At 70.3% G+C, this 55,849-nt stretch carries 54 protein-coding genes and 1 tRNA gene (2 of these 55 cut by a window edge); 19 read left to right on the top strand and 36 right to left on the bottom strand.

Annotation, left to right across the window (positions count from 1 at the left end; genetic code table 11):
* On the top strand, positions 1-602 hold the 3' portion of the coding sequence (locus AB0F15_RS19855; protein WP_360271956.1) for a DedA family protein. The gene continues 73 nt to the left of window position 1, outside the view; only the last 602 of its 675 coding nucleotides appear in the window; its start codon lies off the left edge, out of view; the stop codon is at positions 600-602.
* 4 nt (positions 603-606) lie between these two features.
* Here AB0F15_RS19855 and AB0F15_RS19850 read toward each other — a convergent pair whose 3' ends face one another.
* The 7 genes from AB0F15_RS19850 to AB0F15_RS19820 all read right to left on the bottom strand — a co-directional run bounded on the left by AB0F15_RS19850 (position 607) and on the right by AB0F15_RS19820 (position 6,234).
* Positions 607-1,020: a VOC family protein gene (locus tag AB0F15_RS19850; protein WP_360271954.1), complete on the bottom strand. Its 414-nt coding sequence runs from the start codon at positions 1,018-1,020 to the stop codon at positions 607-609.
* 176 nt (positions 1,021-1,196) lie between these two features.
* Positions 1,197-1,937, bottom strand: a complete 741-nt coding sequence (locus tag AB0F15_RS19845) for an SDR family oxidoreductase (protein ID WP_360271952.1) — start codon at positions 1,935-1,937, stop codon at positions 1,197-1,199.
* Positions 1,934-2,569 (bottom strand): nucleoside/nucleotide kinase family protein, encoded by a 636-nt coding sequence (locus AB0F15_RS19840; protein WP_360271950.1) that lies wholly within the window; start codon positions 2,567-2,569, stop codon positions 1,934-1,936. The genes AB0F15_RS19845 and AB0F15_RS19840 overlap by 4 nt, the downstream gene beginning before the upstream one ends.
* The gene (locus tag AB0F15_RS19835; protein WP_360271947.1) at positions 2,566-3,411 is read right to left on the bottom strand and encodes a PfkB family carbohydrate kinase; all 846 of its coding nucleotides are present in this window, start codon (positions 3,409-3,411) and stop codon (positions 2,566-2,568) included. Before AB0F15_RS19835 ends, AB0F15_RS19840 begins: the two co-directional genes overlap by 4 nt.
* Positions 3,412-3,413: 2 nt before the next feature.
* On the bottom strand, positions 3,414-4,223 hold the full coding sequence (locus tag AB0F15_RS19830; protein WP_360271944.1) for an ATP-binding cassette domain-containing protein: 810 nt from the start codon (positions 4,221-4,223) through the stop codon (positions 3,414-3,416).
* Entirely contained in the window at positions 4,220-5,221 is a 1,002-nt protein-coding gene (locus AB0F15_RS19825) for an ABC transporter permease (RefSeq protein ID WP_360271941.1), read from the bottom strand. Before AB0F15_RS19825 ends, AB0F15_RS19830 begins: the two co-directional genes overlap by 4 nt.
* Entirely contained in the window at positions 5,218-6,234 is a 1,017-nt protein-coding gene (locus AB0F15_RS19820; RefSeq protein WP_360271938.1) for a substrate-binding domain-containing protein, read from the bottom strand. Before AB0F15_RS19820 ends, AB0F15_RS19825 begins: the two co-directional genes overlap by 4 nt.
* A 137-nt stretch (positions 6,235-6,371) precedes the next feature.
* Between AB0F15_RS19820 and AB0F15_RS19815 the strand changes: the two genes are divergently transcribed.
* Positions 6,372-7,409, top strand: a complete 1,038-nt coding sequence (locus AB0F15_RS19815) for a LacI family DNA-binding transcriptional regulator (RefSeq protein WP_360271935.1) — start codon at positions 6,372-6,374, stop codon at positions 7,407-7,409.
* A 69-nt stretch (positions 7,410-7,478) separates the two neighbouring features.
* Positions 7,479-8,345, top strand: coding sequence for a substrate-binding domain-containing protein (locus AB0F15_RS19810; protein WP_360271932.1), 867 nt, complete (start codon positions 7,479-7,481; stop codon positions 8,343-8,345).
* 40 nt (positions 8,346-8,385) lie between these two features.
* Here AB0F15_RS19810 and AB0F15_RS19805 read toward each other — a convergent pair whose 3' ends face one another.
* Complete coding sequence (locus AB0F15_RS19805) at positions 8,386-9,387, bottom strand: glycoside hydrolase family 76 protein (RefSeq protein ID WP_360271929.1); 1,002 nt, start codon at positions 9,385-9,387, stop codon at positions 8,386-8,388.
* A 51-nt stretch (positions 9,388-9,438) separates the two neighbouring features.
* Here AB0F15_RS19805 and AB0F15_RS19800 point away from each other — a divergent pair, with 51 nt between their 5' ends.
* Both AB0F15_RS19800 and AB0F15_RS19795 read left to right on the top strand, forming a co-directional pair.
* On the top strand, positions 9,439-11,583 hold the full coding sequence (locus AB0F15_RS19800) for a molybdopterin-dependent oxidoreductase (protein WP_360271926.1): 2,145 nt from the start codon (positions 9,439-9,441) through the stop codon (positions 11,581-11,583).
* A 133-nt stretch (positions 11,584-11,716) separates the two neighbouring features.
* The gene (locus AB0F15_RS19795) at positions 11,717-12,664 is read left to right on the top strand and encodes a cellulase family glycosylhydrolase (protein ID WP_360271924.1); all 948 of its coding nucleotides are present in this window, start codon (positions 11,717-11,719) and stop codon (positions 12,662-12,664) included.
* Between the two features lie 3 nt (positions 12,665-12,667).
* On the opposite strand, the gene AB0F15_RS19790 is transcribed toward AB0F15_RS19795, so the two are convergent.
* From AB0F15_RS19790 to AB0F15_RS19745, 10 genes are all read right to left on the bottom strand, one after another.
* Entirely contained in the window at positions 12,668-13,324 is a 657-nt protein-coding gene (locus tag AB0F15_RS19790; protein ID WP_360271921.1) for an RNA methyltransferase, read from the bottom strand.
* Positions 13,325-13,339: 15 nt separating this feature from the next.
* On the bottom strand, positions 13,340-13,738 hold the full coding sequence (locus tag AB0F15_RS19785) for a DUF2784 domain-containing protein (RefSeq protein ID WP_360271919.1): 399 nt from the start codon (positions 13,736-13,738) through the stop codon (positions 13,340-13,342).
* 336 nt (positions 13,739-14,074) lie between these two features.
* The gene (locus AB0F15_RS19780) at positions 14,075-14,353 is read right to left on the bottom strand and encodes a hypothetical protein (protein WP_360271916.1); all 279 of its coding nucleotides are present in this window, start codon (positions 14,351-14,353) and stop codon (positions 14,075-14,077) included.
* The gene (locus AB0F15_RS19775) at positions 14,350-14,712 is read right to left on the bottom strand and encodes an Asp23/Gls24 family envelope stress response protein (RefSeq protein ID WP_360271913.1); all 363 of its coding nucleotides are present in this window, start codon (positions 14,710-14,712) and stop codon (positions 14,350-14,352) included. Before AB0F15_RS19775 ends, AB0F15_RS19780 begins: the two co-directional genes overlap by 4 nt.
* Entirely contained in the window at positions 14,709-15,257 is a 549-nt protein-coding gene (locus AB0F15_RS19770) for an Asp23/Gls24 family envelope stress response protein (protein ID WP_360272021.1), read from the bottom strand. The genes AB0F15_RS19775 and AB0F15_RS19770 overlap by 4 nt, the downstream gene beginning before the upstream one ends.
* Positions 15,254-15,817 (bottom strand): sigma-70 family RNA polymerase sigma factor, encoded by a 564-nt coding sequence (locus AB0F15_RS19765; protein WP_360271911.1) that lies wholly within the window; start codon positions 15,815-15,817, stop codon positions 15,254-15,256. Before AB0F15_RS19765 ends, AB0F15_RS19770 begins: the two co-directional genes overlap by 4 nt.
* Positions 15,818-15,921: 104 nt before the next feature.
* Positions 15,922-16,485 (bottom strand): orotate phosphoribosyltransferase, encoded by a 564-nt coding sequence (gene pyrE, locus AB0F15_RS19760; protein WP_360271908.1) that lies wholly within the window; start codon positions 16,483-16,485, stop codon positions 15,922-15,924.
* Between the two features lie 27 nt (positions 16,486-16,512).
* Positions 16,513-18,960, bottom strand: coding sequence for an ABC transporter permease (locus tag AB0F15_RS19755; RefSeq protein ID WP_360271906.1), 2,448 nt, complete (start codon positions 18,958-18,960; stop codon positions 16,513-16,515).
* Positions 18,960-19,715, bottom strand: a complete 756-nt coding sequence (locus AB0F15_RS19750) for an ABC transporter ATP-binding protein (protein ID WP_360271903.1) — start codon at positions 19,713-19,715, stop codon at positions 18,960-18,962. Before AB0F15_RS19750 ends, AB0F15_RS19755 begins: the two co-directional genes overlap by 1 nt.
* A gap of 75 nt (positions 19,716-19,790) precedes the next feature.
* Complete coding sequence (locus AB0F15_RS19745; RefSeq protein ID WP_360271900.1) at positions 19,791-20,624, bottom strand: SDR family oxidoreductase; 834 nt, start codon at positions 20,622-20,624, stop codon at positions 19,791-19,793.
* Positions 20,625-20,694: 70 nt separating this feature from the next.
* Here AB0F15_RS19745 and AB0F15_RS19740 point away from each other — a divergent pair, with 70 nt between their 5' ends.
* Positions 20,695-21,666 (top strand): hypothetical protein, encoded by a 972-nt coding sequence (locus tag AB0F15_RS19740; RefSeq protein WP_360271898.1) that lies wholly within the window; start codon positions 20,695-20,697, stop codon positions 21,664-21,666.
* A 3-nt stretch (positions 21,667-21,669) separates the two neighbouring features.
* On the opposite strand, the gene AB0F15_RS19735 is transcribed toward AB0F15_RS19740, so the two are convergent.
* The 4 genes from AB0F15_RS19735 to AB0F15_RS19720 all read right to left on the bottom strand — a co-directional run bounded on the left by AB0F15_RS19735 (position 21,670) and on the right by AB0F15_RS19720 (position 27,086).
* Complete coding sequence (locus AB0F15_RS19735; RefSeq protein ID WP_360271895.1) at positions 21,670-22,452, bottom strand: hypothetical protein; 783 nt, start codon at positions 22,450-22,452, stop codon at positions 21,670-21,672.
* A gap of 169 nt (positions 22,453-22,621) precedes the next feature.
* Positions 22,622-25,216, bottom strand: coding sequence for an ATP-dependent chaperone ClpB (clpB, locus tag AB0F15_RS19730; protein WP_360271892.1), 2,595 nt, complete (start codon positions 25,214-25,216; stop codon positions 22,622-22,624).
* Between the two features lie 97 nt (positions 25,217-25,313).
* Positions 25,314-26,501, bottom strand: coding sequence for an MFS transporter (locus tag AB0F15_RS19725; protein WP_360271889.1), 1,188 nt, complete (start codon positions 26,499-26,501; stop codon positions 25,314-25,316).
* A 99-nt stretch (positions 26,502-26,600) separates the two neighbouring features.
* Entirely contained in the window at positions 26,601-27,086 is a 486-nt protein-coding gene (locus tag AB0F15_RS19720; RefSeq protein WP_360271886.1) for a MarR family winged helix-turn-helix transcriptional regulator, read from the bottom strand.
* A gap of 374 nt (positions 27,087-27,460) precedes the next feature.
* Between AB0F15_RS19720 and AB0F15_RS19715 the strand changes: the two genes are divergently transcribed.
* From AB0F15_RS19715 to AB0F15_RS19695, 5 genes are all read left to right on the top strand, one after another.
* Entirely contained in the window at positions 27,461-28,636 is a 1,176-nt protein-coding gene (locus AB0F15_RS19715; protein WP_360271884.1) for a globin domain-containing protein, read from the top strand.
* Positions 28,637-28,981: 345 nt separating this feature from the next.
* Positions 28,982-30,085 carry a globin domain-containing protein gene (locus tag AB0F15_RS19710; protein ID WP_360272019.1) on the top strand — a complete coding sequence of 368 codons (1,104 nt, stop codon included), beginning with the start codon at positions 28,982-28,984 and terminating at the stop codon, positions 30,083-30,085.
* A gap of 74 nt (positions 30,086-30,159) precedes the next feature.
* The gene (locus tag AB0F15_RS19705; protein ID WP_360271881.1) at positions 30,160-30,876 is read left to right on the top strand and encodes a dienelactone hydrolase family protein; all 717 of its coding nucleotides are present in this window, start codon (positions 30,160-30,162) and stop codon (positions 30,874-30,876) included.
* 146 nt (positions 30,877-31,022) lie between these two features.
* Positions 31,023-31,778, top strand: coding sequence for a lytic polysaccharide monooxygenase (locus AB0F15_RS19700; RefSeq protein WP_360271879.1), 756 nt, complete (start codon positions 31,023-31,025; stop codon positions 31,776-31,778).
* Complete coding sequence (locus AB0F15_RS19695; RefSeq protein WP_360271876.1) at positions 31,775-32,308, top strand: DUF305 domain-containing protein; 534 nt, start codon at positions 31,775-31,777, stop codon at positions 32,306-32,308. Before AB0F15_RS19700 ends, AB0F15_RS19695 begins: the two co-directional genes overlap by 4 nt.
* 103 nt (positions 32,309-32,411) lie before the next feature.
* Here AB0F15_RS19695 and AB0F15_RS19690 read toward each other — a convergent pair whose 3' ends face one another.
* From AB0F15_RS19690 to AB0F15_RS19660, 7 genes are all read right to left on the bottom strand, one after another.
* The gene (locus tag AB0F15_RS19690) at positions 32,412-32,837 is read right to left on the bottom strand and encodes a helix-turn-helix transcriptional regulator (protein WP_199191267.1); all 426 of its coding nucleotides are present in this window, start codon (positions 32,835-32,837) and stop codon (positions 32,412-32,414) included.
* A gap of 5 nt (positions 32,838-32,842) precedes the next feature.
* Positions 32,843-34,012, bottom strand: a complete 1,170-nt coding sequence (gene dnaJ / locus AB0F15_RS19685; RefSeq protein ID WP_360271873.1) for a molecular chaperone DnaJ — start codon at positions 34,010-34,012, stop codon at positions 32,843-32,845.
* Between the two features lie 36 nt (positions 34,013-34,048).
* A complete protein-coding gene (grpE, locus tag AB0F15_RS19680) occupies positions 34,049-34,756 on the bottom strand; it encodes a nucleotide exchange factor GrpE (protein ID WP_360271870.1) in 708 nt (235 codons plus the stop codon).
* Positions 34,753-36,627: a molecular chaperone DnaK gene (gene dnaK, locus AB0F15_RS19675; protein ID WP_360271867.1), complete on the bottom strand. Its 1,875-nt coding sequence runs from the start codon at positions 36,625-36,627 to the stop codon at positions 34,753-34,755. The genes grpE and dnaK overlap by 4 nt, the downstream gene beginning before the upstream one ends.
* 369 nt (positions 36,628-36,996) lie before the next feature.
* Positions 36,997-38,439, bottom strand: a complete 1,443-nt coding sequence (locus tag AB0F15_RS19670) for an alpha/beta hydrolase (RefSeq protein WP_360271864.1) — start codon at positions 38,437-38,439, stop codon at positions 36,997-36,999.
* A 67-nt stretch (positions 38,440-38,506) separates the two neighbouring features.
* Positions 38,507-38,740, bottom strand: a complete 234-nt coding sequence (locus AB0F15_RS19665) for a hypothetical protein (RefSeq protein WP_360271862.1) — start codon at positions 38,738-38,740, stop codon at positions 38,507-38,509.
* A gap of 28 nt (positions 38,741-38,768) precedes the next feature.
* The gene (locus AB0F15_RS19660) at positions 38,769-39,539 is read right to left on the bottom strand and encodes a DUF4097 family beta strand repeat-containing protein (protein WP_360271859.1); all 771 of its coding nucleotides are present in this window, start codon (positions 39,537-39,539) and stop codon (positions 38,769-38,771) included.
* Positions 39,540-39,711: 172 nt separating this feature from the next.
* On the opposite strand from AB0F15_RS19660, the gene AB0F15_RS19655 reads away from it, so the two are divergent.
* Complete coding sequence (locus AB0F15_RS19655; RefSeq protein WP_360271856.1) at positions 39,712-40,245, top strand: YbhB/YbcL family Raf kinase inhibitor-like protein; 534 nt, start codon at positions 39,712-39,714, stop codon at positions 40,243-40,245.
* 27 nt (positions 40,246-40,272) lie between these two features.
* Here the strand turns inward: AB0F15_RS19655 and AB0F15_RS19650 are convergent, their stop codons facing one another.
* Together AB0F15_RS19650 and AB0F15_RS19645 are read right to left on the bottom strand one after the other, a co-directional pair.
* On the bottom strand, positions 40,273-40,710 hold the full coding sequence (locus AB0F15_RS19650; protein WP_360271853.1) for a GNAT family N-acetyltransferase: 438 nt from the start codon (positions 40,708-40,710) through the stop codon (positions 40,273-40,275).
* Positions 40,711-40,731: 21 nt separating this feature from the next.
* Entirely contained in the window at positions 40,732-41,292 is a 561-nt protein-coding gene (locus AB0F15_RS19645) for a TetR family transcriptional regulator (RefSeq protein ID WP_360272015.1), read from the bottom strand.
* Between the two features lie 168 nt (positions 41,293-41,460).
* Here AB0F15_RS19645 and AB0F15_RS19640 point away from each other — a divergent pair, with 168 nt between their 5' ends.
* The 3 genes from AB0F15_RS19640 (at position 41,461) to AB0F15_RS19630 (ending at position 45,483) form a co-directional block, all read left to right on the top strand.
* A complete protein-coding gene (locus tag AB0F15_RS19640; RefSeq protein ID WP_360271850.1) occupies positions 41,461-43,683 on the top strand; it encodes a (Fe-S)-binding protein in 2,223 nt (740 codons plus the stop codon).
* A gap of 397 nt (positions 43,684-44,080) precedes the next feature.
* Positions 44,081-44,458, top strand: a complete 378-nt coding sequence (locus AB0F15_RS19635) for a DUF742 domain-containing protein (RefSeq protein WP_360271847.1) — start codon at positions 44,081-44,083, stop codon at positions 44,456-44,458.
* 17 nt (positions 44,459-44,475) lie between these two features.
* Positions 44,476-45,483: a cation diffusion facilitator family transporter gene (locus AB0F15_RS19630; protein WP_360271844.1), complete on the top strand. Its 1,008-nt coding sequence runs from the start codon at positions 44,476-44,478 to the stop codon at positions 45,481-45,483.
* A gap of 19 nt (positions 45,484-45,502) precedes the next feature.
* Here AB0F15_RS19630 and AB0F15_RS19625 read toward each other — a convergent pair whose 3' ends face one another.
* From AB0F15_RS19625 to AB0F15_RS19615, 3 genes are all read right to left on the bottom strand, one after another.
* Positions 45,503-46,213, bottom strand: a complete 711-nt coding sequence (locus tag AB0F15_RS19625) for a CAP domain-containing protein (protein ID WP_360271841.1) — start codon at positions 46,211-46,213, stop codon at positions 45,503-45,505.
* Positions 46,214-46,369: 156 nt separating this feature from the next.
* Complete coding sequence (locus AB0F15_RS19620) at positions 46,370-50,851, bottom strand: hypothetical protein (RefSeq protein ID WP_360271839.1); 4,482 nt, start codon at positions 50,849-50,851, stop codon at positions 46,370-46,372.
* A 69-nt stretch (positions 50,852-50,920) separates the two neighbouring features.
* Positions 50,921-51,391 (bottom strand): MarR family transcriptional regulator, encoded by a 471-nt coding sequence (locus AB0F15_RS19615; RefSeq protein WP_360271836.1) that lies wholly within the window; start codon positions 51,389-51,391, stop codon positions 50,921-50,923.
* A gap of 73 nt (positions 51,392-51,464) precedes the next feature.
* On the opposite strand from AB0F15_RS19615, the gene AB0F15_RS19610 reads away from it, so the two are divergent.
* Positions 51,465-52,658, top strand: a complete 1,194-nt coding sequence (locus tag AB0F15_RS19610) for an FAD-dependent monooxygenase (RefSeq protein ID WP_360271833.1) — start codon at positions 51,465-51,467, stop codon at positions 52,656-52,658.
* On the opposite strand, the gene dcd is transcribed toward AB0F15_RS19610, so the two are convergent.
* Positions 52,655-53,236 (bottom strand): dCTP deaminase, encoded by a 582-nt coding sequence (gene dcd / locus AB0F15_RS19605; protein ID WP_360271830.1) that lies wholly within the window; start codon positions 53,234-53,236, stop codon positions 52,655-52,657. The genes AB0F15_RS19610 and dcd overlap by 4 nt on opposite strands.
* Before the next feature lie 23 nt (positions 53,237-53,259).
* The gene (locus AB0F15_RS19600) at positions 53,260-54,453 is read right to left on the bottom strand and encodes an oxygenase MpaB family protein (RefSeq protein ID WP_360271827.1); all 1,194 of its coding nucleotides are present in this window, start codon (positions 54,451-54,453) and stop codon (positions 53,260-53,262) included.
* Positions 54,454-54,562: 109 nt separating this feature from the next.
* Here AB0F15_RS19600 and AB0F15_RS19595 point away from each other — a divergent pair.
* The 3 genes from AB0F15_RS19595 to AB0F15_RS19585 all read left to right on the top strand — a co-directional run.
* A tRNA-Gly gene (locus tag AB0F15_RS19595) sits at positions 54,563-54,633 on the top strand.
* Positions 54,634-54,734: 101 nt separating this feature from the next.
* Positions 54,735-55,253, top strand: coding sequence for a hypothetical protein (locus AB0F15_RS19590; RefSeq protein WP_360271824.1), 519 nt, complete (start codon positions 54,735-54,737; stop codon positions 55,251-55,253).
* Between the two features lie 75 nt (positions 55,254-55,328).
* On the top strand, positions 55,329-55,849 hold the start of the coding sequence (locus AB0F15_RS19585) for an SEFIR domain-containing protein (protein WP_360271821.1). Its footprint extends 991 nt past the window's final position; the window shows 521 of its 1,512 coding nt (coding positions 1-521); the start codon lies at positions 55,329-55,331; its stop codon lies beyond the right edge, outside the window.

The raw sequence follows: 55,849 nt of genomic DNA, 5'->3' as shown, positions 1-55,849 counted from the left end.
GGGTGATCGTGCTGAGCTTCGTGCTGGTCGAGTGCGCGCTGATCATCGGGCTGTTCCTGCCCGGTGACTCGCTGCTGTTCGGGGCGGGCGTGGTGCTGGCCCAGCACGGTTCGGACGCGAACGCGTGGTTCCTGTCGGGTGCCGCGCTGATCGTCGCCGTGCTCGGCAACCAGATCGGCTACTACATCGGGCGCACCAGCGGCACGAAGCTGATCGCGCGGCGCGACGGGAAGGTGCTGAACCGGCAGGCTCTCGAGCGCGCGCAGCGGTTCCTGGACCGGAGGGGCTTCTTCGCGATCGTGGCGGCCCGGTGGATCCCGTGGATCCGCACGCTCGCCCCGCTGATCGCCGGCGCTGCCCGGATGGATCCGCGCCGGTTCATGGCGGCGACCGCGCTCGGCGGGCTGCTCTGGGTGCCGACGCTGGTGCTGCTCGGCTACTACGGCGCCGGCCTGCTGGACGCCCTGCCGTGGCTGAAGACGGCCGCGCTGTGGATCAGCATCGCGTTCTTCGTGTTCGGCACGGGGTACGGCGTGCTGCGCTACCGCCAGGAGATGCGCCGCCCGGTGGACGAACCGAACGACAGCAACGCCCGCGCCTGAGCCTTCAGAGCTGCGGGTCGGTCCAGATTTCGAGCTGGATGCCGTCGGGGTCGCGGAACACGATCACGCGCGAGCCTTCGAACGTGCGCGACGGCGCGGCCGAGGTGTAGGAGACGCCGAACTCCTCGAGCCGGCTCTCCCATTCGGCCAGCTCAGCGGCGGAATGGACGCGGAATGCGACGTGGTCCAGCCCGGTCCGGCGTTCGTCGAACCCACGCCGCCCGGTGTCCGCGTGCTGCACCAGCACCACGGCGAACTCGTCGCCGGCGGACCGCAGCACGACCTTCCGCAGTCCGGTGTCCGGCTCTTCGCGCCGGGTGACCTCCTCGAGGTCGAGGACACGCACGTACCACGGCACGCTGCGGTCCACGTCGGTCACGGTGAGCGCGAGGTGGTGCACGGACATGAGTTTTGCCATGGCTTCCGAAGCCGTCCTTTCGCGTGGCGGCTTCCCAGAGTTGCACAGCGTTCGACGGCCAAAACACGAGTGACCAAGTTCCCCGTCCGATCGTGATCTCGTCGTCTCCGGCCGTCTCAGCAGGCGGACGCCGGTGACCGAAGGTCATTCCGAATTATCGGAGGGTGCCCGGACGGTCACCGGCCGCCACCGACGTCCAGCACCGCGCCCGCGGTGAACGACGACGCATTCGACAGCAGGAACAGCACCGCTTCCGCGATCTCCACCGGCTCGCCCGGCCGGCCCATCGGAATCAGCGGTGCGTACTTCGCCATCCGGTCCGGCAAGCCGGCCGCCTCGTGCAGGCCCGTGTCGACCATGCCGGGCCGGACGGCGTTGACCCGGATGCCCTCCCCGGCGACCTCCTGCGCCAGCCCCAAGGTCAGCGTGTCCACGGCGGCCTTCGACGCCGCGTAGTGCACCCACTCCCCGGCCGAGCCGGTGCGCGCGGCCGTCGACGAGATGTTGACGATCGCGCCGCCGTCGCCGCCGTAGCGGGTCGACATCCGGCGGACCGCCTCGCGGCAGCACAGGAACACCCCCGTCACGTTCACGTCGAACGTGCGCCGGACGACGTCGACCTCGTACTCGTCGAGCCGGCCGGGGGTGTTGCCGACGGTGGCCGCGTTGTTGACCAGGCCGGTTACCGGACCCAGTTCGGCCGCCGCGGCGAACAACGCGCGGACGTCGTCCTCACTCGCGACGTCCGCGCGGAAGGCCAGCGCCCGGCGGCCCTGCGCGCGGACGTCTTCGGCGACGGCCTCCGCGGGTTCGGGGTCGCCGGAGTAGTCGACCACGACGTCGTGGCCACGGGAGGCAGCCAGTGAACAGATCGCGGCGCCGATCCCGCGGCTACCGCCCGTGACGATGAGGGTCAAATCGCGAAGTTCGCCAGCGGCAGGTTCTCCAGCACCAGGTCCGCCCGGTCGCGCGTCTGCGAGATGAGGTCGGCGTTGCGCTGGTCCGAGCCGAGCGCGCGCTGCTTGGCCTCGACCAGCGAACGGCCGTAGCGGCGGTGGCGCGACACGAGCCGTTCGATGCGCTCGGGCTCGTCCGGGGCGAGGAACCAGGCCTCGGTGAGCAGCGGCCGGATCGCGCTCCACGGGTCGTCCGGGAGCAGCAGGTAGTTGCCCTCGGTGATGACGAGCTGGACCTCCGGCGGCACCGCGACGGCCCCCGCGATCGGTTCCTCGATCTCGCGGCGGAACTCCGGCGCGTACACCGTCTCGCGGCCTTCGGCGAGGCGGCGGATCAGGTGGTAGTAGCCCGCGGCGTCGAACGTGTCCGGGGCGCCCTTGCGCTCGGTGCGGCCCAGCCGGCGCAGCTCGACCTGCGCGAGGTGGAAGCCGTCCATGCCGACCACCGCCGCGCGGGAGCCGAGCGCGTTGGCCAGCGCCCAGGCGAGCGTGGTCTTGCCGGACGCGGGCGCGCCGATGATGCCGAGCACGTTGCGCTGCCCGCGTACGGTCAGGCCCTCGGCCCGGGCCAGCAGGTCGTCGAACGCCGTCATGTCCTGTTCCTTCCTGCGATCGCGGTCGTCCACGACCGCGGTCCCACATGCCGCACCCGTTCGGCGGCCACCTCGTTGGCGAAGCGAATCCGGTCCGTCACCGTCGCTTCGCGGGTCACGGCCACGGCGAGCGCGCCGTGCCAGACGTCGCCCGCTCCTAGTGTGTCCCGAGCTTCCACGACGGGGACAGGCACCTCACCCGAGCTGCCGTCCGCAGTGGACCACCGCACCGGGCCGGCCCCCGCGGTGGTGATGACGGTGCCGACGCCGCGCTGGTGGAGGCCGGGTTCCGGCGCGGTGAAGTGCGCGGAGCAGGCGGCCACGTCGACCAGGAGCAGCAGCTCGTCGAGCACGGGCTTCCAGCTCCCGGCGTCGAGCACCACCGGCACGTCCCGCGCCCTCGCTCCCCTCGCAACCGCCAGCGCCAACTCGGGGTGATGCCCGTCCACAAGCACCACATCAGCCTCACCGACCCCAAAAAGCGGCACTTTCACGTGAAAGTGCCGCTCGCCGGCGTTGCGGGAGACGACCGTTCGCTCGCCGTCGCGGTCGCGGACGGCGGCCGCGCTGACCGGCGGTGGGCCGGGCTGCGAAGGGGCGAGGTCGACGACGTGGACGCCGTGGGCTTCGAGGTCGGCGCGGGCGAGGGCCGCCAGCGGGTGTGCACCGAGGACGGTCAGCAGGGTCGCCTCGGCGCCGAGCGCGGCGGCCGTCACCGCGGCGTTCGTCGCGGGCCCACCGGCCGCGACGTCCACCCGCAGCGACTGCACCTTCTCGCCCGGCGCCGGAAGCTCGTCGACCCGCTGGACGACGTCCACGGTGCACAGTCCCGCCAGCAGCACTCTCACTTCAAGCCGGCCACGTGCGTGGCAGCGGCGGCTTCTTCCACTTCGCCGTTCTCGTTGAGCCGCAGTGCCCCGGTGAGCAGGCCGACGACCTGGTTCATCGAGTGGGTCTTCGGCGAGACGACCGCGACGCGCTTGCCGAGGCGGTGCACGTGGATGCGGTCGGCGATGTCGAAGACGTGCGGCATGTTGTGGCTGATCAGCACCACCGGCAGGCCGCGGTCGCGGATCCGGCCGATCAGGTCGAGCACCTTGCCGGACTCGGCGACGCCGAGCGCGGCGGTGGGCTCGTCCATGATCACGGCCTTGGTGCCGAACGCGGCCGCGCGGGCCACGGCGACACCTTGGCGCTGGCCGCCGGAGAGCGTCTCGACGGGCTGGCTGATCGACTTGATGTTGATGCCCAGCTCGTCGAGGATCCGCTGCGCCTCGGACCGCATGGTGGCGGTGTCGAGCTTGCGGAACAGCCCGAACGGACCTTTGAGCCGCTTTTCCCGGCCGAGGAACATGTTCGACGCGATGTCGAGCGCGGGGGCGACGGCGAGGTCCTGGTACACCGTCTCGATCCCGTAGTGGCGAGCGTCCAAAGGGGACTTGAAGTGGACGGCCTTGCCGTCCACTTTGATCTCCCCTTCGTCCGGGATCACGGCACCGGAAAGGGTTTTGATGAGCGACGACTTCCCGGCGCCGTTGTCGCCGACCACGGCGAGCACCTCGCCGGGCAGCAGGTCGAAGTCGGCGCCGTCGATGGCGGTGACCCGGCCGTAGCGTTTCACCAGGCCACGGGCCTGGAGGATCGGTTCGGTCATGACTGCTGCTGCCTCCTCGCGATCCGGTCCACCACGACGGCGGCGATCAGCAGGGCGCCGGTGGCGAGGTCCTGGTAGTTGCCGTCGACGTTCATCTGCGTGAGTCCCGACCGCAGCACTGCCACGACCAGCGCGCCCATCAGCGTGCCGAGCACCGAGCCGCGGCCGCCGAAGAGGCTCGTGCCGCCGAGGACGACGGCGGTGATCGAGTCGAGGTTGCCGAGCTGGAACTGGTTCGGGTCGGCGTTCGGCGTCCGGCCGAGCGCCTGCCAGGCGGCGACGCCGAAGGTCAGCCCGGCCACGATGTACACCGAAAGCACCGTGCGGTTGACCTTGATGCCGGACAGCCGCGCGGACTCCGGCGCGTTGCCGACCGCGTAGACGTGCTTGCCCCACGCGGTTTTCGTGAGCGCGTACCAGACGCCGAGGTACATCAGCAGCGCCAGCGTCATGCCGTAGGTGATGGGGATGCCGCCGAAGAGGTAGCGCTTGGTGCCGAGCCACTGCAGCACCCCGTCGGTCACCGGCACGGCCTGGCCGCCGGCGATCAGCTTGGACACCGCGGTCAGCATGGTGAACGTGCCGAGCGTGATGATGAACGCCGGGAGCTTGATCCGCGTCGCGAGCCCGCCGATGAAGATGCCGACGATGATCGTCAGCACCACCCCGGCGAGCAGCGCGACGAAGCCGTTGGTGCCGGCCGCGGCGAGTTTCGCCATGATCAGCGTCGCGACGACCATCGACGCCGCGTTGGACAGGTCGATGCCCGCGATGAGGATGACGAGCGTCTGGCCCAGCGCGAGGGTCCCGACCACGAGTGACTGCTGGACCACCGTCGAAAGGTTGTCGAGGTCGAAGAAGGTGTCCGTGGCCAGCGAGAACACCACGATCGCGACGACCAGCGCGAGCGCCGGGCCGACCGCGGGGGCGCGGAGGAGGAACTCGCCGAGCGACTCACGTTCCTTTGTGTCCCTTGTGGACACTGTCGCCGTGGTCATTTCGTGCCTCCCCAGCAGTTCTGCAGGCCCCAGGCGGTGTCGTGGCTTTCGATGCCGGGCAGGGGCTTGTCGGTGATCACGGCGGATCCGGTGTTGACGAACCCGGTCGGCTTCTTGCCGGTCTTGGCGTACTCGACGGCGGCGAGCACCCCTTGTTCGGCCATCTTCTTGGGGAACTGCATCACGGTCGCCGCGTAGAGGCCGTCCTTGACGTTCTGGACGCCCTCGCAGCCGCCGTCGATCGAGCCCATCACGATCTGCCCGGTGAGCCCGCGGGCCTTCAGCGCCGCGTACGCACCGCGGCCCATCGGCTCGTTCATCGAGTAGACGGCGTTGATGTCGGTGCTGCGCTGCAGCAGGTTCTCCATGCCCTGCTGGGCGAGGCTCTGGTCGCCGTTGGCCGCGGTGTGGCCCTTGATCTCCGGCGAGCCGTCGGTCAGCCCGATGCCCTTGAGGAAGCCGGTGTGCCGCTGGGTGTCGACCGAGCTGCCGGCGGTGCCGTCGACCATGAGCAGCTTGGCGGGGGCGCCCTTGAGCGCGGCTTTGACGTAGGCGCCCTGCTGTTCGCCCGCCGCGAAGTTGTCGGTGGCGAAGGTGGCGTCGACGGCGTCCGGCGGCTCGGTGGCGGTGTCCAGGGCGATCACGAGCACTCCGGCGTCGCGGGCGTCCTTGATCGCCTTGAGCACGCCGGTGGACGAGCTGGGCGTGATGAGGATGGTGTTGACGCCCTGCTGCCGGAGGTTCTCGATGGCGCGGACCTGGCCGTCGTTGTCACCGTCGAACTGGCCGGCGAGCGCGTTGAAGTCGGCGCCGTTGGCCTGCGCGGCGGCTCTCGCGGAGTTGCGCAGTTCGACGAAGTAGGGGTTGGTGTCGGTCTTGGTGACCAGGCCGACCTTCGCCTTGCCACTCCCGCCGGTGTTGGTGTTGCCGCCCCAATGGCGCTCGACGGTGCAGCCGGTCGTCGCGGCGAGGACGGCGGCCAGCACGACTGCGGTGAGACTTCGCTGTCTCATGGGTTCCTGCCCTCTTTCGAAGACGCTGTGGTTTTTTCCAAGACGCTGTGGTTCGAGGCTTGCCGATGGTCGGGAAGGTAGACAGACTGCTCGTTGCGCGCAAGCGTTTGCGCAAACGCTTGCCGGAAAGGAAGGGTATGCCTCAGCCGAGGTCTTCGCGACCGACCCAGCGGGACATCGCCGAGCTCGCCGGCGTGTCGATCACGACCGTCTCGCACGTCGTGAACGGGACGCGCGCGGTCGCCGAGGACACCAAGGCGGCGGTGCTGCGGGCGATCGAGACGACCGGCTACACCGGTGACGCGATCGCGCGGTCGCTGGTCACCGGGGGCACCCGGTCGATCGGCATGGCGATCTCCCTGGTGGCCAACCCGTACTTCGCCACGCTGATGCAGGCGATCGAGCGGGAGGCGTCGACGCACGGCTACACCGTCCTGCTGGCCGACACGCACGACACGGCAGACACGGAACGTGACACGGTGCGCGCGCTGCGCTCCCGCCGCGTCGACGGCCTGCTGATCACGCCCGCCCCCGGCGACGGGCCGGTGATCGGCGAGCTGGTGTCCCTGGACGTGCCGACGGTCCTGATCGACCGGCTGTCCACCCGCACCGACGTCGACCAGGTGGGCTCGGAGAACATCCAGGCCACGTCGGCGCTGACCGCGCACCTGGCCACCCTCGGGCACCGGCGGATCGGGATGATCAGCGGCGTGCCCGGGCTGTCGACGAGCGAAGAGCGCGTACTCGGCTACCGGCTGGGGCTCGGCCGGTCCGGGCTGACGTGGTCGTCCGAGCTCGTGGCCTGCGGAAACTCCTCGCGCGAGGGCGGCGCACTGGCGTTGAGCACACTGCTGGCCCTGCCCGAGCCGCCGACGGCGCTGGTCGTCGGGAACGACAGCATGATGGTCGGCGTGCTGCACGAGGCCCGGCGGCGTGGCCTGAAGATCGGCCGTGACCTGCCGGTGGTGGTCTACGACGACGTCGAGTGGGCGGACCTGGTCGACCCGCCGCTGACGACGATGGCGCAGCCGATCGAGGAGATCGGGCGGCAGGCGGTCCGGCTGCTGCTGGCCCGGATCAACGACCCGGCACGCAAGGCCGAAACGGTGCGGCTGCCACCCACTCTGCGTCACCGTGAGTCGTGCGGCTGCCCGCCGGTTCACTCACTTCAGTGATTCTGGGTCCTCGCGGCCGCCGCACGGCCATTCAGCGGATACCTTTCCGCTGAGCGTCTGCGAGGGCTTATGACCGCACTTTCGCCGGAGCTCCGGTTGTGGGACCCCCCGGTCACCTACCGGATCGGCGTCGCGATGGGGGTGCAAGCGAACCCCTACTCCGGCGAACTGCTGCGCGCGATCAGGGCGGCCGCGGCCCAAGCGGGGTGCGACGTCGTGCTGGCGGACACCGAGGACGCCGTGGGCGAAGAGGCCGCGGTGGTGCGCGCACTGCGGGCGGACCTGGTGGACGGCGTGCTGCTGGTCCCGTCGACCGGCGACGAAGCGGTGATCAACGGCCTGGTGCGGATGGGCGTGCCGACGGTACTGGTGGACCGCGTGGCCGCGCGCAACGACGTCGACCAGGTGGGCACGGAGAACGTGCACGCGGTGGCGTCGCTGGTTCGCCACCTGACCGAGCGGCGGCACCGCAAGATCGGCCTGATCTCGGGCGAAGACGGCCTGGAGGTCAGCCGCGAGCGCGTCCGCGGGTACCGCCTCGGGCTGGAGCAGGCGGGCCTGCGCTTCAACCGCGAACTGGTGGAGAGCGGGTTCTCGAACTCGGGCGGCGCCACCCGCGCGACGGCCAAGCTCCTGGACGGCTGGCCCTCCCCGACCGCGCTGGTGGTGGCGGACGAGTCGATGCTGGTGGGCGTCCAGTACGAGGCCCACCGCCGCGGCATCCGGATCGGCTCCGAGCTGGCGGTGGTCGGGTACGGCGACATGGACTGGGCCCGCAACGTCAGCCCAGCGGTGACGACGCTGGTCCAGCCGGTCGCGGACCTGGGCCGCCGGGCGGTCCAGCTGCTGATGTCCCGCATGGCCGACCCGGACCGGCCGCCGGAATCGGTGTGGCTGACCCCCAGGTTCCTCCACGGCGCTTCCTGCGGCTGCTGAGGGTCGTGAGTGGTAATGAGGGTCTAACCCGAATTACCACTCACGACAGCGTTGCCGCGGCTTCCAGCAGCATCCAGCCACCCACCTGGACCGACAGGTCCCGCTCCGGCGCGTCTTCCGGGAGCGGCAGCGCAGGCGCCGGACGGTCCCAGAAGGCGCTGAACAGCGGCCCCTCCGGCGTGGCCGCGGCCCCCGACCAGCAGGCCTCCGCCGACGTCAGCACCAGCGAACGGGCCAACGAAGCTTCCGGCCCCGGCAGGGCACGAGCCGCCAAGGCCAGGTACCGGGCCAGGATCGCCGCGAACAACCCGCCGTCGCCGCCGCCCTGGCCGCGGATCACCCCGGCCGGTGCGCAATGCTCCGCCACCGCCCGCACCGTCCGGGCAGCATTGTCCATTTCGGACAACTCCAGGCACGCACCGAGGTAGACCCCTTGGCAGTACGTGTAAATGTGCTTCACCAGCTCGCCGGTGTCCGCTCGGATCCCGTCCCAGACCAGACCGGACTCGGGATCGACCAAAGTGGACGTCAGCCAGTCCGTCATTGCGCGGGCCCGCGGAAGATTCCCCGTCCGGGCGTGGAAGATCGCCGCCGGGCCGTTGGCCGGGGCGTTCTTGAAGTCGTCGCCGCGCCGCCACCGGATGCCGCCGCCCGCCGCCGGCGTCCAGCCCGACAGGAGCTGGGTGTCGATCGCCGCCACCGCCGGGCCGACGTCGATGCCCAACGACGAAACCCGTTGCAGCGCAAGGCCGAGCCACGCGATGTCGTCGTAGTAGTCGTTCGTCCACTTGCCGAAGTTGCGCAGCCGCACCGACCGCACGAACGCGCGGATCAAGGCGAGCCGCGCGGGAGCAGGCGCGCGCAACTGGGCGTCGACCAGTGTGTCCAGCAGGTGTGCCTGCCACCAGTAGTTCCAGTGCCAGTGGAGCCGCTGATCGACGGAAGCCGGCCAGCGGCTGCGGCCCAGGACCGTGCCGGGCAGCGTCCACACCCGGCGCAGGTGCCGCGAAGTCACCGCGTGTTCCGCGGCCGAGACGTCCATGACGCAATCGTGCCTTGCCGATCGACATACCGCTCGGTACGTTCGGTGGTCATGACGACGGCCCACCTCACCTGCCCGCTGTGCGAAGCCACCTGCGGCCTGGAGGTGACGCTCGACGCCAACCAGCGGGTCACGCGGGTCCAAGGGGACGAACAGGATGTCTTCTCGAAGGGATACATCTGCCCCAAGGGCGCGTCGCTGGGCGCGCTGCACCACGACCCCGACCGGCTGACCGCCCCGCTGCTCAAGCGCGACGGCGAGTTCGTCGAGGTCAGCTGGCAGGAGGCCTACGACGAGATCGCCCGGCGGCTCCCGCCGATCCTCGAGCAGCACGGCCGGGACGCCGTCGCCGTGTACGCGGGCAACCCCGGCGTGCACAACATCGCGCTCACGCTCTACGGCCGGGTGCTCTACAAAGCCTTGGGCACCAAGAACTTCTACAGCGCGGCGTCGGTCGACCAGCTGCCGAAGCACTACTCCTCCGGCACGATGTTCGGCGACCCGCTCGCCATCCCGGTGCCCGACCTCGACCGGACGCGGCACCTGCTGATCCTCGGCGCCAACCCGCTCGTCTCGAACGGCAGCCTGATGACCGCGCCGGACGTCCGCGGGCGCCTGCGCGCGATCCGGGACCGCGGCGGCAAGATCGTCGTCGTCGATCCGCGTCGCACGCGCACCGCCCAGTTCGCCGACGAGCACCACGCCATCCGCCCCGGCACCGACGCGCTGCTGCTGTTCGCGCTGGTCAACGTGCTGTTCGCGGAAGGCCGGGTCCGGCCGGGCCGTCTCGAAGCGCACCTCAACGGCCTCGACGACGTCCGTGAGCTGGCTCAGCCGTTCACGCCGGAGGCCGTCGCGCCGCGCACCGGGATCGACGCCGCCGACATCCGGCGCATGGCCCTCGAACTGGCCGACGCCGGGAACGCCGTGATCTACGGCAGGCTCGGCACCACGACGCAGGCCTTCGGCACGATCGCGAGCTGGCTGGTCGACGTCCTCAACGTGCTCACCGGCAACCTCGACGAACCGGGCGGCGCGATGTTCCCGCTGGCCGCGTGCCAGCCCACCGGGAACCGGCGGCCGTTCACCGTCGGACGCTGGCACAGCCGCGTCCGCGGCTACCCCGAGGTCCTGGGCGAACTGCCGGTCGCGACGCTCGCCGACGAGATCGAGACCCCGGGCGAGGGCCAGGTCCGCGCGCTGATCACCGTCAGCGGCAACCCGTGCCTCAGCACGCCGAACGCCGGCCGGCTGGCCGCGGCGCTGGGCGACCTCGAGTTCATGATCTCCGTCGACGTCTACCTCAACGAGACGTCGCGGCTGGCCGACGTCATCCTGCCCGGCCCGTCGCCGCTGGAACGCCCGCACTTCGACCTGGCCTTCTACCAGCTCTCCATCCGCAACGTCGCCAACTGGACACCGGCGACGCTGCCGTCGGCGCTGCCGCAGGAGTGGGAGACGATGCTGCGGCTCACCGGCATCGTCGCCGGTCAGGGCCCGGAGGCCGACGTCGCGGCGCTCGACGCCTTCGTCGCCGGGGAGACCGCGCGGCGCACCGGGCTCGACGTCGCCGTCGCCGGGGAACGCACCGGCCCCGCGCGGCTGGTCGACCTGCTGCTGCGCGCCGGCCCCTACGACGTCACGCTGGCCGACCTGGAAGCCGCGCCGCACGGGATGGACTTCGGGCCGCTGAAGCCGCGCATCCCCGAGGTGCTGTGCACGGCGTCCGGCCGGATCGAACTGGCCCCCGAGCCGGCCGTCGCCGACGTTCCGCGGTTGCGGGAAGAACTTGCGAAGAACGCGGAAACCGGCCTCGTGCTGATCGGACGGCGGCACCTGAGCTCGAACAACTCGTGGATGCACAACCTCGAACCGCTGGTCCGGGGCGGCAACCGGTGCACCGTGCAGGTCCACCCCGCCGACGCGACGCGCCTGGGGCTCACCGACGGCGGTCTCGCCTCGGTGACGTCCCGCGCCGGGAAACTGCAGGTCCCGGTCGAGGTGACCGACGAGGTCCGCCCCGGCGTCGTCAGCATCCCGCACGGCTGGGGCCACGACGTCGACGGCGCGCGGACCCGGGTGGCGCGCGCGAACCCCGGCGTCAACTCGAACCTGGTCGCCGACGAAACCCTCCTGGACGTTCCGTCCGGAACGTCGGTGTTGAACGGGATACCGGTCGAGGTCGTTCCTGCCTGACGCTTGACACCGGCGCGGGCGCGGGCGCATTCTCCCCTTCGATGTTGACGTAAACATCGATCTCTCTCGCGCCCCCTCGGACATCGGAGTTCGTATGAAGCGCTGTGGTACTCGTATCTGGCTACGCGCCGCGATGGCCGTGGCACTCGCTGTCCCCCTGCTCGCGGTTCCGCCGAGCGCCTCCGCCGCCACCAACGCGTTCCGCGGCGTCAACTGGGCGGATTCCCGTGACAACTACGTGGACGGGTGGGTCATCCCGACCGGCCTCACCGCCGGGGACAGCTACGACACCGTCCGCACCAAAGCGGACGGCATCATCAGCGGCTTCCAGCAGAAACTGGGCGCGAACACCGTGCGGCTGCCGATCAACCCGCAGAGCGTCAACTCGGACTGGTGGGGGCGGTACAAGGGCGCCGCGGACTCGGCGCTGTCCCACGGCATGAAGGTCATCTTCGGGTACTGGGAAGCGAACAAGGACGGCTTCGTCGACGACACGACGGCGTGGAACACCATGTGGGACAAGGTCACCGCCGACTACGGCGGCAACGGCAACGTGTACTTCGAACCGATGAACGAGCCGTTCGGCTACAGCCTGAGCGCCTGGGTGTCGCTCTGCTCGTCCTGGCTGTCCCGGCACTCGGGCATCCCCCGCGGCCGGGTGCTGATCAGCGGCACCGGCTACAACGACAACGTCACCGGCGTCGGCGCGGCGAGCGCGCTGAGCGGCACACTGCTGTCGCTGCACTTCTACGGCTACTGGGCGTCCGACACGAACCGCTCGGCGTGGACGACCAACCTCAGCAACCGGCTCGGGTCGTACTCGTCCCGCACCGTCATCGACGAGGCAGGCGCCCCGATGACGACCGGACTGGACTACTCCGCCGGGCACCAGGACGGCAACAACTTCACCGCGTACTTCGCCGCCACCACCGATCTGACGCGGTCGCGGCAGATGGGCGTCGTCTACTGGCCCGGCCTGCGGTCCGGCGACACGTACTCGATCACCCGGCAGAGCGGCAGCGGTCTGGAGACCAACAACGCGACGGGCGTGGCGCAGCTGCGCTGGGGCTGGGGCCTGTAGCCCTCACCAGGCGCGGCCGAGATCGGCGTGCTGCCGGATCCAGGCGTGCATGACGATCCCGGCCGCGACCCCGGCGTTGATCGAGCGGGTCGTGCCGAACTGGGCGATCGACACCACCAGCGATGCGGTTTCCTGCGCCTGCGCGGAAAGCCCGGGGCCTTCCTGGCCGAACAGCAGCACGCACTCGCGCGGGATCTCGGCCGTCTCGACCGGCTGCGACCCCGGAGTGTTGTCCACCGCGACGACGGCGAGGCCGTGCTCCGCCGCGAAGCCGGCCAGGCCTCCGACGTCTTCGTGGTGCCGGAGGTGCTGGTAGCGGTCGGTCACCATGGCGCCGCGCCGGTTCCAGCGGCGGCGGCCGACGATGTGCACCTCGGCCGCGGCGAACGCGTTGGCCGTGCGGACCACGGTGCCGATGTTGTGGTCGTGCTGGAAGTTCTCGATCGCCACGTGGAAGGGGTGCCGCCGGCTGTCCACATCGGACACTATCGCCTCGCGGCGCCAGTAGCGGTAGGCGTCGACGACGTTGCGGCGGTCGCCGTCCCGCAGCAGGTCCGGGTCGTACCGCTCGTCCGCGGGCCACTCACCCGGCCACGGGCCGACGCCGACCTCTTCGCGGCTCACCCACTCGGTGGGTCCGACGTCGTGCGGTGTGGTCACACCGCCGATTGTCGCCTAACCGAGGTGAACGGGGCGCACGTGGGCCTCGGTGTGGTCGTGGTCGTGGCGGTGACGCCAGCGGTGGTACACGCCGACGTAGGAGTAGGCGACCACCGCGATCGCGCCGATCCCGATCGCCGGCAGCCACGACTGCGGGAACACCGTCCCGTACAGGTAGTAGGCGTTGAACCCGCCGGGCAGGTCGCCGAGGCCCTGCTGGTGCCGGAAGTAGTTCTCCAGCGCGGTGAACGGGCACGCCACCGGCGCCACGTTGACCAGAATGCCCCAGGCGAGCCCGAGCAGGTGGATGAAGATCAGTTTCGGCCAGCGCCAAGCCACGAATCCGCCGAAACCGATGAGCAACAGCGCCAGAATGTGCACCGCGACGGTCACGTCGGCCAGGAACTTCGCCATCGCACCCCCTCCACCGATCCCCCTACCAGCGACTTTACTCCGCCGGTCGACGTCGTCCGTCCTTATGAGTGCCCATCCGTGTGATGTTTAACCCAGGCGGAGCACCCGTTCACCGACGTGGTGACGGAGGCGTTACGCCCGGTGGAAATTCGGGTGGCCGCTTCGCGGGGTACTGCGTCGGCTCTTCGTGCGGGTACTGATCCGGTGCTCCGTCCGGTTTCTTCCGGTTCGGGTCCGGCGGCCGGTGCGGTTCCGGCGGCTCGCCGGGTGTCGACGGCTCGTCCATGCGCCCGACGGTACGCCCGGGACCCCGTCCACCGCCCCGGGTTTTCGCCGTCAGCCGAACGCCGCGCCGTCGAGGTCGGTGACGACCAGCCGAAGCCGGGCGCCGGCCCACTCGGTTCCCGCCAGCACCGGCCGCACCAGCTCGGCGGCCCGGTCGAGCAACGGCGGGATCGGCAGCCGCGTGGCGATCAGCCGGATCTCGACGCGCTCCGCCGACAGGTCGACCGCCGTGCCCGCCGGCCACCACGCGGACTCCGGGGTCGCCGGCCGGAGGCCGTCCACCGCTTCGAGCGCACCGATGATGCGCTCGACGGTTTCGCCCGCGGTCACCGGTCCGCCGGCTCGATGTCCATGATGGACACCGACACCTCGTCGACGACCAGGCCGGTCTGCTCGGCCACGAACCGGGTGACCGAGCGCTGGACCGCCCGGCCCACCGCCGCCGCCTGGTCGGCCCCCGCCGTGACGAGGTCGATCCGGACCGTGACCCGGCCGTCCGCCGTGTGGACCCGGACGCCGTCCACCGGAGCCGGCTCGAGGCCCTTCCAGCGCTGACGAGCCGCGCGCGTCCACGCCGTCACCAGGCCACGCAGGTCCGGCTCGAGCCGGACGACGCCCGGGGTCGTGCTCGCCGCCCGGGCCGCGAGCCCGGCGATCACCGGGTCGGCGATGACGTACTCCGCGCTCATTCCGGCTCCCCGTACACGTCGGCCACCACCAGGTCGAGCCGCCCCAGCGGCAGGCCCACCCGGGCGGCGGCGGCCGCGGTCACCCGCTCACGCACCATCGGCAACGCTGCACCACCCGTGGCGATCCCCCACCGCACCGCCAGGGTGAGTTCGACGTCGATCGCCCCTTCGCCGTCCGCGCGCACCCGGCAGCGCCGCGCCCGGACGCCGTCGACCGTGTCCGCCGCGTACCGCAGCACCGCGGCCACCGCCTGCTCGCTGACCTCGACGAACCCGGGTTCGGGCGTCGGCAGGGGCACCATCGAGCCGCGTCGCACCTCGGCGCGCACGGCCGACATGATCCGCCCGAACAGGTCTGGCGACGGCACGTCCTCTTCGGCCGCCAGCACCGAAGTGGCCTCGCGCAAGGCCAGCAGGCTCTCGCGCGCGGCGCGGCAGTGCGGGCAGGTCAGCTCGTGCTCGTCGGCCAGCCCGGCGCCGACCGCGTCGAGCCGCTGCCACACCTGGTCGACATCGCGTTCGCAGGGCAGCTCGTAGTCCGTCATCGCCACGGCTTCATCACCTCCGCCAGCTGGGCCCGGGCCCGGGCGATCCGGCCGCGGACGGCGGTCGCGGTCACGCCGACGACTTCGCCGATCTCTTCGTAGGAGCGGCCGTGCACTTCGCGCAGCAGCCAGCACGCTCGCTGCTCGGGGGTCAGCTGCGCCAGCGCCGCGGTCAGGGCCGCGAGCTGCCCGCTGACCTGGGCGGCCCGCTCCGGCTGGAGATCGGCCCGTGGCGACTCGGCGGTGTCGAGGTCGACGTCGGCCTGGGGCTTGCGCGCGCGGATCGCGTTGAGACAGCGGTTCGTGGTGGCCCGGTAGAGCCAGCCCGCGAACGCGGCGTCGTCGCCGAGCTGGCCGAGCTTGCGCCAGGCGTTGAGGAAGACCTCCTGGACGACGTCTTCGGCGTCGCCACGGTCGGCGAGCATCCGCACCGCGAGCCGGAACATCGGCCCCTGGTAGCGCAGCACGAGCTGCTCGTACGCCCGGACGTCGCCGTCCCGCGCGCGGGACACGAGAGTCGCGTCGTCGAGCGGTGTCGCGGGTTCCGCGCTGGTCGTCACGGCACCTCCTCGAGTGGAGGACACCGGCGCACGGAAAACGTCACGCACCGATTGTGGGCGCCGGCCGCGACCGGGGCGAATCCACGGATCCGCCCCGGTGGTGGTCAGTCGAGGCCGAGGTCGTCCTTGCCGAGGACGTACCGGTACTCCAGGCCTTCCTTCTCGATGGCCTCGCGCGCGCCGGTGTCGCGGTCGACGACCGTCACGACGCCGACGACGTCCGCGCCCGCTTCGCGCAGCGCTTCGACCGCCGTCAGCACGCTGCCGCCGGTCGTGGACGTGTCCTCGACGGCCAGCACACGCTGCCCGCGGACCTCCATGCCCTCGATGCGGCGCTGCAGGCCGTGTTCCTTGGTCGACTTCCGGACGACGAACGCGTCCAGCACGACCCCGTCGGTCGCCGCGGAGTGCAGCATCGCCAGCGCGACCGGGTCGGCGCCGAGCGTGAGGCCGCCGGCGGCGACGTAGTCCCAGTCCGCCGTGAGCTGGCGCAGCAGCTTGCCGATCAGCGGCGCGGCCGCGTGGTGCAGGGTCGCCCGCCGGAGGTCGATGTAGTAGTCGGCTTCCTTGCCGGACGCCAGGGTCACTTTTCCGTGCACCACGGAAAGATCGGTGACCAGCCTGGCCAGTTCGAGTTTCGCCGCTTGATCCAACCCGGGGTTCGCCACGGCCGTGAGTCTTACACACGGCCGGGGTCACTCACCGACGGATGTGGCGTCGACCGCACGCCCGCGCGTCGCGGCCCAGGCCGGCACCAGGATCGCCACGAGCGAGAGCACCACGGCGATCGCGAGCACCGTCAGGTAGATCGTCACCGGCCCCGACGGCAGCGGCGAACCCGTCACCACGAGGCAGAACGGCACGATCGCCCCGGCCGCGACGAGGGTCCCGAGCAGCACCGCGATGGTCGCGATCAGGCCGCCTTCGACACCGGCCATGCGCAGCACTTGGCCGCGGGTGAAGCCGCTCAGCCGCTGCATCCCGAACTCGCGGCGCCGCTTCGCGGTCGCCATCACCAGCGTGTTCACCACGGAGATCACCGTGTACGCGAGGATCATCCCGACGAGCAGGTAGTTGACCCAGGCGCCGACCTCGTTGCCCTTGGCGTGCGCCGCGATCAGCGTGCCGCGATCGCCGACGAGCACCGGCAACCCGGCGGTCGCTTCGCGAAGGCGCGAAGTCAGCGTCGCCGGGTTGACGCCGGGAGCGGCGCGGACCAGCAGCTGCGGGGCGAGCCCGAGCGTCGTGTGCGGGGCCAGCAGTTCGGCGGGCAGCACGAGCCGTTCGAACCCGGGACGCTGGTCGGTGACGGCGGTGACCCGCACATCGACCGGCGTGCCGTCGCCGAGCCGCAGCGACAGCGTGTCGCCGACGTGGTGGCCGAGCGTCGAAGGCACCTCGACGATGTTCCCGGTCAGCTCGCTGACGCCCAGTGCGGGCCGGCCGTCGTCGTGCTGGCCCGAGTCGAACGGCTTCTCGACGAACACCGTGCTGGTCACGTACTCCGAAGCAGCGGCGACGCCCGGTACCGCGCGCACCTGGCCCAGCACCGCCGGGTCGAGCCCGCCGGGCGCACCGATGACGGCGTCCGCGCGCAGGTCCTCGGTGAAGGCCTGGTTCGAGACGGCTTCCTGCGTGGTCTGCAGGTAGATGTTGGCGGTCGCGATGCCGACCGCGAGCATGATCGGGGTGACCGCGCCGGCCGCCCGCACCGCTCCGACGCGGGTGTTGCGCAGCGCGACCCGGCCGTTGACGCCGGTGAGCGCGTGCACCGGCCAGCGCAGCAGCATCGCCACCAGCTTCGTCACGCCGGGGCTGATCGCCGCGAGCCCGAACGCCCACAGCATCACCGACGGGCCGGCCGTGCTGGCCGCCACCGGGCCGGTCATCACCGCGACCGTGACGATGGCGAGCGCCGTCCCGCCCGCGAAGCAGAGGATCGCGGTGATCAGCCGGATCGGCGTCAGCCAGCGCCGCTCCACGGCGGCTTCGGCGAGCGCCTCGGCCGGGCGGACCCGCGAAGCCCGCCGTCCCGCCACGAAGGAAGCGGTCACGACGGCCAGCAGCGCCGCGCCTGCGGCGACGATCGCCGGAACCCAGCCCTGCTCGAAGCGCAGCACGTCGGAGACGACGTCGTGCGCGGTCAGCCGGTCGAACAGCCAGTTGCCCAGCACCGGGCCGAGCACCACCGCGACGCCGACCGCGAGCACGCCGACGACGAGCGCCTCGCCGAGCACCATCCGCCGCAGCTGGCGCGGGGTCGTGCCGACCGCGCGCAGCAGCGCGAGTTCGCGCTGACGCTGCTGCGTCGACAGCGTCAGCGTGCCCGCCACGACGAACACCATGACCAGTGCCGACAGCCCGCCGGACACGGCGGCCAAGACGATCAGGTTCTCGCCGCTCCGGCCGGTTTCGGGCAACTCGAAGGCGCCGCGGTCGACGCCGGTCGCCACGACCCCGGCGTCGCCGACGGCCGCGGTCACGGCGGCGACGTCGCCGCCGAAGACGCCGATGGTGTCGAAGCGGCCCGGGTGCCCGGACAGCCGTCCGGCGTCCGAGGCGGCGAAGAAGACCGCCGCGTCGCGCATGGCCTGCGGCGCCTGGGCGATCCCGGAGATCCGGTACCGGCCGACGCTGCCGTGCGCGGCGACCGGCACGGTGTCCCCGACGGTGAGTCCGAGCCCGGCGTCGGCGACGACTTCGCCCGGCTTCGGCGCGGCACCCTTCAGCGTGTACGGCGTCAGCACCGCGGAATCCCACGCGTGCCCGAGCGCGCTCGCCACCCCGATCTGCGCGGGGAAGCTGACTTCGCCGACGACGCCGGTGACGCCGGGGACCGCGCGCAGGCGGCCGGCCAGGCCTGCGTCGAGCCGGACGCGCTCGGGCAGGGTGGCGTTCTCGAACTTGTGCTTGTCGCCGGGTTCGAGGGTCGCCGGGTCGTCCTCGGGCAGCTTGAGCGTCTGCTGCCCGCCGACGACGATCGGCGCCGCGGCCAACCGCTGCACCGGCGTTTCGGACCGGACGCCGGTCTCCATCAGGCCACCGCACGCGGAGACGATCAGCGCACCGAAGAACACGGCGACGAACGTCGCCAGGAAGCCGCCTTTGCGCAGGCGGAGGGTGCGCAGGGCCAGCTTGAACATCAGGCCGCCACCCGGCCCCAGGCCCCCAGGTGGGTCATCCGCTCGGCGACGGCTGCCGCGGTCGGCCGGGCCAGCCGCCCGGCGATCCGGCCGTCGGCCAGGAACACGACGTCGTCGGCGTAGGACGCGGCGACCGGGTCGTGCGTCACCATGATCACCGTCTGGCCCGACGACCGGACGGAGTCGCGCAGCAGGCCGAGCACCTCGGACGCCGTGCGGGTGTCGAGCGCGCCGGTCGGCTCGTCGGCGAAGAGCACCGCGGGACTCGCGATCAGGGCGCGGGCGATCGCGACGCGCTGCTGCTGGCCGCCGGAGAGCTGCCCGGGCAGGTGCTTGCGGCGCCCGTCGAGCCCGACGTGCACGAGGATCCGTTCCACCAGCCGCTTGTCCGCCCGCTTGCCGGCCAGCTGCAGCGGCAGCACGACGTTCTGCTCGACCGTCAGCGCCGGGAGCAGGTTGAACGCCTGGAAGACGAAGCCGACGCGGTCGCGCCGCAGCTTCGTCAGGTAGGTCTCGTTCTTGCCGTCGAGGTCCTGGCCGTCGAGCACGACCCGGCCGGACGTCGGCCGGTCGAGGCCGGCGGCGCAGTGCAGGAACGTGCTCTTGCCCGAACCGGACGGGCCCATCACCGCGGTGAACCCGCCCCGCGGGAACGCGATCGAGACCCCGTCCAGCGCGGTCACGCCGTCGCCGTACTCCTTGCGCACGGCCTCCAGCCGAACCGCGTCGGCTGCCTCGTGCCACCCAGTTGTCATGGGGAAAACGCTATTGAGCCTGCCCCCGGACCACCCTGGTGCAGACGCGCGTCTTCCCGGTGGGGACAGCCCTACTCAGGTGCGGCCCTTGCCGCCGAAACCACCGCTGATCCGGCGCAGCACCGCGCGCGGCAGCAGGCCGCCGATCGCGACGACGGCCTTGTACTGCAGGCTCGGCACGGAGATCACCTTGCCGCGACGCAGGTCCGCGAGCGCCTCGCCGACCACCTGTTCGACACCCAGCCAGGCGATTTTCGGGCCGGGTTTGCCGATGCCGGCCCGGTCGTGGAACTCGGTCGCCGTGAATCCGGGGCACAGCGCCATCATCCGGACGCCCTTCGGCAGCGACGCGGCGATGCCTTCGGTGAAGGAGGTGACCCAGTTCTTGCTGGCCGTGTACGTCGAACCGCGGCCGCTGAAGAAGCCCGCCACGCTGCTGACCTGGATGATTGCGCCGTGGCCGCGCTCGATCATGCCGGGCAGCACGGCCCGGGTGAGCCGCAGGACGGCGGTGACGTTGACGTCGAGCTGGCGCTGCAGCGCGTCCGGCGGGATGGTCCAGAAGTCGCCGTTCAGCCCGAACCCGGCGTTGTTCACCAGGAGGTCGACCGGCCCGGCGGCGAGCCGCTCCTCGACCGCGGCTCGTCCGGCTGCTTCGGACAGATCGGCGGGAAGCACTTCGACCGCGATGCCGTGCTTTTCGCGCAGCTCAGCGGCATGGGCCTCCAGCCGTGCCCTGTCACGGGCGACGAGCACCAGGTCGTACTTCTCGCCGGCGAGCGTGCGCGCGAACTGCGCGCCGATGCCCGCGGTGGCTCCGGTGATGAGAGCGGTGTGATGTCCGGGGCTTCGCCCCGGGCCGGGGGCTCCGCCACCCGGACCCCCGGTGAAGAAGTAGGTGGTGGTCATGTGGGTGAACCATACCCGCTGGTCAGGGGCGGATGTGCGCGGCGATTCGGCGGGAAGTATCGTCCGCGCCATGGGTAAGCACAGCAGGCGCAAAAGCGGCTATCTGCCCAAGGTGGCGGCCGGCGCGGCACCCGTCGCGCTCCTCTTCGCGGCCCCCGCCACGGCGCTCGCGACCCAGACCGACATCACGCTGCCGATCGACCGGATCTCGCTCCCGGTCGACCACCAGCACGGCGGCACGCTCGACCGTGACATCTCGACCGCGACCGAGAACGAGACGTCGGCCGCCCGCGAGGCCGTGACCGCGACCCGCCACGACTTCGTCGCCAAGGACATCGCCGGTGCCCTGCTCGTCAACGACGTCACGGAGTCCGCGGCCGTCCGCCGCGAGGGGTGGCAGACCGCGACCGCGGCGGCGGAGCGGGAGAGCGAATCGGTGACCCGGGCCGGTCAGCACACCCTGCGGCTCGGCGCCGTGTCGGCGACCACGGCGAACAACCAGCGGCTCGGCCAGCGGACCTCGCGGGACCTGGCGCTCGCGCCCGGCCTGGCGGCCACCACCGAGCGCCGCATCGGCGCCGGCGAAGGCACCGGCCACGGCATCTGGCTCCCGTACGGCATCGACGTGCTGAGCCAGAACGGCGAGCAGCTCGACACCGGCCTCCGCGGCACCATCACCGGCGACCTCCAGGGAGCGCTGTCGGCCCGCCGGACGTCCGGCCAGGCCGTCGACCTGGGACAGCTGGGCGCGATCGGCACGACGTCCGAGCAGCACGCAACAGGCCAGTTCGCCGGCGTCCTCGACGTGGGCCAGCAGCACGAACTGGGCGGCCAGCTGGGCCCGGCGTGGGGCCTGGCGAGGACGAGCCAATACGTCGGCACGGGGGGACCGGCCGGCTCCATCCGCGGCGACCTGGGCGTGGACCACGTGGTCCACGTCGAAGGCGACACGACGACATCGGTGTCCGGCCGGCTGGACCAGCACCAGTCGGCGTCGGTGCGGGTGCTCGACCAGCCGGTGGTTTCGCTGCCGCCGCGCTGAGCCTCAGTCCTGCGGCTTCGGCTCCGGTTCCGCGGCCGGCTGCGGGACCGGCGTCCCGGCCGCCGGGGTGCCCGGGGCCGTGGCCGAAGCCGTGGCCGTGCCCGGCGCCGGGATCGGGGCGCTCGCCTGGTGGCGGCCGGCGTCGTAGTCCTCGTCGAACGGGTCGACGATGTCGGCGATCTCGCCCAGATCCCTGAGGAGCCGCTCCAGCCGCGACGGCCCGGCGGTCGGGGCGACGCTGGCGAGCACCCACTCGTTCTCCAGCCAGGCCACCCCGACGTCGCCGCCGAGCTGGTCCGCCGCGTCGACGAGTTCCTGGGTGATCACCACGCGGGCGCCGTCGGCGTCGTCCGCGAAGGCGTAGCGGGAGCCGATCGGGCCGAGCATCTCGGGCATGTCCGCGCGCTGGAACGGGACGCTGGACAGCCACATCTCGATCGGGATCCGGTGCTTCTTGTTGCAGCGCACGGCGACCACGACGGCAGGGATCTGTCCCTCGGACTCGATGTCGAAGATGAACACCGGACGGCGGCCGTCGGAGGTGAAGGTCGAGCCCGCGACGACGTTCACGGCGGCGTCCGCGCCGAAGTAGCCGATGGCGCCGTTCGACCACTGCTGCGGCAGCCGCTCGTCCTCCTCGACGAACTGCCAGCCGCGCAACTGTGCCCAGCGCATTCGCTCGCGGTTGCGCGAGCCCTCCTTCGCCCGGTCGGCTGCGAGCAGCCCCAGCCCCGCCACCAGCGCGACGGCGGCGATGACGAACCAGATCCACGCCGGAATACCCACGACGGCCAGGGTATCGCCTGTTGCGCCGCGGGGATGATCGCCGGTACCCGTGTCGCCGCGCCCGTTCGGAGCATTTTCGGTGGTTCCGGGTCGACAAATCGCCACGAACCACTGTGGACAGCCGTGCAGGCCACCTTGAAGTTCCTCAAGGTGGCCTGCACGAATCGGGTCAGACCTTGGTGACGGTCAGTGAATCGCCCGCCTCCAGCTCCGGGCCGTCGACGCGCACGGTGTCGCCGTCCCGGACCTCGCCCGACAGCAGCTCCTTCGCCAGCTTGTCGCCGATCGCCGACTGGACCAGCCGCCGCAGCGGACGGGCGCCGTAGATCGGGTCGAAGCCGTTGAGCGCGAGCCACTCGCGGGCGCCGTCGGTGACCTCCAGGTTCAGCCGCCGCTGGGCCAGCCGCTTCGCGAGCCGGGCGACCTGGATGTCCACAATGGACGTCAGCTGCTCGGTGCCGAGGGAGTGGAACACGACGATGTCGTCGAGCCGGTTGAGGAATTCCGGCTTGAACTGCCGCTGCACCACCTCCAGCACCGCGTCCCGCCGCTGCCGCTCGTCGAGCGACGGGTCGGCGATGGCGTGCGAGCCGAGGTTCGAGGTCAGGATCAGGATGGTGTTCCGGAAGTCCACCGTCCGGCCCTGGCCGTCGGTCAGCCGCCCGTCGTCGAGGACCTGCAGCAGCACGTCGAAGACGTCCGGGTGCGCCTTTTCCACCTCGTCGAGCAGCACCACCGAGTACGGGCGACGCCGCACGGCCTCGGTCAGCTGGCCACCCTGGTCGTACCCGACGTACCCCGGCGGGGCCCCGACCAGGCGCGCCACCGAGTGCTTCTCGGCGTACTCGCTCATGTCGATGCGCTGCATCGCGCGCTCGTCGTCGAAGAGGAACTCCGCCAGCGCCTTGGCCAGCTCGGTCTTGCCGACGCCGGTCGGGCCGAGGAACAGGAACGAGCCGGTCGGCCGGTCGGGGTCGGCGACGCCGGCCCGGCTGCGGCGGACCGCGTCCGCGACGACCTGCACGGCTTCGGCCTGCCCGACGACCCGCCTGGCAAGCTCCTCCTCCATCCGGAGCAGCTTGCCCGTCTCACCCTCCAGCAGGCGGCCCGCCGGGATGCCGGTCCACGCGCTGACCACGTCCGCGACGTCGTCCGCGCCGACCTCTTCCTTGAGCATGACGTTCTGCTGGCTGGCTTCGCTCGCCGCGGTGGCCGCTTCGAACTCCTTCTCCAGCGCGGGGATCCGGCCGTAGCGGAGCTCGGCGGCCTTGCCGAGGTCGCCGTCGCGCTCGGCGCGCTCCGACTCGCCGCGCAGCTGCTCGAGCTGCTCCTTGAGCTCGCGGACGCGCTCGATGGAGCCCTTCTCGTTCTGCCAGCGCGCGGTCAGCGCGGTCAGCGTCTCGCGCTTTTCGGCCAGCTCGGCACGCAGGTTGCCGAGCCGCTGCTTCGAAGCGGCGTCGCTCTCCTTGGCGAGCGCCATCTCCTCGATCTCGAGGCGGCGCACGGCGCGCTCGACCTCGTCGATCTCCACCGGCCGCGAGTCGATCTCCATGCGGAGCTTCGACGCCGCCTCGTCGACCAGGTCGATCGCCTTGTCCGGCAGGAAGCGCGCGGTGATGTAGCGGTCGGACAGCGTTGCGGCGGCGACCAGCGCGGCATCCGTGATCCGGACACCGTGGTGCACCTCGTAGCGCTCCTTCAGCCCGCGCAGGATCGCGATGGTGTCCTCCGGCGACGGCTCGCCGACCAGCACCTGCTGGAAGCGCCGCTCCAGGGCGGCGTCCTTCTCGATGTGCTGGCGGTACTCGTCGAGGGTGGTCGCGCCGACCATCCGCAGCTCACCGCGGGCGAGCATCGGCTTGATCATGTTGCCGGCGTCCATCGCCCCTTCGCCGGTCGCGCCGGCGCCGACGATGGTGTGCAGCTCGTCGATGAAGGTGACGACCTCGCCCGCGGAGTCGGTGATCTCCTTGAGCACGGCCTTCAGCCGCTCCTCGAACTCGCCGCGGAACTTCGCGCCGGCCACCATCGACCCGAGGTCGAGGGCGACGACGCGCTTGCCGCGCAGTGACTCCGGCACGTCACCGGCGACGATGCGCTGGGCCAGCCCTTCGACGATGGCCGTCTTGCCGACGCCCGGCTCGCCGATTAGCACCGGGTTGTTCTTGGTGCGCCGCGACAGCACCTGCACGACGCGGCGGATCTCGGTGTCGCGGCCGATGACCGGGTCGAGCTCACCGGCGCGGGCGCGCTGGGTGAGGTCCACGCCGTACTTTTCGAGCGCCTTGAACGTGCTCTCGGGGTCCGCGCTGGTGATCCGGGCCGAGCCGCGGACCTTGGCGAACGCCTCCTGCAGCGCGTCCGGCGTCGCACCGTGGCGCTTGAGCAGGTCGGCGACCTGGCCACCCTCGGTCGCGAGGCCGACGAGCAGGTGCTCGGTCGAGACGTATTCGTCCCCCAGCTCGGTGGCGAGCTTTTGGGCACGCGTCAGCGACTTGACGGCGAAGGTGTCGAACTGCGGGCTCGACACGGTCGCGCCGGTCGCGGACGGCAGGGCCGCGATGAGCGGCTCGAGCTCCTTGTGCACCACCTCGGGGTCGGCCCCGACCGCGGTCAGCAGCGGCGCAGTGAGCCCTTCACCCTGCGCCAGCAGGGCGCCCAGCAGGTGGGGCGCCGAGACGTGCGGGTTGCCGGCCATCGTGGCCGCCTGCGCCGCCGACGAGATCGCCTGCTGGGTCTTCGTGGTCGGGTTGAAAGCGTCCATCCCTCACCTCATGCTCGTACTTCCGAAAAGTCCAGGTGACAGGCCTGACCGTGACCCGTCAGTATCTCTAACGCACGGAAACTTGAGTCTGTTCCGCTCAACTCTGCCCCGGAGCCACCGCGCTCGCCGGCAACCGCGAACCGAGCATCCCGAGCCCGGCCACGGCGAGGCCGGCACACGCCCCCACCAGCACCCAGGGTAACCAGTCGGCCACCGAGAACAACGCCACCACGGCGGGCGCGATCACCTGCGCCACGGTGAACGCGTACTGGTACGCAGCGAGATAACGGCCGCGGGCGACCGGAGGTGCCGCGGCCTCGGCCAGTGCCCCCGATCGCGGGCCGAAAACCAGGTCGCCGGCAGCGAACACCAAGGTCGACAGGAGCAGGTACACCACGCGCCAGCCCTCGGGCACGAGCAGCACGCCGAGGCTGACCAGGCACCACACGGAGAACAACGCCGACCCGGCGCGCATCGCCGCGATCCGCGTCAGGCCGGCGGTGAGCCGCAACGCGAGCGTGCCGCCGACGCTGGTCAGCACGGTCAGCAGCGCGAGGATCGCCCCCGGCAGCCAGGCCGGGCCGTGCAGCCGGTCGAGCACGAAGACCGGCATGCCGACCAGGAAGAAGTCCAGCGAGAGCCCGAAGAGCCCGCTGAAGAGGATCAGCGCGAGGTACGGCCGGTCACGCAGCACCCGGACCGACCGTTCGCAGGCCTGCCGGTGCGGCCGCGCGAGCGGGACGAAGAAGGCCAGGATCGACGCGGCCACGAAGAACGTCACCGAGTCCACGGCGAGCGCGATGCGGTAGCCGGTGCCGCCCAGCCACGTCAGCAGCGCACCCGCCGCGAGCCCGCCGAGGCCGAAGCAGGCGGCCCGCACCATCCCCACCTCGGCGAACGGCCGGTCCTTCGGACCGTCGCCCGCGACGTCGGCGATGAGCACGAACAGGGAGCTGTAGAACAGCTGCTGCCCGGCGGACAGCAGGACGGCGGCGGCCACCACCGGACCCACGCCGTCGGCGAGGAGGTACGCCCCCGCGCCCGCGGCCTGCAGCAGCTGAGCGCCGATCACCACCGTGCGGGGCCCGACGCGGTCCACGAGCCGTCCGGCCAGCGGCGGCACGACGAGCCCGCCGATGGCGCCGAGGGTGACGGCGGTGCCGGCCACGGCCAGCGGCACCCCCACCACCTGCGTCACGTAGACCAGCGCCAACGGGAGGAACAGACCTGAGCCGAAGTTGTCGATCCCCAGCGCACACAGCAGTGCGACCCGGTCACGCGTCACCTACCGACGTTAACCCTGACGAATGGTCCTAAGTCAGGACCGAACGGACACTTTCCACAGAGGAAAGTGCCACTTCCGGTGTGCCTCGTCCGTGCGGTGTCACTTGTTCGTGTCAGCCAGGCAGGCGTCGCTGCCGAGGGCACGGCGAAGATCGGCGTTCATCTCCGCGAGCCGCCCGGACAGGTCGGTGACGCGCTCGTCATCCCAGTCGCCGAGCGCCTTCTCCATGAATTCGACGTAGTTGGCACGCCAGCGGGCGAGCTCGGTCCGGCCCTTCTCGGACACGCTCACCAGGGACGCGCGGCCGTCTTCGGGCGCCGGACGGCGGTCGACCAGTCCCGCCGCGGAGAGCTGGGTGATCTGCCTGCTCACGACCGAGAGGTCGACGAACCGGCGTTTCGCCAGCTCGGAGGGCCGGGTCTCGCCGTTCTTCGCCAGGTCGGACAGCAGCATGGCGGCCGCCGGGTGGAGCCCGGGCTCGCTCTGCCAAGCCTGCATGATCCAGGCGTGCTGCAGCTGGGAAGCGGTCTTCAGCTCACGCATGAGCTCGACCCGGACGTCGTCGTCGGTGTCGTCGAAGCCCATCGCACCCTCCCTTAGTTGTGCCATACAAGTTTATTGCCGGACGCTTGCCGAGGACAACCATCGGCTCCGTGAGGTCCCCCACGCGCTACGCGGGTGAATACACCCGGTCGGAGCAACAATGCGGGCAACGGGCCGCCCGGCGGCTACCCTGCGGACGGACCGCGCGCGCGGTCCCCACGAGTGACGAGGTGGATGCAGTGGCGATGGACCCAGGAGGCGGCCGTGAGCGCAAGCGCCGTCCCCGCGCCCGGGCCGGCGGTGCATGATCGGGTGCCGCCGCTCAACCGTCCCCGAACCGCGTCTTCCGGGGCCGCGCACCGGACCCCAGCCGGGGGACAAGCCGCGCTGGACCCGCCGAACCCGTTGACCGCCCCATGACAGCCGACTCGGTCAGTCCGCTCCCCAGATCCTCGGCCCCGCGTGAAGCCCCCGCGGCCGTCAAGGCCATGGTCCGGCTCATCCGGGACAGCTGGGCCCGGTCCGAGCCGTACATCGCGGACATCTCGCAGTTCTTCTACGGGATGCTGTTCACCCTCGCCCCGACCACGCGCGACTTCTTCCCGATCAACATGGAGATCCAGCGCGGCAGGCTGGTGCGCGCGCTGGTGCACATCGTGCAGATGGTCGACCGGCCCGACGACCTCGCGCCCTTCCTGCGCCAACTGGGCCGCGACCACCGCAAGTTCGGCGTGGTACCCCGGCACTACGAAGCCGTCGGCACCGCACTGCTGGCGGCCCTCAAGAACCACCTCGGCCCGGCGTGGACGCCCGAGGTCGAACGGGCGTGGGCCGAGGCGTTCACCATCGCCGCGCGAGCCATGCAGGACGCGGCCGCGGCCGACACGAACCCGCCGTCGTGGCAGGCCACGGTGGTCGAGCACCGGCGGCTGACCTGGGACCTCGCCCTGGTGCGGCTGGTGCCCCACCAGCCCGTGCCGTACCACCCGGGGCAGTACGTGAGCGTCGAAGTGCCCCAGCGGCCGCGGCTGTGGCGCTATCTCTCGCCGGCGAACGCGCCGCGCGAGGACGGCGGCATCGAATTCCACGTCCGCGCGATCGACGGCGGCTGGGTCTCCCGCGCCATCGTCAGCCACACCCAGGCCGGGGACGTCTGGCGGCTCGGTCCGCCGCTGGGCCGGATGACCGTCGACCGCGAGTCGTCGCGGGCCGTGCTGATGATCGCCGGCGGAACGGGGATCGCGCCGCTGCGGGCGATCCTGGACCACCTCGCGCTCTGGGGCGAGAACCCTAAGACCCACGTCTTCTACGGCGGGCCCGCTCGTGAGGACCTCTACGACCTCGAGGAACTGCGCGCGCTCGCGGCCACGAACCCCTGGCTGACCGTCACCCCGGTCGTGGAGCGCGGCGGCGACGTCCCCGGGTTCGAGCAGGGCACCCTGGCCGAGGCCGTCACGCGGTACGGCTCCTGGCCCGGGCACGACATCCTCGTGTCGGGCTCGCCGGCGATGATCCGCGCGACCGTCTCGCGCATGCTGGTCGCCGGCAGCGCGCTGGACCAGATCCAGTACGACCCGTTCACGATCGACTGACCACCGGCAATCCGCCGTCCGGGCAACAATTCGTTACGCTTCGGGAATCAGCAACCCGTAACGGATTAATCCGACGGCGTGATCATTTGTACGCTATGCCAGGTCCGGTTGACCGCGCGTGGCTAAATTGCTCCGTTCGAGCGGAACGCGCGGAATCACGCGCATCTGCACGGGAATTCGCCTACAGTCGGGAAGCCTCGGGGGCGGCACCGCGCAGCGACGTCGCATGCACGGTGTAAAAAGCCTTTGCAGGACTGGAGATTACCGTTCCCGATGAGTGCTGAATCCGTGAAGATCTCCGCTGTGTCCGAACCGCTCCCCGTTTCGGCTGCGGAAGGTCGCGAACTGGCCCGGTTGATTCGTGAAAGCTTCGCGGAGATCGAGCCGAAAGCCGACGAACTGGCGCAGTACTTCTACGGCGCGTTGTTCGTGGTCGCGCCCGATTGCCGTGACCTGTTCCCGGTCACCATGACGACCCAGCGCAGCAGGCTGCTGCGCGCGCTGGTGTACGTGGTGCAGATGGTCGACCGGCCCGACGAGCTGGTCACCTTCCTCGGGCAACTCGGCCGCGACCACCGCAAGTTCGCCGTCGTCGCGCGCCACTACGACGCCGTGGGAGTCGCGCTGATCGCCGCGCTGAAACGGTTCCTCAAGGAGAAGTGGACCCTCGAGGTGGAAGCCGCGTGGACCGCGGCCTACGGGCTCATCGCCAAGACGATGCGCGAGGCCGCCCAAGCGGAGACGGGGCCGGCCTCGTGGACGGCGACCGTGCTGGAGCACCGGAAGCTCGCCCGCGACATCGCGCTGGTGAAGGTGCACACCGAGGGCCTGCTGCCGTACCGCGCCGGCGGGTACGTCAGCGTCGAAGTGCCGCAGCGGCCGCGGTTCTGGCGGTACCTTTCCCCGGCGAACGCGCCACGCGGCGACGGCCAGCTCACCTTCCACGTGCGTGCGGTGCCCGGCGGCTGGGTCAGCGGCAGCATCGTCAACCACACCAGACCCGGCGACGTCTGGCGCCTCGGACCGTCGATGGGCGTGCTGAACGTGCGCCCGACCACCACGAAACGGCGGTTGCTCATGGTCGGCGGCGGCACCGGCATCACGCCGCTGCTGGCGATCCTCGGCGATCTGTCCCGCTGGAAGCGGAACCCGCCCGTGCACCTGTTCTTCGGGGGCAAACGACCGGAAGACCTGTACGCGCTGGACGACCTGCGCCGGCTGGCGGCGACTTCGAAATGGCTGACGGTCACGCCGGTCACCGAGGAGGGCGCGCTCGCCGGCGGCGACCGCGGCACGCTCGCCCACGCCGTGACGCAGCGCGGTTCGTGGCAGAACCACGACGTCCTCGTTTCCGGTTCGCCACCGATGATCCAGGCGACCGTCGCGCAGCTGCTGGCCAAGGGGATCGACCTCGACCGGATTTCCTACGACCCCTTCACCCTGGACTGAGGTTTGTCCGGAATGCGCTGAGAGACTCTCAGCGTCCCGCGCGGAACCGGCGGCGGCTCGCTATCTTCGCCGATATGGAGATGACTATTCCGGTTTCGGACGGCACCATCGGCGGCTACCTGGCGGAACCCGCCGGAGCGGGGCCGCACCCGGGCGTGGTGCTCATCCACGACGCGTTCGGGCTGAGCCAGGACACGAAGAACATCACCGACCGCTTCGCCCGCGAGGGATATCTCGCGCTCAGCCCGGACCTGTACTCGCGCGGAGGCATGTTCCGGTGCGTGCGGCGGGTGTTCTCGGACATGTTCGCGAACCGCGGCCAGGCGTTCGACGACATCGAGGCGTCCCGCGCGCTCCTGGCCGGGCGACCGGACTGCTCGGGCCGGATCGGCGTCGCCGGGTTCTGCATGGGCGGCGGCTTCGCGCTCGTCGCGGCCGCACGCGGCTTCGAAGCGTCCGCGCCGTACTACGGACAGCTGCCGAAGAACCTCTCGGTGCTGGACGACGCCTGCCCGGTCGTCGCCAGCTTCGGCAAGAAGGACTTCGGGCTGCGCGGCGCCGCGGCGAAGCTCGAGACGGCGCTCACCGAGCGCGGCGTCCCGCACGACGTCAAGGAGTACCCGGACGCCAACCACGGGTTCGCCAACAAGATCGACACCGCGGCCCCGGTGAACCTGCTGCTCAAGGTCGTCGGCTTCACCTACCACCACGAATCGGCCGAAGACGCGTGGAGCCGGGTGACGTCTTTCTTCGGCGAACACCTGCAGGAGCCGTCCCGACCTTCGCACTGATCCGACCGGAGCAGCGGTTTCGTCGAACGGCGGTAGTTCGTTGACCGTTGTGCCCGAATCGCCTTATGGTCTAGACCACGTCTTCCCCGGACGTGCTCGTTCGTCCTCCCCTCCGGAACAACGCTGTTCCCCCTCGAGGAGCCGAAATGACCTGGAAAAGAAAGCTCTTCGCGGCCGCTGCCGGCGCCCTGCTCGCGCCGGTGCTGGTCGTCGTCCTCCCCGCCACCAGCGCGAGTGCCCACGGTTACGTGTCCGATCCGCCGAGCCGGCAGGCCAACTGCGCGGCCGGGAAAGTCTCCGGCTGCGGCCAGATCATCTACGAACCGCAGAGCGTCGAAGGCCCGAAGGGGCTGCGCAGCTGCAACGGCGGGCTCTCCCAGTTCGCCGAGCTGACCGACGAGTCGAAGCCGTGGCCCGCGAAGTCGGTGGGCACCACGGTGACGTTCAACTGGGTGTTCACCGCCCGGCACTCGACGTCGAACTACGAGTACTACGTCGGCAACACCCGCGTCGCGGTGTTCAACGGCAACAACCAGCAGCCGCCGTCGACGCTGGCGCACACGGTGAACCTGGCCGGTTATTCGGGCCGGATCAAGGTGCTGGCGATCTGGAACATCGCGGACACGTCCAACGCGTTCTACAGCTGCATCGACCTCCAGGTCGGCGGGGGCGGCACCCCGCCGCCGACCACCACGCCGCCCCCGACCACGACCCGTCCGCCCACCACGACCCCGCCCCCGACGACCACCCCGCCGTCGAGTGGCACGTGGGCAGCGGGCACGGCGTACAAGGCCGGAGACGTGGTGACCTACGGCGGCGCGAGCTACCGCTGCCTCCAGCCGCACACGGCGATCGCGGGCTGGGAGCCGCCGAACACCCCGGCACTCTGGCAGCGCCAGTGAGAGTGGTCCTGGCCGTCGTCGCGCTGCTGCTGACCGGATGCGGCAGCGGCGCGACGGCGGCCGCGCGGGAGTACAACGCGGCCGACGTGATGTTCCTGCAGATGCTGATTCCCCAGAACCAGCAGGGAATCGAGATCGTCCGCCTGGCCGCGGCCCGGCCGTTGCCGGCCTCGGTGAAGGAGCTGGCGGCGGCGATCGAAGTGACGCAGCAGACGGAGGTCGACGACATGCGGCGCTGGCTCCACGACCGGAACCAGCCCGAGACGGTGGCCCCGCAAGCTCACGCCGGCCACGGCGGCATGAAGCTGACCTCGCCGGACTTGGTGGGCGCGCTCCGGTCGGCCCCGGACAGCGAGTTCACCCGCCGGTTCCTGGACGTGCTGACGGGGCAGCAGCAGGGCGCGGTCGAGCTGGCCCGGACGGAGAACGGGACGGCGGGCGGAGTCAACGCGCAGGCCCGGGACCTGGCTCGCCGGGTGATCGAATCCCGGACGGCGGAGGTCAAACAGTTGCTGACCACCAAGACGTAACCCGCGGCGCGGCCGCGAGCAGCCGGGAGGGGCCGCTCGCGGCTCACTCTGCACGCACGAAGGCCTCCCCGGTCGCCCGGGGAGGCCTTCGTCGCTGCGGTGGTCAGCGGCGCTTGGGGCGCCAGACCACCAGTGCCGTCTGCTGGTTGAGCGGCACCAGGTCCCGGCGGTAGGACGCGTGCGCCGCCGCCGTTGCCTGTTCTGCCGCCACGTACGCCGCCGTCAGTTCCTCGGTCAGCTCGGTGATCCGGGCGCGGAGCGCGTCGACCTGGTTCTCCAGCTCGATGATGCGCTTGATGCCGGCCAGGTTGACGCCGTCCTCCTGGGACAGGCGCTGGACCTCGCGCAGCAGCGCGATGTCCCGCATCGAGTAGCGCCGCCCGCCACCGGCGGTACGGCCCGGTGACACCAGGCCCTGCCGGTCGTAGGTGCGCAACGTCTGCGCGTGCATCCCGGCGAGCTGGGCCGCCACCGAGATGACGAACACCGGGGTCTCCTCGTCGCCTTCCTGAGGTATCCCGCCGAACATCACACTCACCTACCTTGCAGCAGCTCGGTGATCTCGGGCCGGGGGTCGTGCCCGGCCATCGCCTCGGCGTACGCCTGCAGTGCCTCGCGCGCCTTGTCGTCCAGTTTGGCGGGAATCGCCGCCTGGAGGGTGACGAGCAGATCACCTTGTGAACCGTCGCGCTTGGCGATGCCCTTGCCGCGCACGCGCAGCACCCGTCCGCTCGCGGTACCCGGCGGCACCTTGAGCGAGACCTTGCCCTCGAGCGTCGGCACCGTGATCGTGGTGCCGAGCGTCAGTTCCGTGAAGTCCACCGGCACGGTGATCGTCAGGTCGAGTCCCTTGCGCCCGAACAGGGCGTGCGGGGCCACGTGCACCCGGACGTACAGATCGCCCGCCTGCGCGCCGCCCCGGCCCGGCTCGCCCTGGCCCGCCAGCCGGATCCGCTGGTCGTCGTCGACGCCCGGCGGGATCCGGACGGTCAGCGTGCGGGTCCGCGTGCTGATGCCTTCGCCGCCGCACTCCGGGCACGGGTCGTCGATGATCGACCCACGGCCACGGCAGTCGCGGCACGGCTCCGAGAACGCGAACGCGCCCTGACTGCGGCTGACCAGCCCCGAACCGGAACAGGTCGGGCAGGTCCGTGGCGACGTTCCCGGCCGCGCACCGTTGCCGCTGCACGTCGCACAGGTCGCCGGGCTCGACAGCCGCAGCGGCAGGGTCGCGCCCTTGACCGCCTCGGTGAAGTCGATCCGGACGTCCGTCTCGACGTCGGCACCGCGCTGCGGCCGGTTCGCCGTCGCGCCCGCCGCCCCCCGGCCACGGCCGAAGATGCCGCCCAGGATGTCGCCGAGCCCGCCGAAACCGCCCTGCTGGCCGGCGCCGGCCTGGCCGAAGATGTCGCCGACGTCGAAGCTGCCGGTGCCACCGCCACCGGGGAAGTTGAAGCCACCCCCGCCGCCGAACAGCCGCCGCGCTTCGTCGTACTCCTTGCGCTTGGCCGCGTCGGACAGCACGCCGTAGGCCTCGGAGACCGCCTTGAACTTCTGCTCCGCCTGCGCGTTGCCGGAGTTCGCGTCCGGGTGGTTCTCCTTGGCCAGCTTCCGGTAGGCCTTCTTGATTTCGTCCGCGGTGGCGTCGGAGGAGACGCCCAGTTCACGGTAGAAGTCCTTACCGATCCATTCCCGTGCACTCATCGGGCGCCTCCTCCTTCCACTTGAACCGGATAGTGCTTACTGCTGTTGCTCATCGACTCCGCCGTCGAGTGGCAGCTCGCCACCGACGGACGGGCCTCCCGGGGCCGCGCCGGGCTCGTGGTCGGTCACGCCGACCAGCGCCGCCCGCAGTACGCGGTCCCCGAAGCGGTAGCCGCGGCGCATGACCACGGTGACCGTCGGACCCGCCACGTCCGGCGAGGTGTTGTGCTGCACGGCCTCGTGCACGCTCGGGTCGAAGGGCTCGCCCTCGGCGCCGAACGACTCCAGGCCCGCGCGCTGCAGACCGCTGACCAGCTTCTCGCCGACCGCCTTGAACGCCCCGGTGAGGTCACCGTGCTGCTCGGCCCGCTCGAGGTCGTCGAGCAGCGGCAGCAGGTCGTTCACCACGGTCGCCTTCGCGCCGATCACGACCGCTTCGCGGTCGCGCTCGACCCGCTTGCGGTAGTTGGCGTACTCCGCCTGCAGGCGCTGGAGATCGGCGGTGCGCTCGGCCAGCTCCTTCTCCACGTCGGAGACGACCGACACCGCATCGTCCATGATGGTCTCGCCCAGCGAGGGGCCCGCGTGTTCCACCGGGGCCTCCTCCGGCTCCGGCGCCGCGTGGGCCGGACCGGGCGGACGGACCTGCCCGGTCTGGGGGTCCACCCGCCGCCGATCCCGCACGACCACCGGCTCCTCGGGGCCGCGGCCCTGGTTCTCGGATTCGCCGTAGCTGTGGGTCACTTCTTCTCGTCCTCTTCGACGATCTCGGCGTCCACCACGTCATCGGCCTTGGCCTGGCCGCCGGCCGCACCGGCGTCCCCGGCCGCTCCCGCACCCGCGCCACCGGCCGCACCGGCCGCCGCGTCGGCGTTCGCGTTGGCGTACAGGGCGGTGCCCAGCTCCTGCGAAGCGGTGTTCAGCTTCTCGATCGACTCGCGGATCTTGGTCGAGTCGGTGCCCTTGAGCGCTTCGTTCGACTCGTCGATCGCGGACTTGACCTTGGCCTTGAGGTCCTCGGGCAGCTTGTCGTCGTTGTCCTTGAGGAACTTCTCGGTCTGGTAGACCAGCGTCTCCGCCTGGTTGCGGGTTTCCGCCTCTTCGCGCCGGGTCTTGTCTTCTTCGGCGTGGGCCTCGGCGTCCTTGACCATGCGCTCGATGTCGTCCTTCGGCAGCGCGGAGCCACCGGTGATCGTCATCGACTGCTCCTTGTTCGTGCCAAGGTCCTTCGCGGTGACGTGCACGATGCCGTTGGCGTCGATGTCGAAGGTGACCTCGATCTGCGGCACGCCACGCGGGGCCGGCGGGAGACCGGTCAGCTCGAACATGCCGAGCTTCTTGTTGTGCGCGGCGATCTCGCGCTCACCCTGGAACACCTGGATCTGCACCGACGGCTGGTTGTCGTCCGCGGTGGAGAAGATCTCCGAACGCTTGGTCGGGATCGTGGTGTTGCGCTCGATGAGCTTGGTGAACACGCCACCCTTGGTCTCGATGCCGAGCGACAGCGGGGTGACGTCCAGCAGGAGGACGTCCTTGACCTCGCCCTTCAGGACACCGGCCTGCAGCGCCGCGCCGACCGCGACGACCTCGTCCGGGTTCACGCCCTTGTTCGGCTCGCGGCCGCCGGTCAGCTCCTTGACCAGGTCCGACACGGCCGGCATGCGGGTGGAACCACCGACGAGCACGACGTGGTCGATGTCGCCGACGGCGATGCCCGCGTCGCGGATGACGTTGTTGAACGGGTTGCGGGTGCGCTCGAGCAGGTCCGCGGTGATCTTCTGGAACTCGGCGCGCGACAGCGTCTCGTCGAGGAACAGCGGGTTCTTGTCCGCGTCCACGGTGATGTACGGCAGGTTGATGCTGGCCGAGTTCGAGCTGGACAGCTCGATCTTCGCCTTCTCGGAAGCTTCCCTGATGCGCTGCAGCGCCATCTTGTCCTTGGTCAGGTCGATGCCGTTCGTGGCCTTGAACTTGTCGACCAGCCACTTGACGATGCGCTCGTCCCAGTCGTCACCACCGAGGTGGTTGTCACCGGAGGTCGCGCGGACCTCGACGACGCCCTCGCCGATCTCCAGCAGCGAGACGTCGAACGTGCCACCACCGAGGTCGAAGACCAGGATGGTCTGTTCCTTCTCGCCCTTGTCCAGGCCGTACGCCAGCGCGGCGGCGGTCGGCTCGTTGACGATGCGGAGCACGTTCAAGCCGGCGATCTGCCCGGCTTCCTTGGTGGCCTGCCGCTGGGCGTCCTCGAAGTACGCGGGGACGGTGATCACGGCGTCTGTGATCGTCTCGCCCAGGTACGCCTCGGCGTCGCGCTTCAGCTTCATCAGCACGCGCGCGCTGATTTCCTGCGAGGTGTAGTTCTTCCCGTCGATCTCGGTCTTCCAGTCGGTGCCGATGTGCCGCTTCACGGACCGGATCGTCCGGTCGACGTTCGTCACGGCCTGGTTCTTCGCCGGCTGACCGGTCAGCACTTCGCCGTTCTTGGCGAAGGCGACGATCGAAGGGGTGGTCCGGGAGCCTTCCGAGTTGGCGATGACCGTCGGCTCGCCGCCCTCAAGGACGGCGACGACCGAGTTGGTCGTGCCGAGGTCGATGCCGACCGCTCGCGCCATGGTGCTTTCCTCCTGTGTAAGCAGCTTGCCTGCTATGGTTCTTGACCTGCACGTTCGCCCCCATGTTGAGCGGGGCTCTGGCAAGTTCTATCCGGCCTTCGCACACCTCGTCAAGCCAGACTTGAGTCGGATGCACTCAACCTTTGTATCCAGCCTAACGAGCCGGTTCGGGTTCTTGTTCCCGGGTGGGGTGACCGACCTCGTCCCGATCGGCTGTGACGCCGCTCACGGTCAAGGATCCGGTGGTCAGGGCGGTGGACGCCGGTTCGCCGAGGCGGCCGGACGCGGCCTGGACGTAGCGGCCCGCCGGGGACCGGCAACCCGCCGCGGTCCGGACGCGGCCGGGCGCCGCGCTCCCGGGTGCGCAGTTCACCGGCAGATCGTTCCCCGGCCCGGGGCGACCCCGGTCACCAGGTAGTGCACCTCGGCCGCGCGGGCGCAGGCAGAGTTGAACAGCCCGGTGTGGCCGTCGTCGGTGCGGGTGAGCAGGGCCGCGCCGTCGATGCTCGACGCCAGGCCGCGCGCCCAGGCCAGCGGTGTCGCCGGGTCGTGCACGCCGCCGACGACCAGGATCGGCGGGGCGCCGTGCACGGGGTGGGGCTGGGGTGGGTTCTTCGCCGGGATCGGCCAGCCGGTGCACCCGCTGGTGAAGTCCCAGTACTCCGAGTACCGCCAGCTGTGCGGGGCCACCGTGCGGACCAGCCCGGCCAGCAAGCCCATGTCCGCCGGTCCGGTGAACGGCGAGGGGAAGTCGTGGCAGCCGATCCCCCGGTAGGCGGCGTAGATCGGCGAGAGGAACTGGTTCCGTTCGGTCAGCCCCCGCGCGTCCGGGGCCTCGCCCCCTGCCGCCGCCAGCGCCGTCCCCAGCTCCGGCCAGCCGTCCCGGATGTAGAGGTGGCCGTAGACGCCCGCGGAGACCTCGTCGGCCGTCGCGGCCCGGCCCAGGTCGCTGGACCAGATCCCGCCGCGAGCCGCTCGGGCCACGACGTCGTCGTAGAAGCGGAGGACGTCCTGGCCGTGCAGGGCGCAGCCGGCCGAGCCACGGCACCAGTGCGCGAACCGGACCAGCGCGTCTTCGGTGGCGGCGGCCTCCTCGACGATCGCCTGCCGCAGCGGCCGCGCGTGGTCGATCGCGCCGTCGAGCACCATCGTCCGCACCCGCTCAGGGTGCTTCGACGCGTAGACCGCGCCCAGCTCGGTGCCGTAGGAAAGACCCAGCCACGAGATCTTCGGCTCACCGAGCGCGGCGCGGATCGTCTCGATGTCCTCGGCCGCGCTCTGCGTGTCCGCGTTCGCCAGCAAGGGCCCGGTCCTGGCCAGGCAGTCCGCGCCCGCCTTCCGGTTGTGCGCGACCAGTGCGTCGAACCCCGGCCGGGTCGACGGGAACCGGTCCAGCGCCGGGTCGAACAGCGTCGCGGCGTCACACGTGATGCGGGGCGTGCTGAACCAGTCGCCGCGTGGGTCGAACCCGACGATGTCGAACCGCTGCCGCAGCGGCGCGAGACCCGGCGAGGCCAGCCCGCCGAACTGCGCGAACCCGACGCCTGAACCACCCGGCCCGCCCGGGTTCACCAGCAGCGAGCCGATCCGGTGCGCCGGATCGAGCGCGGGCAGCCGGGCCAGTGCGAGCCGCGCCGACCCCAGCCGGGGCCGTGCGCGGTCGATCGGCACGTCGACCGTCGCGCACTCCGCCGACGGCTCCTGCTGCGTGGCGCACGGGCGCCACGTCAGAGCCGCCGCCGAAGCGACGGCCGGTACCGCCGCCATGACCACGACCGCCGCGACGACCGCGACAACCCGGCGCACGTCCATGATGTGTTTCCTCCCCCTGCACGCCGTCCTTCGGCGTGCTTCCTTCCTAACAGCGACCACCGACAACTCAGGAGCGGCGAGTGGTCCAGGAGGAGAAGAAGAAATCCGGGTTTCCTTGCTGTACAACGACTTCAGCCGGATTACCGACCCACGAAGTCACTCGATAGTGGGAATCCACCGCGACCGGCACCCCCTGCGCCGGAGTTTCCGCCGGCGCGCCCCGCGCGAAGCCCACGACACCGAACATCGCGACCGCCCCCAGCAGCGCCGCCACCAGTACGCGCCGTTCGATCCTGCCCATCGAAAATGCCCCCGTAGTAAGAGAAAGGTCAGGCCGCGCGGACCGTGACGCCGCCGCTTTCGGTGTTCAGGTCCAGCAAGTGCTGGGCCGAACCGTCGGTCGGGACGTCGATCTCGCGGTGCCCGCTGTCGCTGTTGCCCTCGACGCGGTACGGCCCACCCGGCACGGCCAGCTCGATGCTGCCGCTGTCGGCGTGCACCTTCACGTCGTTCGCCTGGGCGAGCGTGAACTCGACTCTGCCGCTGGAGGCCCGCACGTCGACGGGTCCGCGCACCTCGTGGCCGGTGATGCTGCCGGAATCGCTCTGCAGCTGGACTTCACCGACGTTGCGCAGGTCGATCGAGCCGCTGTCCAGCCGGAGCTTCACCGCGCCGGTGACGTCCTCGACGCGGGCGTCCCCCGAGTCGGTGCGGACGTCCACACTCGACACTCCGGCGATGTCCAGCCCACCCGAGTCGACGTCCCCCGTGACGGGCACCCCGGCGGGCACGACGACCTCGAAGTCGACCGTGCAGTTCAGGCCGCACTGGCCGAGCACCAGCTGGTCGCCCTCGACGCGGTAGAAGGCGTCGTCCGGCTGGCTCCGCCAGTGGTACCGGACCGTTTCGTGCACCGTCGACGGCCCGGTACCGGTACGGATCTTCACCGATCCCGAGTCGCCCGCCAGCTTCACGCTGCGGATGGTCTGCGAAACGGTGTGGGTGTTTTCGTAATCCGAACCCCAGCCCCACCCGAGCGCGGTCACCAGGCCGACGCCGATCAGGACGATGCCACCCAGAGCCAGAAGCGGGCGCGCCATGGTCGTTGATCCCCTCAGTTTGTTTCCTCTGCGTGAGAAACGGTATGACGGGGTGAGCGGGCAGTACATGGGGGTATCCCCCCGAAAGACCCTGAGATCCCTCCCTGAGACGCGCGGGAGGAGCCCGGGGCCTAACCTGGCGCAAGTCTCCCGTCCTTGATCAGGAGGATCCATGCCGCAAGCACCCGGCCCGTACGAATCCCTGCCCGACGTGCCGTCGTTCACCCTCCGCAGCAACGACGTCGCCGACGGCGAAACCCTGGCCACGCCTCAGTTGTCCGGCATCTTCGGCGCCGGCGGCGAGGACCGTTCGCCGCACCTGGCGTGGGAAGGCTTCCCGGCGGAGACGAAGAGCTTCGCGGTCACCTGCTACGACCCGGACGCCCCGACCGGCAGCGGGTTCTGGCACTGGGCGGTGTTCAACCTCCCGGCCTCGGTGACGGAGCTGGCGTCCGGCGCGGGAGACGGCTCCGGCCTCCCCGAGGGCGCGGTGACGCTGAAGGGCGACGGCGGGGTCAAGCAGTTCCTCGGCGCGGCGCCCCCGCCCGGGCACGGGCCGCACCGCTACTACTTCGCGGTGCACGCGCTGGACGTCGACAAACTGGACGTACCGGAGGACGCGACGCCGGCGCTTCTCGGCTTCAACATGTTCGGCCGCACCCTGGCCCGCGCGGTGATCACGCCGGTGTACGAGAACAAGGGCTGAGTTTCCGGCGACGGGCCCGGCGCGGCGTCAATCGACGAAGTTCGCCGCGTTGGGCCCCTCGCGCTCCAGGTAGTGACCCTTGGCGTGCTCGGCGAACCCGAACTGCCGGTACAGCCCGTGCGCGTCGGCGGTGTGGAGCATCCAGCGGAACTGCCCGCCAGGACCGTTCTCGATCATCTCCCGCACGATCTCCTTGCCGAGCCCGCTGCCCCGCGCGGAGCCGACGACGAAGACGTCGGCGAGGTACGCGGACGAGACGCCGTCGGAGAACGCCCGCGCGAAGCCGGCCTGCTCCCCGCCGCGGTAGGCGCCGACGACCCGCCACGAGCCGTCGATCGCGGCTTCGACCTGCTCGCGCGTGCGCCAGCGGCCCCAGTAGGCCTCGGTGGAGAGGAACTTCCACACCACGTCGAGGTCCAGCCGCGTCCGGTCGTCGTCGAGCTCGTAAGCACCGAAGGTCCGCATGATCCGAAAATAACCAGGGCGTCAACGCGGTTTCAGCAGGTAATCCACCACCGGCCGCAGTTCGTCCGCCGACGGCGGCTCGTCGTCGATCAGGCCCTGGATGAGCAGCCCGTCGATGCCCGCGAGGAACACCCGGAACGCCACTTCGTCGTCGTGGCGGACCATCGACGTCAGGACGTCCAGCCAGCGGCGCGCGGCCGGACGCAGCTCGGGCTTCCGCGCCGCCAGCAGGTACAGCTCGTACTCCGCCATCGTGCGCCCGCGCCGCGGGCCCAGCGCCTCGGCGAGCAGGCCCGCGACCTCCTCGGCACCGCGTGAACCACGGGACCGGGCCCGGTCGATCATCCAGTAGACCTCGGTCGCCATGTCGCGGGCGCACGAAATGAGCGTCGCGATCAGGAGGTCGTCGAGCGACGAGAAGTGGTACGTCGTGGACGTCGTCGGCACGCCGGCCTCGGCGGCGACCGTCCGGTGGGTGACGCCCGCGACGCCGTCGCGCTCAATGATCCGCAGCGTCGCCGCGATGATTTCGGTGCGCCGCTTCTCGCCACGCGCCTTGCGGCCGTCGACTTGCAGTCTCACCATAGGGTGAAAACTACCTGAACGATCGTCCCAAAACAAAGAGCGACGTACACCACATCGGTGGGACTTAGGCCCACTCCACGGGTTACTCATCAGTAAGGACGGTTAGTCTCCCGGCACCACCACTGCTTTGATCACTGCAGCACCCGGACGAAAGGCACCCGAACGATGGGCGCTCTGCAACTGACGCTCGGCGGGATCTCCGTCGTGCTCGGCCTCGTCGCCTGGGGCATGTTCGCCGCGACGATCGCGCGTTTCGTGCGCGTCATCCGCCTCGGGCAGCCCGACTCGACGCGCAACGGCCCGTTCATGCCCCGCATGAGGACCCTGGTCAAGGAGTTCGCCGCGCACACGCGGATGAACCGCAAGCGCAGCGTCGGCCCCGCGCACTGGCTGGTCATGTGGGGTTTCCTGCTCGGTTCGCTCGCCCTGTTCGAGGCCTACGGCGAGGTCTTCGTCCCGACGTGGGGCTGGCCGGTCCTCGACGACTTCCCGCCGTTCCAGCTGCTCATGGAGCTGCTCGGGCTCGGCACGATCGTCGGCATCCTGGTCCTGATGGCGATCCGGCAGCGCAACCACCCGCGCCGCGCCGACCGTCAGTCGCGCTTCGCCGGCTCCAACTTCAAGTGGGCGTACTTCATCGAGGCCGTCGTCCTCATCGAGGGCATCGGCATCATCGGCGTCCGGGCCGCGAAGTCCGCGCTGAACACGCACGAAGGGCCACTGTGGGCGTCCTTCGTCTCGAACCCGATCGGCCAGCTGCTGCCGGCCAGCCCGAACCTGGTGACGGTCTTCGCGTTCGTCAAGCTGATGAGCGCCACGGTCTGGCTGATCGTCGTCGCACGCACGATGACCATGGGCATCGCGTGGCACCGCTTCAGCGCGTTCTTCAACATCTACTTCAAGCGCGAGGCCGACGGCGGTGTCGCACTGGGTGCGCTCAAGCCGATGATGAGCGGCGGCAAGGTCCTCGACCTCGAGGAAGCCGACCCCGACGAGGACACCTTCGGCGTCGGCAAGATCGAAGACTTCAGCTGGAAGGGCTGGCTGGACTTCTCCACGTGCACCGAGTGCGGCCGCTGCCAGGAGCAGTGTCCCGCGTGGAACACCGGCAAGCCGCTGTCGCCGAAGCTGGTCATCACGCAGCTGCGTGACCACGCCTACGCGAAGGCGCCGTACCTGCTGGCCGGCGGCAAGCGCGACATGGCGGGCGACGAGGTCGGTCTCTCCGGCGAGAACATGTACGCCGGGATCGACGTCCTCGCGATCGCCGAGTCGCAAAAGGCTTTGATCGGCGGCGATGGTGCTTCTGGTGGCGTCATCGACCCCGACGTCCTGTGGTCCTGCACCAGCTGCGGCGCCTGCGTCGAGCAGTGCCCGGTCGACATCGAGCACGTCGACCACATCGTCGACATGCGCCGCTACCAGGTGATGATCGAGTCGTCGTTCCCCAGCGAGCTGAACGGCATGTTCAAGAACCTGGAGAACAAGGGCAACCCGTGGGGCCAGAACGCCAAGGACCGGCTGGCCTGGACCGAAGACCTCGACTTCGAGGTCCCGGTGTTCGACGGCGACATGGGCGACGCCGAGTACCTGTTCTGGGTCGGCTGCGCGGGCGCGTTCGAGGACCGCGCGAAGAAGACGACGCGCGCGGTCGCGGAGCTGCTGCACATGGCGGACGTCAAGTACACCGTGCTCGGCTCGGAGGAGTCCTGCACCGGTGACCCGGCCCGCCGCGCCGGCAACGAGTTCCTGTTCCAGATGCTGGCCCAGCAGAACGTCGAGGTGCTGAACTCGGTGTTCGAGGGCCGCGAGCGCAAGGCCCGCAAGGTCGTCGTGACCTGCGCGCACTGCTTCAACACCCTCGCCAACGAGTACCCGGAGCTGGGTGGCCAGTTCGACGTCGTGCACCACACGCAGCTGCTGAACCGCCTGGTGCGGGAGAAGCAGCTGGTGCCGGTGGCGCCGGTCGCCGAGGACGTGACCTACCACGACCCGTGCTACCTCGGCCGCCACAACAAGGTGTACGAGGCTCCGCGTGAGCTGGTCGGCGCGACCGGTGCGCGGCTGCGCGAGATGCCGCGGCACGGCGACAAGTCGATGTGCTGCGGCGCCGGCGGCGCGCGGATGTGGATGGAAGAGAAGATCGGCAAGCGGATCAACGTCGAGCGCGTCGACGAGGCGCTCGGCACCGCGCCGTCGAAGATCGCCACCGGCTGCCCGTTTTGCAAGGTGATGCTGAACGACGGCCTCACCGCGCGGCAGGCCGACGGCAGCGCGAGCGAGAAGGTCGAGATCGTCGATGTCGCGCAGATGCTGCTCGAGGCGGTCAAGCGGAAGCCGGAACCGAAGCCGGTTGCGCTCGGGGCGCCGTCACTCGCGGAGGAGTGACACAGTTCTCGAAAACGCACGGCCCCGGTCAGGACTTCCTGACCGGGGCCTTTTCCATGGTCGGAAACTTTCGCGGCACTGACGATTTCGTAGCCATTCCGCTACCCGTTGTCACCGCTGTTGCGCCTGCCATCAGGCCTGCTAGCTGGGGGTTCGGCGTGGTAATCGTTTTCCTGAAAAACGTTCATGATAATCACCGAAATGGCCCATCAAGTGAAGGACAAACGAAGACCTGAACCCTGGACAAGCGGCGTATCCTGGGATTTCCTCGCCGCCGCCGTTGCCAGCGAGGCACCTTTGACGATCACGGAAACAGGGGGCGGCACGGATGCGCGAGGACCGGCGGACCACGACGACCGGCCGACACGCTCTTCGTCCCACCCCGGACGAGCACCGGGTGTCCGCGGCCCCTGCCGTCCCGGACCACGTGCCCACCCAGCGGACCCTCGTGCGCCCGTACGTCCTCACGCGCGGCCGCACGCAGTCACGCCGGCACCTCGCGATCGAAGCGCTCGTCTCGACGCGGGCCGGCGCGCACTGGAACGGCGCCCGGCTGACCGGTGAGTTCCGCTCGGTGCGCACGCTGTGCCACCAGCCGCGCTCGGTCGCCGAGGTCGCGGCCACGCTGAGCGTGCCGCTCGGCGTCGTCCGCGTGCTGCTGGACGACATGGCCGAACAAGGCCTGGTCACCATCCACGACAGCCGGCCCGGCGCCGACGGCCGTCCCGCGATGGCTCTCATGGAACGCGTTCTGCACGGCCTGCAGCGCCTCTGACCATTACGCTCACCAGGGTGAGTGAGGAAGAATCCGGGAACTCCGGTGGCGAAAGCACCCTGACCGTCCTGCTCGCCGGCGGCGTGAACCTGGCGATCGCCGTGATGAAGCTGATCGCGGGGATCATCACCGGCTCGGGCGCGATGCTGTCCGAAGCGGCGCACTCGGTGGCCGACACGATCACCGAGGTCCTGCTGCTGACCGCACTGAAACGCTCCGCGCGGCCGGCCGACCGCGTGCACCCCTTCGGCTACGGCAAGGAACGCTACTTCTGGTCGCTGCTCGCGGCCGTCTCGATCTTCGCCTCGGGCGCGATGTTCGCGCTCTACGAAGGCGTGTCGACCATCCTCGGGCACGGCGAAGCGCAGAGCACGTCGATCCTCAGCTACATCGTCCTGGCCGTGGCGTTCCTGCTCGAGGGCACGTCCTGGCTGCAGGCGGTGCGCCAGGTCGTCCGGGAGTCGAAGGCCGAGAACCGCTCCCTGTGGACCTACCTGCGGCTCATCGACGACCCGACGCCGAAGACCGTGCTGTTCGAGGACTCGGCCGCGCTGGTCGGCCTGCTGCTCGCGTTCGGCGGCATCGGGCTGCACCAGCTCACCGGCTCGGAGATCTGGGACGGCATCGCCTCGATCGCCATCGGCCTGCTGCTCGCCTGCGTCGCCTACCTGCTCGGCCGCACCAACCGCGGCCTGCTCGTCGGGCGCCAGGCCGACCCGACGCTCGTCCGCGGCATCCGCGACCACCTGTCCGCCGCGCCGGAGATCGAAACCGTCGTGGATCTGCAAACCATGCTGATGGGCACCGACCAGGTGCTGGTCTGCTCCCGCGTGGACTTCGACGACTCGCTCGGCGCCGCCGACCTCGAACGCGCGTGCGTCCGGCTCGCGTCCGAACTGGAGGAGACGTTCCACGACGTCACCGAGGTCTTCATCGAGCCGGTGCCGCGGTCGGATCCCGAATTGCGGGCGACGGTGCTGGCGCGCTACGGCGACATCGCCGAACGGTGGAGCAAGAGCCAGTGATCCGGCCAACCTCAGCAGCTCAGTAGCCGAAGTCCTGCACCCAGTACCAGCCCGCCGTCGTGACGCCGACGCCGATCTTCTTGAGCGAGCAGTTCAGGATGTTCGCGCGATGGCCTTCGGAGTTCATCCAGGAGTCCATGACCTGGGCCGCCGACGTCTGCCCCTTCGCGATGTTCTCCGCGCCCGGCTTCGGGTAACCGGCGGTCTTGATGCGCTGGTCGAACGTCGTGCCGTCGGGGCTGGTGTGGGAGAAGAAGTTGCCGGCCGACATCTGGTCGCTGTAGTCCTGCGCGGCCTTCGTCACGTGCGATTCCTCGGTCAGCGGATCGCAGCCGGCCTTCGCCCGCTCGTCGTTGACCAGTGCGATGACCTGGGCGGCGGTCGAAGGCGCGATGCGAGCCGCGGCCTTGGTACTCGGTGGCGGCGGCGCTTCGGACGTCGTCGGTTGCGGCTGTGGCGCCGCGGACGTCTCGGTCGGCGTGGGTGCCGCGCTGGAGGTGGCCGAGGCGGGGGCCGAGGTAGTGGGCGCGGCAGGCTGACCGGGGGTGGTGGTCGGGACCTGACCGCCGGCGAGGTCGGTTCCGCTGCCGCTGCCGGCTCCGGCGCGCGCGTTCGGCAGGACGAGCGCCGCGGCGCCGAGCTCGGCGGTGTTTCCTTCCGCGGTGGCCATCCAGGTGCCGGCCGCGGCGGAGAAAACGCCGAGCAACACACTGAGTGACACCATCACCACGTGAGCACGTTCACCAATGGGGGACACGGCGCAGGAACGTATCACGGAACGATTACAGCGAGAACCCTACGACCGCACTGGTCACATTTCCCGGGCCCACCTTATCGGTGACGGGTACGAATTCCGCGGCAATCGGACGCTTCCGCGTTACTCCATTCAGCCGCTTCGCACGACGAAGGTGGCTTCACCGGACGCGGTCACCGGGCGGTCCGTGGGGTCCTCGCCGGACGCGGTCGCCTTGCCCGTGAAGCCTTCCTTGCCCGCGGTCGTCGTGCAGGTGTACGAGATTTCGGCGTCCACGGCCAGTTCCGGCACGGTGTGCGCGCACGACGGCGTGTGGTCGTCCACGACCGTCACGTCGGCGAGCGGGACGTCACCGGTGTTCTTGACCAGGACGGAAAACGTGACGGTGCCGCCTTCCCGGACCTCGTACGGCGTCGCGTCCTTCATCACGGCGATTTCGGGGTGGACGACGTCGACTTTGGTGTCACCGGCCGAATGCACGGTGCGACCACCCGGATCTGTTGCGGTCACTTCGGCGGCTTCCGAGAAATCGTCCCCGGGCGCCTTGCGGGTGCAGGTGTAGGTCTTCGCCGCTCCGGCCGCCACGGTGTCGAACTCCTTCGCGCAGGGCGACTTTTCGTCCACAATGGACACGGTGGTCAACGGGACGTCGCCGGTGTTGCGCACGACGACCGTGAAGGTGACTTCGTCGCCTACGCGCACTGTCTTGGGCGCCGCGTCCGTCGTCAGCTTCACGGCCGGGTGGATGACGTCGAGCTTGTCGGTGTCCCCCGCCACCAGCGGCGGGCCGACTGGTGCGGTCGCCGTGGCCCTCACCGTGCTGACGACGTCGTCGGCCGGGGCGGTCGTGGTGCAGTCGAACTTCTGCGTGGCACCGGCTTCCAGCTCGGCGAAGGTCTTGGCGCAGGACGGCTCGCCGGTGACGTTCACGGCGGTCAACGGCCCGTCACCGGTGTTGGTCACCGTGACGGTGAACGTGACGGAGTCGCCCGGCCGGAAGGGACCACCGTGGACGTCCTGGGCGACCGAAAGGCCGGGGTGCAGCACGGTGTACGACGCGTCGTCGGTCGCGCTGACCTGACGATTCGTCGGATCGGTTCCGGTCGCGGTGGCGGAGCTCACGAAACTGTCGGTGCCCGCGTTTACTGTGCAGGAGTGGCGCTGCCGGGCGCCGGGGAGGAGGGTGCCGATGGACTGAGCGCACGCCGGAGTGCGACTGTCCACAAGAGACACACCGGTCAGCGGGACATCGCCGGTGTTCGCGACGACGAGCGTGAACGTCACCCTGTCGCCTTGCCGGACCTGCGCGGGCGCGGCGTCGTTCGTGATGGTGACCGCCGGGTGGATGACATCGACCGGGACCTCGGCGGCGGCCGTCACCGGACGGTGCGTGGCGTCGGTACCGATCACTTTCGCGGCGGCGGCGAAATCGGCTTCGCCGACGGCTTCGGTGCAGCTGTAGGTGCGCTTTTCCTGCGGTTCGAGCCGCCCCAGGGATTTGGTGCAATCCGGAGCCAGCCGATCTGCCACGGCGACGTCTTGGAGCGCGCTGTCGCCGGTGTTGGTGACGGTGATCATCGACGTCACGGTGTCACCGACGCGGACGACCTTTGGGTCGGCGGTCCTGGTGATCGCGACCGCGGGGTGGATGACGTCGACGGAGGCGGAGACGGAGGCGGTGACGTCCGGGCCGACCGGCGGCGTGGCGGCGAGCCTGATGGTGCGGGTGACGTCGTCGGCCGGGGCGGTGGTGGTGCAGGCGAAGTCCCGGGTGGCACCGGGTTCGAGGGCGCCGTCGATGGCCTGGGTGCAGCTGGTCGCGGCGGCGGCGCGGGTGGTCGATGCGGTGACTCGCGTGGCTGGGGTCGGCGTGTCCGTGGCTGGCGTGGACGTGGCTGGCGTGGCCGTGGGCGGCGTGTCCGTGACCCGGAGGCTGGTCAGGGGCACGTCGCCGGTGTTGCGGACCGTGATCCGGAACGGCACCTTGTCGCCCTCGCGGAACGGGCCGCCCGTGACCTCCGCGGTGAGCGCGGCGGCCGGGTGCTGCACCGCGAACGCGGCCTCGGCGGCCGCCGTCACCGGCCGGGTGGTCGGGTCGGTGCCCGTCACCGTCGGCTTGTTCGCGAAGCCGGTGGGGCCCGCGATCGTCGTGCACGCGTACTCCTGCTGCGCCTGCGGCTGGAGCGTGCCGAGCTGCTTCGCGCACGTGGCGACCGCGCCGTCCGTCACCGTGACGTCGGTGAGCGGTGCGTCGCCGGTGTTGGCCGCGGTGATCGTCCAGGTCACCGGGTCGCCTTCGCGGACCTGGGCGGGTGCCGCGCGCACGGCCAGCCTGACCGCCGGGTGGATGACGTCGACCACCGCATCGTCGGTGACCTTCACCGCGCGGCCGAGCTGGTCCTTGCCGGTGGCCGCGGCCGTGGTGGCGAAGTCGTCCGCCGGGGCCGGTGCGGTGCAGGTGTAGCGGACCGTCCGGCCCGGTGCGAGCGCGCCGATCGCCTTGGCGCACGCCGGGACGGTGGCGTCGGCGACGGCCACTTCGGTCAGCGGCGCGTCGCCGGCGTTGGCGACGGTGATCGTGAAGGTGATCGGGTCGCCGGGGCGCGCGACGGCGGGGGTGGCGTCCTTGGTGAGCGTCAGCACCGGGGTGATCACCGTGACGGTGGCCGACGCGGTGGCGGTCACCGGCCGGCCGGCCGGGTCGGTTCCGGTGGCGGCCACCTGGGAGGTCGTGGTCCGGGACGGGTTCGCGGTGCACGTGTACGTCTGCGTCGCGCCCGCGGCCAGGCCGGCGAAGGTGCGCGAGCACGACGTCGTCGTGTCGTCGGTGATCTTCACCGGGGCGAGCGGGCTGTCGCCGGTGTTGCGCACCGCGACCGTCCAGGTGACGGCGTCGCCCGCGTGGATCACCGGCGGGTCCGTGGTCTTGGTGACCTCGACAGCCGGGGCGATCGTCGGCGCGGGCGCGTCGGCGGTAGCCATGACGGGCTTGCCGAGCTCGTCGGTGGCCACCGCGTTCGCCGTGTTGACGCCGTCCGCGATCGGTGCCTTCGCCGTGCACGTCGTCGTGCGGCTTTCGCCCGGCGCAAGCGCGCCGGCGAGCGCGCACGAAGGCGTCTTCGGGTCGGCGACCTGGAGGCCGGACAGCCCGGCGTCGCCGGTGTTCGTGACCTTGATCGTGAAGGTCGCGACATCACCGGCGCGGTACGCGGGCCGGTCGGCCGTCTTCGTCAGGCCCAGGGCCGGGTGCAGGACGTCGACGTGGGCCTCGGCGTCGCCGTCGAGCGGGTCGCCGAGGGAACTCGTGCCGGTTGCCCTGGCGGTGTTCGTGAAGTCGTCGGACGGCGCGGTTCCGGTGCACGTGTAGGTGACGGTCTGGTGCGGGGCCATCGCGCCGAGCGGTTTGGCGCAAGCCGGGACGGCTTCGTCGGCGACCTCGACACCGGACGCCGGGACGTCGCCCGGGTTGGTCACGACGACGGCGAACGTGACCGGCTCGCCGGCGTGCGCCTTCGGCTGGGTCGCGCGCACGGCGATCTGGAGTTCGGGCACCGGCACCGAAAACGCGAGGTTCTGCGCGAGCACGGCGTCGCCGCTGGTGACAACGCCGAGCTTCGCGCTCGTCGCGCCGGCGGGGATGCTGTCGACGTTGAACGCTTTCGCGTCGACGCTGAAATTGTTCTTCGCGCCCGGTGCCGCGACGTTGTCGGCGTTGGAGATGAAGAAATTCGACGTGCCGCCGGTCGCGGGCTCGGCGGCCGGGGTGCCGTCGACCAGGAACTGGTCACCGGAGGCACCCCAGTCGCCGTCGTAGGCGGTGACTCCGAGGTGCGCGTCGGCGGTCGCGGCCCGGAAGCCGGTGACCGTTGTCTCCACGGGCGCGGCGCCGGGGGTCTGCCGGACGTGCCCGTCGTAGACGACCACCTTGCGCTTGTTCGGCGCGTAGTCCGCGTTGCGCTCCGGGTAGGCGTAGACGAGCGCGATCGACCAGCCGCCGGCGCAGTCGAAGCCCTGGGGAGCCCAGACATTGCCGACCGTCACGTCCAGCACCGCCGGAGCACTCGCGAACTCGCCGGTCACGTCGGCGTGAGCCGAGTAGTAACTCCCGTCTTCGGCGTACCCCGAAGGCGCGACGTCGACGGGTTTCGCGCTGCCGGCGGAAAGCCGGACGTTCTGCTTCGCCGCCGTCCCGGGTGGGGAAACCGCGCGGGCGCCGCACGTCAGGCTGCCCGCCCAGTTCAGGCGGGCGAAGACGACTTTCGCCCCGGGCGGGATGCTCACCGACGCACTGGCCGAGTCGAACGTGCCCGGGTCGGCGTCGACGTCGGCCCACTGCATGAAGAAGTCGTCGTTGGCCAGGGTGTCCTTGCGGTCGGCGGTGTTCGCGCACGCCGTGGGGGTGGCGACCGTCCCGGCGCTCGGCGCGCCGTCGGCGGCGACCGGGCAGCGCAGGACGCCGTTGCCCGCGTAGAGGAAGTCGCCGTAGACCACGGCGTCGTAGCCCACCGCGAACGGCGGGGCACCGGCCGCGCCCGCCGCCGGCACGAAGGCCGAGGCCAGGAAGACCAGTGCCAGAACCAGAAGTGGGCGAAGCGGTCTTGCGGGCAACGGCACTCCTCGCCACCTCCGGGGCCGAGACGACCTTGGGAGCGTGGCACGAGCGCCGGTTTTACGCCTTCAAACTCACTCGTTCGTGGACTCGGTCAGCTTCGCGGTCGATTCGTGGGTGAGGACGGTGGCCGCCTCGACGAACCCGATCACGGTCCGGAGCTCGTCGTCGGTGTAGCGGTCGCAGAGCTCGTACATGCCCTTGACCAGGTGGTCCCAGAGGTGCACGCCGCTCGCGATGGCCTGCAGGTCGAGCGCGATGAGGATCTTGCGCCGATCGTCCGGGTGCCGCTCGCGGTTGACGATGCCCTTGTGCTCCAGCCGGTCGATCATCGCCGTCACCGACGCGGGCGCCAGCCCGGAGAGCCGCGCGAGATCCTTCGGCGTCTGCGGCCCGAACCGCGCGAGGTAGTCCAGGACCTTGCTCTCCACCGCCGACAGCCCCCGGGTCTCGGAGATCGCGGTGTGGAACATGACCGTCTCCGTCGACAACTCCCGCGACCTGAGCAGGACTTCTTCGACGAGTTTCGCTCGCTCGCTTGACACGGCGTCCAGCCTAGCCCACTGTTTAGTTCGACAGAACGAATTACTTTCTAAGATTTTCGAGGAGACGAACAAGATGACCCGAGCACTGATCATCGGCGGCGGCGTCGCGGGCACGATCACGGCCATCGCCCTGCACGAAGCCGGGCACGAGCCGCTGGTGTTCGAGGCGTACGACCGCACCGCCGAGGGTGTCGGCGCGTTCCTGACGCTGGCGGTCAACGGCCTGGACGCGCTGCTCCCGCTGGGCCTCAAGGACGTCGTCCGGAGTGCGGGCTTCGACTCGCCACGGATGTCGATCGGCCTCGGCAACGGCATCCGGCTCGCCGAATTCCCGCTGGGTGGCGCCCTCCCGGACGGCACCGTGAGCCAGACCGTGCTGCGCTCCGACCTCTACGTCGCGTTGCGCGAGGAAGCCACCCGGCGCGGCATCCCCGTCGAGTACGGCAAGCGCCTGATCGGCGCGAGCCAGCCAAGCGGCCACGTCAGAGCGGACTTTTCGGACGGCTCGCACGCGGAGGGCGACCTCCTGATCGGCGCCGACGGCCTCCGCTCGCGGGTGCGCACGATCATCGACCCGGACGCGCCGTCACCGCGGTACGTCCCGCTGCTGAACACCGGCGGGTTCGCCGAAGGCCTGCACCTGCCCGACGAGCCGGGCGTGCTGAACATGGTCTTCGGCAAGCGGGTGTTCTTCTGCCACGTCGTCAGCACGGACGGCCGCGTCTGGTGGTTCGCGAACCCGGCCCGCAAGACCGAGCCGACCGCGTCCGAACTGGCCGCGCTCGCCGGCGAGAAGCTGCGCGCCGAACTGCTGCACCTGGTGGCGCGCGACCGGACGCCGGCCACCGAGATCATCCGCGCGACGCGGGAGATCTACCCGGCCTGGCCGACGTACGACTTCCCGACGGTCCCGGTGTGGCACCGCGGCCGCATGGTGATCATCGGCGACGCGGCGCACGCGACGTCACCGGCGGCGGGCCAGGGCGCGTCGATGGCCATCGAAGACGCCGTCACGCTGGGCAAGTGCCTCCGGGACGTGCCGGACGTCGAACGCGCGTTGAGCACGTACGAGAGCCTGCGGCGCGAGCGCGTCGAGGCGGTGGTCGCGGCCGGCAAGCGCAACGGCGACAGCAAGGTGATCGGCCCGGTCGGGCGGGTCGTCCGCGACTTCTTCATCAAGCGGGTGTTCTCGAAGCCGTTCGACGAGGACCCGAACGCCTTCATGTGGAACCACCACATCGACTGGGACGAGAAGGTCGCGGCTTAGCGCCAGGTGTCCACGCGGTGGAAGTTCTTGTACGCCCGGCTCGGGGTCGGGCCGCGCTGCCCCTGGTAGCGGGACCCGGCTTCACTGGAGCCGTACGGGTGTTCGGCCGCGCTCGAGAGCCGGAAGATGCACAGCTGGCCGATCTTCATCCCGGGCCAGAGGGTGATCGGCAGGTTGGCGACGTTCGACAGCTCCAGGGTGATGTGCCCGGAGAAGCCGGGGTCGATGAAGCCGGCGGTCGAGTGCGTGAGCAGCCCGAGGCGGCCGAGCGACGACTTGCCTTCGAGGCGGCCGGCCAGGTCGTCGGCCAGGGTGACGAGCTCGAACGTCGAGCCGAGGACGAACTCGCCGGGGTGCAGCACGAAGGGCTCGTCGCCCTCCTTCTCGACCAGCGACGTCAGCTCGTCCTGCTGCAGCTGCGGGTCGATGTGGGTGTACTGGCTGTTGTTGAAGACCCGGAAGAACCGGTCGAGCCGGACATCGACACTGGACGGCTGGACCATGCCGGCGTCGAAGGGGTCGATGCCGAGCCGGCCGGCGTCGAGCTCTTTGCGGAGGTCACGGTCACTGAGCAGCACGGCCCGAAGCCTATCCGGTGGGTTCAGGCGGCCCGCATGTGCTGCGCGTAGGTGGTGTCGGGCGCGAAGGCCTTCTCGAGCCGCTTCACGTAGCCGCGGCGCCCGGCCTCGCCGATCCGTTCCTGCAGCGCGGTGGCGCCGGGGATGAACCGCCGCACGGTCTCGGCCGCGAAGTTGACGCCCGCCACGGCGACGATCGCGGCCTGCGCGACCGGGTCGTTCGGCAGGCCGAGGAAGTCGGCGTTGGTCTTGCCGAGCACGAGCCGGCTGATCGACGAGTGCACGGCGACCGAGACGTGTGAGAGCACCTTGCCGACGGCCCCGCGTCCCTCGCCGACGGCGGCGTTGGCCTCGATCAGCGCCTTGGCCAGGCGCTTGGAGTCGTCGTCCGGGATGAACTCGGTCGCGGCGAGCAGCCACAGCAGCCGCCAGGCGTCCTCTTCGCCGGTGGGCAGCAGCTCGTCGTCGACGCCCATGAGCCAGCCGATGTAGCGCCAGAGGTGCAGGATGTCGCCGCGCTCGCGGGCGGAGTAGCGGAGGCCCAGCAGTTGCGTGCCGAAGACGTAGACGAGCGAGAACAGCAGAAGCGTCCCGGCGGTCTGCACCTGGTTGACGGGCCGGTCCCAGGCCGCGTAGTCCCAGTCGTCCCGCCGGTTCATGGCGGCGCGCACGTGGGCGTGCACCAGCCGGATCCGCAGCGCGGAGGCGTAACCCCGCGCCCCGTGCCCGAGGGCACCGGGCGTCGTGACGTCGATCCACCAGGCGGCCGTCTCAACGAGCCGTCTCGTGGCCTTGTACTCGATCTCACCGGTGCCGACCAGGGATTTCGTGGCGCGCGAGGCGAGGTAGCCGCCCATCAGCGACATGTCCCCGAGCGGGAAGAGACCCAGGAGACCGGCCCGGGTGATGGCTTTCGCACCGCGCTCGAGCCGCTCGTCGTCGACCCAGTAGGGCTTGGCGTCGACCTGGTCGAAGAAATCCTTGAGCGACCCGGGAGCATCGACGCCGTTCTTCAGTGCGTCTTCGAAGAGCCGGCGCCCCTGCCCCTTCGGCTGCTGCGCCATCCAGGCGACGACATCGTCCGCCAGCCGGTCCTCGACCTGGGCGAACTCCCGCAGCCGCGCGACCTGCCGCTCGTCACCCCGGATGTCACCTTCGATGAACAGCCGCTGGGCCAGCCGGAACCCGCCGTGCCGGAACAGCTCGGGCTCGTCCATGGGCTCACCTCCGGAGTAGACAACAAGTGTTGTCACTTTACGCACAAGAGTCAAGCAGGGAGGGTCCTGGACAAGGGGATCACGTTGCCGTGTATGCTGGCGACGCACTGCGGATGTAGTTCAATGGTAGAACATCAGCTTCCCAAGCTGAATACGCGGGTTCGATTCCCGTCATCCGCTCTCAGCAGAAGACCCCGATCGAGCCATTGCCGGTCGGGGTCTTCTGCTGTGCGCTCCTATCCCGCGCCGGACCCTATCGGCGCTACGGTGGAGGACCGCCCATGACCGGAGGGTTCATGCCGCCTGCCGACAACGCTCTCACCGCCGCCATCATCGGCAGTTTCCGTCAATTCTACGAGCAGATACTGGAAGCTTGGCAGACGATCAGCGCAAGCGGAATAACTATCACCAGCCCACTCGGCTCTCGCGTGATAACCGCAGGAATTCCTTTTATTCGCTTCGAGAGCGACGACGAAGCATTGGACGACGCTGCGATCCAGACGCTGGCGCTCCATCGAATTCTTCGCGCGGACCTCGTCTACGTCGTTGCACCAACTGGCTACATCGGACGGACAACGTGTTACGAGATCGGACGGATAATACAAGCAGGAAAATCGATTTACTTTAGCGAATTACCGAAGGATCTCCCCTTGCGAGTAAACAAGGAACGGATCACAACGCCATCACAACTGGTCAGCCTGGCCACACGCAAGGAAATTCGTCCCCTCTACGCCGACGAACCGAGCCCCTACGCAGAATGGGAAAGACGCCTGCTCACCGGCGATTACCTGGACACCTGACCGTCCGCCCTGCCGAACCGACGATCGCGATCCAGCCGCCGCCAGGGTATCATCCTGACAGGGGAAGGTGATGCGATGGCCAACGAGGACCTGGAAAAGTCAAGTCGTCACCATGGTCCGAGCAGCGAGCAGAACAAACCGCCTTATGTCTTAATTTCCTATGCACACGCAGATGAGGCTCACGACGAAGCTGTGCGACATTTGGCTCATCTTCTCCGACTCAACGGCGTCGAGGCAGAACTCGATCTCTACGCCGCGCGGCACCGGCAAGACTGGGCAGCTTGGCACCAGCAGCATATCACCAGGGCGAATTTCGTCCTCATCATTGCGTCTTCCGAGTACAAGAAGCAAGCCGAAGGTGACGAGACGACGAGCCAAGGCCGCAGCGTTTATTGGGAATCTCTCCTAATCCGCGACGAAATATACCGCGACCGTCAGGTGGCCTTGCGGAAGTATCTTCCTATCATCCTACCGGGCCACTCAGCCGAAGAACTCCCTGCATGGCTCAACCCGAGGACTGCCACTTCTTACTCCGTCGAAGAAATGTCAGAAGAGGGGATAGTAAACCTCCTCCGAGTCATAACCAACCAGCCAGA

It is taken from the genome of Amycolatopsis sp. NPDC026612 (assembly GCF_040638285.1).
In the GTDB taxonomy this organism is placed as follows: Bacteria; Actinomycetota; Actinomycetes; order Mycobacteriales; family Pseudonocardiaceae; genus Amycolatopsis.
Note: the sequence above shows the minus strand (reverse complement) of the source record. Positions and strands in the feature narration are given on the sequence as shown.

Bases quoted from the DNA above. Each gene is read 5' to 3' on its own strand.
- AB0F15_RS19850 (WP_360271954.1), bottom strand. From the start codon at position 1,020: ATGGCAAAACTCATGTCCGTGCACCACCTCGCGCTCACCGTGACCGAC.
- AB0F15_RS19840 (WP_360271950.1), bottom strand. From the start codon at position 2,569: ATGACGGCGTTCGACGACCTGCTGGCCCGGGCCGAGGGCCTGACCGTA.
- AB0F15_RS19830 (WP_360271944.1), bottom strand. From the start codon at position 4,223: ATGACCGAACCGATCCTCCAGGCCCGTGGCCTGGTGAAACGCTACGGC.
- AB0F15_RS19825 (WP_360271941.1), bottom strand. From the start codon at position 5,221: ATGACCACGGCGACAGTGTCCACAAGGGACACAAAGGAACGTGAGTCG.
- AB0F15_RS19820 (WP_360271938.1), bottom strand. From the start codon at position 6,234: ATGAGACAGCGAAGTCTCACCGCAGTCGTGCTGGCCGCCGTCCTCGCC.
- AB0F15_RS19815 (WP_360271935.1), top strand. From the start codon at position 6,372: ATGCCTCAGCCGAGGTCTTCGCGACCGACCCAGCGGGACATCGCCGAG.
- AB0F15_RS19810 (WP_360271932.1), top strand. From the start codon at position 7,479: ATGACCGCACTTTCGCCGGAGCTCCGGTTGTGGGACCCCCCGGTCACC.
- AB0F15_RS19805 (WP_360271929.1), bottom strand. From the start codon at position 9,387: ATGGACGTCTCGGCCGCGGAACACGCGGTGACTTCGCGGCACCTGCGC.
- AB0F15_RS19800 (WP_360271926.1), top strand. From the start codon at position 9,439: ATGACGACGGCCCACCTCACCTGCCCGCTGTGCGAAGCCACCTGCGGC.
- AB0F15_RS19795 (WP_360271924.1), top strand. From the start codon at position 11,717: ATGGCCGTGGCACTCGCTGTCCCCCTGCTCGCGGTTCCGCCGAGCGCC.
- AB0F15_RS19785 (WP_360271919.1), bottom strand. From the start codon at position 13,738: ATGGCGAAGTTCCTGGCCGACGTGACCGTCGCGGTGCACATTCTGGCG.
- AB0F15_RS19775 (WP_360271913.1), bottom strand. From the start codon at position 14,712: ATGAGCGCGGAGTACGTCATCGCCGACCCGGTGATCGCCGGGCTCGCG.
- AB0F15_RS19770 (WP_360272021.1), bottom strand. From the start codon at position 15,257: ATGACGGACTACGAGCTGCCCTGCGAACGCGATGTCGACCAGGTGTGG.
- AB0F15_RS19755 (WP_360271906.1), bottom strand. From the start codon at position 18,960: ATGTTCAAGCTGGCCCTGCGCACCCTCCGCCTGCGCAAAGGCGGCTTC.
- AB0F15_RS19750 (WP_360271903.1), bottom strand. From the start codon at position 19,715: ATGACAACTGGGTGGCACGAGGCAGCCGACGCGGTTCGGCTGGAGGCC.
- AB0F15_RS19745 (WP_360271900.1), bottom strand. From the start codon at position 20,624: ATGACCACCACCTACTTCTTCACCGGGGGTCCGGGTGGCGGAGCCCCC.
- AB0F15_RS19740 (WP_360271898.1), top strand. From the start codon at position 20,695: ATGGGTAAGCACAGCAGGCGCAAAAGCGGCTATCTGCCCAAGGTGGCG.
- clpB (WP_360271892.1), bottom strand. From the start codon at position 25,216: ATGGACGCTTTCAACCCGACCACGAAGACCCAGCAGGCGATCTCGTCG.
- AB0F15_RS19720 (WP_360271886.1), bottom strand. From the start codon at position 27,086: ATGGGCTTCGACGACACCGACGACGACGTCCGGGTCGAGCTCATGCGT.
- AB0F15_RS19715 (WP_360271884.1), top strand. From the start codon at position 27,461: ATGACAGCCGACTCGGTCAGTCCGCTCCCCAGATCCTCGGCCCCGCGT.
- AB0F15_RS19705 (WP_360271881.1), top strand. From the start codon at position 30,160: ATGGAGATGACTATTCCGGTTTCGGACGGCACCATCGGCGGCTACCTG.
- AB0F15_RS19700 (WP_360271879.1), top strand. From the start codon at position 31,023: ATGACCTGGAAAAGAAAGCTCTTCGCGGCCGCTGCCGGCGCCCTGCTC.
- AB0F15_RS19690 (WP_199191267.1), bottom strand. From the start codon at position 32,837: ATGTTCGGCGGGATACCTCAGGAAGGCGACGAGGAGACCCCGGTGTTC.
- dnaJ (WP_360271873.1), bottom strand. From the start codon at position 34,012: ATGAGTGCACGGGAATGGATCGGTAAGGACTTCTACCGTGAACTGGGC.
- dnaK (WP_360271867.1), bottom strand. From the start codon at position 36,627: ATGGCGCGAGCGGTCGGCATCGACCTCGGCACGACCAACTCGGTCGTC.
- AB0F15_RS19670 (WP_360271864.1), bottom strand. From the start codon at position 38,439: ATGGACGTGCGCCGGGTTGTCGCGGTCGTCGCGGCGGTCGTGGTCATG.
- AB0F15_RS19665 (WP_360271862.1), bottom strand. From the start codon at position 38,740: ATGGGCAGGATCGAACGGCGCGTACTGGTGGCGGCGCTGCTGGGGGCG.
- AB0F15_RS19660 (WP_360271859.1), bottom strand. From the start codon at position 39,539: ATGGCGCGCCCGCTTCTGGCTCTGGGTGGCATCGTCCTGATCGGCGTC.
- AB0F15_RS19655 (WP_360271856.1), top strand. From the start codon at position 39,712: ATGCCGCAAGCACCCGGCCCGTACGAATCCCTGCCCGACGTGCCGTCG.
- AB0F15_RS19650 (WP_360271853.1), bottom strand. From the start codon at position 40,710: ATGCGGACCTTCGGTGCTTACGAGCTCGACGACGACCGGACGCGGCTG.
- AB0F15_RS19640 (WP_360271850.1), top strand. From the start codon at position 41,461: ATGGGCGCTCTGCAACTGACGCTCGGCGGGATCTCCGTCGTGCTCGGC.
- AB0F15_RS19610 (WP_360271833.1), top strand. From the start codon at position 51,465: ATGACCCGAGCACTGATCATCGGCGGCGGCGTCGCGGGCACGATCACG.
- AB0F15_RS19600 (WP_360271827.1), bottom strand. From the start codon at position 54,453: ATGGACGAGCCCGAGCTGTTCCGGCACGGCGGGTTCCGGCTGGCCCAG.
- AB0F15_RS19590 (WP_360271824.1), top strand. From the start codon at position 54,735: ATGACCGGAGGGTTCATGCCGCCTGCCGACAACGCTCTCACCGCCGCC.